Source organism: Rhodococcus sp. NPDC019050, from assembly GCF_055664235.1.
Genome location: NZ_JBVOON010000012.1, coordinates 1 through 57,435, shown reverse-complemented (window position 1 = coordinate 57,435; position 57,435 = coordinate 1). Strand labels below are relative to the sequence as shown.

Sequence of the window (57,435 nt, the reverse complement as noted above, 5' to 3'; positions counted from 1 at the left end):
GACACGTGTCGGAACACGGTTTCGCAACCGTCCGGTGAAGAGCATGTGCACAGTGCCCGCATCCAGGCGTTCGGGCTGTGCCGCTTGTCCCGGTGACGCTGATGCACGCACTCGGGTTCCGGTGCGAGAGTGGAAACGAACGGCTCGATGATGCCGTGCAGTTCGACTGTTTCCAGGAGTTCGATGACCACACGCACCGAGGCACCTCCGGCATCGCCGGACGGCGCCGACACAGGCACCCCGCTCGCACTGTCTGCACTGCTCGCGGGGACGCTCGTCGGAACCTTGAGCAACAACATCATCAACGTGCCTCTGGCACAGATCCTTTCGCATTTCGATTCGTCGCTGGAGGACGGCGCGTTGCTCGCCGTCGCCTTCCTGCTCACGTTCGCGGCGTCGATGCCGCTCGCGGGGTACATCGGTGATCGTTTCGGCCGGCGTCGCGTGTACTGCGCGGCCCTGCTCGGAACCGCGGTGTGCGCCGCCGGAGCAGCGACAGCACCCAGTCTCGAAATCCTGATCGGGTGGCGTGCACTCGGCGGTGTCGCCGCCGCGGCCTTCGCGCCGGCGGTGATGGGACTACTCGCCTGGTTGTTCGGACCGCAGCGTCGCGCCCGCGCAGTGGGCGCGTGGGCGACGGTCAACGGAATCGGGCAGGCCATCGGCCCCTCCCTCGGGGGACTCATCGCGGGCAACTGGGGATGGCGTTGGGTCTTCGTTCCGCTGATCCCCATCGCTCTGATCGGGTTCGCGGGAACGTTGCGCTGGATTCCGGCATTCCCGGGACGCCCGATGCGACTCGACGTGCCGGGCGCAGCCACTCTCACCACTGGCTCTGCGGGAATTGTTCTCGGTCTCAGCATGTTCGGGCAATCAGGAGTCCCGGTGGGCGTGGCGTGGGCGAGCCTCGCGTTGTCGGCCCTCGTGCTCGTCTGGTTCGTGGTCCACTGCCTGCGCGTGCGTGTGCCGTTCGTGGACGTACGACTGCTCACCGAAAGCCGCTTCGCGCGAAGTTCGGTGGCTTCGTTCGCTCAGATGTTCTGTCTCGGAACCGCTCTTCTCGCAGTTCCGTTACGGCTTTCGGCAACAGGCGTGTCCACAACCACGGCCGGAATGATCCTGTTCTCCCTTCCCGCAGTCATGGCCGTCCTGGCCCCGCTGATCGGGCGCATCACGGACCGGATCGGTGCTCGGCGGGTATTGCGATGCGGATTGACAGTCCTCGCTGTCACCCAATGTGCGCTGGCGGCCGTTCTCGGCGCGAACGATCCGGATCCGTGGCTGGTCGCCGGCGTACTCGCGGTGACCGGAGCCGGAATCGCTGCCGTGCAGACCCCCGCCGCCGCGGGATCCACCCGATCCCCCGCCGGGGCACAGGGAACCGGACTCGGAGTGTTCAACCTGATCCGCTTCGGTGGTTCCGCCGTCGGTGCGGCCTGGGTGACCATCGGGCTCGGGTCCTGGTCTGTCACTGTCGTTTTCGTCGTCTGCGCGCTGGTCGTCGGCAGCGCGTTCGCCGCCACGTTCCTCGGACGCGACCCCGAGGACGTGGAGGACGCCACAGCGACAGTGGATGTGCTCAGAGATAGTTGATTTCGCGCTCCACCGCGGTGTGGAGGTGGTCGAGGAGTTCCAGACGGATGGCGAGCCACGCCGTGAACTGGTTCTCGGGGGTTCGGACATCCATCTCCATCGCGCGTGAAATCCGGTCCAGTTTCGACAACATCGTGTTCCGGTGGACGTCGAGTTCACGTGCGGCCGCATTGACGTTGCCACCGGCGCCGAGATAAGCCACGAGCGTGTCGTAGAGATCGCTGCCGGGCCGGAGCGAACCGAGTACGTCCTCGACGAACCGCCTGCTCCGCTCCGTCTCTGCGACGAGTTCGAGGACGCCGTATCCACGCAGGTCGTGGTACGAAACCGAACCCGACATCCCCATCCGCTGCCCGATCCCGAGAGCCACACGAGCCTGCCGATAGCTCTCGCGGATCTGGTCGGCGCCCGCGGCGGGAGTCCCGTGCGCGACCGGCACCGGACGACCACGACGACGCGACAAATCGGCCGAGACGGCATCCGCGAACTCGGCGATCTCGGCCTCGGTGTCGCGCGCATCGCGGTACCGAAGCGAGCGCACCACCACGAGTACGTCACCGATGACAGTGACGTACGAACGGACAGACGGGTGCGGAAGCACGCTCGCCGCATAGCGGGCGAGCCGAAGCAACCCACCTGGTCCCTCGGCGCCCGACACGGTCGGATTCTCGTCGTATCCCGGGGCGACGAATACCGCGAAGGTCGAGGTGAGGTCGATGTCGTGGTACTCGGCGCGAGCCTGCATGTCGTGCCGACTGGCGAAGCTTCCGTGTACGAGCGCCTGCACGAAGTCGCCCCGCGCACGCTCCTCCGCTTCGTCGACGCTGCGCTGGCGCAACATCTCCGAACCGATGATTGCGGTTGCCTGGGCAGTCACCACCGCGTGCCGGGCGAGGTCGTGCGGGCCGGGTGCGGAACCGCCGGCCAGAACCACCACCCATCCCTCGAAGCGTTTGCCGAGGCGGATGGCGCTTGCGGTACACGTCCAGTGCACGCCGGCGACTCTCTCCTCGATCACCCGCGTGTCGTGGTGGCCTCTTGCGTCCGGTGACGCCGCCCCGGATGCGGCGCGGATACGCTCGGCGATCTCGTCGATCGACGCCGGGTCGATGCCATGATGTGCCACAGCATGACCACGCGCATCGAGCGCCACCGCAGGATGCTGTGCGAGCGATGACACCTCCTTGATCAGCAGGGTGAGCCCGGCACCGCGGTGAAGCAGACCCGCGAGCACGGAATGCACATGAGCGGAATACCGCATGACGTGCACTTCCTGCATCAGGGAGCGCTCGGCGAGCAGCCTGTTGAGCGCAGCGAAACCGACGGGCAGGTCGAGTTCCACGGCAGGCAGACCCGGCGGCCAGGAGGCGATCGTGGCGGGGAGCGCGCCGTCCACGACGAGGCATGCCGCACCGCGCGCAGCGACCGCGGATACGGCCTGCAGATTGGCTACCAGCATCTCGGGACGCACGTACACAGCGACACCTGCCAGTTCGTCGTACCTGCCGACCACTTCGCCGAGGGGCAGCACCCAGGTCAGTGCCCGGTCGAGAGCGTCGTCTCCCTGCACGATGCGAGCGTCCGCCATCAGCGGTTCATCGAGAAGACCACGGACGGTCAAGCGGGGGCTCGGTTCCACGGCGACCTGCTTCCATCGAGGGTGAGGACGCCGGACCGATTCCGACGTCATGCACTTCCTACATGAGCTACCAGAGACACACCTACCCGGAACATGTGCAGTGTGTACACCGACCACGCCGCCTTCGCGGTGATATTGACCCTCCCACTGTGCGCGGTGCGCTGTTAGAAATATGCCACGCCCCCGGCAGCGAGCCTCTCGACCCGACGCCCTTCCGCCCATTCGGGCACTCGTTCGCAAGGACCGTTCCGACCTCGACCCCGAAGTGGAGAACCATGCATCGAATTCACCGAATCACTCTCGACGACGCACTGCCCCTGCTCGCCGCCGGACGCGCGAAGGCCGAAGAAATCGGTGTCAAGCAGACGTTGTGCGTCTGCGACGAAAGCGCGAATGTCATCGCGCTGCACCGACTCCCCGGAGCACGCCTGACCGGAGTCGACATCGCGATCGCCAAGGCATTCACGGCTGCAGGCCACGAGCGCGCCACCCACTTGTTCAACGAGGCGCCGGGCGGCCCGGCGCTCCCGGGCAACGAAGCATTCGGGATCAGTCACATGCTCCCCGGCAAGTTCGCGATCTTCGTCGGCGGGTTTCCTCTCGTCTACGACGGTCAGATCGTCGGTGCGGTAGGGATCAGCGGCGGAAACGGGGAGCAGGACAAGGCCGTCGGGGCCGCAATGCTCGCCGAATTCGATGCGCTGGTCGCAGCCGGCACGCACTGACAGTGCACATCGACCCGGAAAGCGGTCTCTTCCGGCCATTGTGGCCATGGCCGCATCCCTTCTTACGCCTTTAGGCTCGTCACACCGAAACTCGCTGTATCAGCCCGGTTTTCGGATCCGCAACGTCGCGGGACATTCCAGGACGGTATCGACCGTACGACCACCTGTGAAAGGCACATCTCATGACCGAACTGCTCGGACGCGACGAATTCCGCGCCGCACTCGAAAATGCCATCAAGGGACGAGAAGCCAAGAACGCGTCGTTCAGCAAGGCGTGGGCCGAGGGCAAGCTCGAGAAGCATCACTTCGCCCGCTGGGCCGAAAACCACTACCACTACGTGGGCCCCTTCGCCGACTACCTCGCGAACATCTACTCCAACACACCCGACCACTACACCGACGCGAAGGATTTCACCCTTCAGAACATGTACGAGGAGGAACTCGCCGACATCCGGCACACCGATCTCCTCATCAAGTTCGCGGAAGCCTGCGGCACCACGAAGGAACGCGTCGAAGACCCGAACAACATGAACGCCGTGACCCGCGGGCTCCAGGCGTGGTGCTACGCGGTCTCCCAGCGTGAACACTTCGTGGTCGCCACCGCGGCGCTGGTCGTCGGCCTCGAGTCCCAGGTGCCGAGCATCTACAAGAAGCAGATCGTCCCCCTTCGCGAGGTCTACGGCTTCACCGAGGACGAGATCGAATTCTTCGATCTGCACATCACGTCCGACGTCGTCCACGGTGAGCGCGGCTACCAGATCGTCCTGGACTGCGCCGACACACCCCAGTTGCAGCAGCGTTGCCTGCAGCTCGTGCGGTGGGGTGCGGAGATGCGCTTCTCGTACACCAAGGGCCTGTACGACTCCTACGTCGCGTCGGACCTCGAACTGGCATCCGTCTGACCCACTACCGGCGGGCGGCCGGTGACGCACGACCGCGAGCAGGGAGCGGGAGCCCCCACCGGACTCCCGCTCCCCTCTGCACGAGCGACAGGAGAACCATGTCCACCGACGCCACGAGCACCGGCGCAGGCCCACAGACGTGGGTTGCCGTCGCCACCATGAAAGAACTGACCCGCCGCCGCAAACTGCGAGTGGAAGTGGAAGGTCTCGCGATCGCGCTCTTCCACACGGACGGCCGCGTCTACGCCTTCGCCGACCTGTGTGTTCACCAGGACCGCTCCCTCGCGAAAGGCACCCTGCTCCACGGACGGGTGATCTGCCCCGGGCACCAATGGCGGTTCGACCTCGACACCGGATACGAAGAGGACCAGGACATCTGCCAGCCGACATACCCGGTTCTCGTCGACGGGGACACCGTCCATATCGCCCTCGCCGCGCGACGCGACGTCGACACTCCCGAGAAGGAAGGCACCACATGACCGTTCGTACCGTGGTTACCGTCGGCGCCGGCCAGGTGGCCGCCGGTGTCGCACGCACCCTGCGTCGCCGGGGCTTCGACGGCCGCATCGTCCTGCTCGGCGACGAACCTCACGCTCCGTACCAGCGCCCGCCGCTGTCCAAGGAATTCCTCGCGGGTCGTGAGCCTGCCGAGTCGCTCTCGCTGTTCACGCCGCGGTGGCTCGACGCCAACGACATCGACGTCCGGACCGGAGTCACCGTGCGCCGCATCGACCCCACGACAGGGGCCGTAGAAATCGACGGCGGATCGGTCGCGGCCGACGCAGTCGTTCTCGCAACCGGCGGCCGACCCCGGACCATCGAGTCGACGGGTTCCCGGCCCGACCTCGTCCACTATCTGCGCACACTCGACGACGCCCTCGCTCTAGCACCGCGCCTCGTCTCCGGGTCACGGCTGATCGTCGTCGGTGGCGGCTTCATCGGACTCGAGATCGCCGCGACAGCGCGATCGCTCGGGGTCGACGTGACCGTCGTCGAACAGAGCACGAATCTCCTCGGCAGCATCCTCGGCCCACAGGTCGGCGGATACTGCGCCGACCTGCACCGCCGCAACGGTATCGACCTGCGCACCGGCACCGGTGTCGCTGCCGTGACCACGTCCGACCGGGGCGTGTGCGTCACCACGACGGACGGCGACACGATCGAGGCCGACACAGCGGTCGTCGGCATCGGCATCGTCCCGAACACCGAGGTCGCAGCCGCGAGCGGCCTGCCTGTCGACAACGGCATCGTCGTCGACGTACACGGCCGCACCTCGATCCCGAACGTCTACGCGGCGGGTGATGTCGCGAATCGCTTCTCACCCCGAGCGGGGCGGCACATCCGCGTCGAACATTTCGACAACGCCAGCCGGCAATCGGGTGTCGTCGCCGACACGATCGTCGGACGCACCTCGCTCTCCGACGATCCGCACTGGTTCTGGTCCGACCAGTACGATACGAACATTCAGTTCGCCGGAACATTCGCAGGCACAACAGACTTCGTGACCCGCGGTGACATCGAAACGGGCGAGTTCTCCGTCTTCTATCTCGCGGGAGACACCCTCACCGCGGCATTCGCCATGGACCGCGGCGAAGACATCATGGCTGCCCGCGAACTCCTCGGCCGGCAGGTCGACGCTGCTCGCCTCGCGGACGAAGACACCGACCTGTGGGAGATGTACGAAGAAGTGGAGCCCGCATGACGATCACCGGCCTGAACCTTATCGACGGGCGCTGGGTACCGGCAGCATCCGGTGCGGTTTTCGAGCGCCGCAACCCCGCCGACGAAACCGACCTCGTCGGAGTATTTCCCGACTCGGATGCAGTCGACGTGCGCAATGCTGTCGACGCGCTCGACAAAGCCGCGCCCGAGTGGGCCGCGACCGCCCCCGAGCGCCGCGCCGCCATCCTGGAGGCCGCGGCAGACCACCTCGCCGCGCAGGCAGACTCCCTCGTCGAAGAACTGATCCGTGAGGAGGGCAAGACACGGGCAGAGGCCACCATGGAGGTGAGCCGCACACCGATGAACCTGCGGTTCTACGCCGGTGAAGCCGCCCGCGCGACGGGTTCGACCTACCCCTCGCCGCCACCGATGACCGTGTACACCGTGCGTGAGCCGATCGGGATCGTCGGCGCCATCACCCCGTGGAATTTCCCGCTCAACATTCCCTCTCGCAAGCTCGGCCCGGCATTGGCTGCGGGAAACACCGTCCTGTTCAAGCCATCCGAGATCACACCACTGATGGGGCAACGTCTGGTCGAGGCGTTGCTCGCAGGAGGACTCCCCGCCGGCGCGATCGCACTCGTCCAGGGCGGAGGCGAAGCAGGTGCTGCTGTCGTCGAAGACGAACGGGTCGCAGCAGTGACGTTCACAGGTTCCACCGCTGTCGGGCGGTCGATCCACCGCAGCATCGGTCCGGAACGCCGGGTGCAATTGGAGATGGGTGGAAAGAACCCGGTCGTGGTGCTCGCAGATGCCGATCTCGATGCTGCTGCGGCGCTCATCCTCAAGGGCGCCTTCGGCCTGTCCGGCCAAGCGTGCACCGGCACCAGCCGGGTCGTCGCCGTCGACGAAATCCATGACGTGTTGCTCGACAAAGTTGTGGCCCGCACCGAAGCGCTGACTGTCGGGATCGGCGCCGACGCCGTAATGGGGCCGCTTGCGAGCTCGGCGCAGCTGGCCAAGTTCCTCGAATACGTGAAGATCGGTGTCGACGAAGGTGCCCGCCTCGTGTGCGGCGGAATGCGCTGTGCGGATGAAGCACTCGGCAACGGTTTCTTCGTCCGGCCGACGGTGTTCGCCGACACCTCTCCCGGGATGCGACTGCTGACCGACGAAATATTCGGCCCAGTGCTGGCGTTCCAGCGCGCGGCTTCGTTCGACGAAGCGCTCACCCTGGCGAACGACGTGGCGTTCGGGCTCAGCGCCTCGGTCGTCACGAAGAATCTCTCCGATGCTCACCGGTTCGTCGCCGGATCCCGCACGGGGCTGGTGAAGGTCAATCAGCCCACCACGGGGATGGCGATGAACGCTCCGTTCGGCGGATACAAACAGTCGAGCACCCAGACTTTCAAGGAGCAGGCGGGCCCGACGCTCATGCAGTTCTACCAATCCGAGAAAACCGTATATCTCGCGCCCGAAGCCTGACGCTAAGCAAGGTTGTACACCACATGCCTGGAGGAAAGACCATGGAGTTCAAGCGAGTGGCCCGTTCCGGGCAGGTAACCGAAGGTATCGTTCGCCGGTTCTACGCCGACGACTACGAGTTCGCCATCTCCCGGCTCGACGGCAAAGCGTATGCGACGTCCAACTACTGCTCCCACCTCGACTGCCTGCTGTCGTCCGGGAAGCTGGTCCAGGACGGAATCGGATGTTCCTGCCACGGAAGCGCGTTCGATCTCGAGACCGGTGAGCCCATCTGCCCGCCGGCGACCGAGCCCATCAAGACGTATCCCTGTGAAGAACGCGACGGCGAGATCTTCGTCGGCATCGATCCCACCGAGCCCCCGGAAGGTCCTCGCCGGCGTCGGATGCGGTCGGCATGACGTTGCGGAGCATCCGCCCGGCGACCCTCGCGACGGGTGGCCTGGTCGCCTCGAGTCATCCGCTCGCGAGCCAGGCGGGTGCACGGGTACTCGCCGACGGTGGCAACGCGGTGGACGCGGCGCTCGCGATGGCCGCGGTCACGTGGCTGACCTTGCCCGGACAATGCGGGATCGGCGGCGACGCGTTCGCCGTGGTGCGAGAGCCGGACGGTTCCGTATGGACCGTCAACGGCAGCGGGTACGGACCCGACGGAGGCACGCCGGACTTCTACCGCGACAGGAACCTCTCGGCGATTCCGCTGGACGGCGCACTCGCCGTCGCGGTGCCCGGCGCGCCGGCGGCTCTCGCCGCGCTGCACGAGCGTGGGGCGAGCATGCCGTTGGCCGACTTGTGGGAACCCGCCGCACGCATCGCCGAACACGGACTCCCCTGCTCCGCCAAAACCCGCGCCGACGTCCGGGCCGCGCTGCACGCTATCCGCGCGGACGCCGGGCTCGCATCGGTATATACGCCGGGAGGTGCCGTCCCACGCGTCGGTGATCGCCTGCCTCAGCAGGACCTGGCGCACACGATCCGCATTCTCGCCCGCGACCCCGGATCCTTCTATACGGGCGCCCTGGCCGAACGATGCGTCGCTGCCGTCACGGATTCCGGGGCACCGTTCACCGGTGACGAATGGCAAGCGTGTGCCGTGGTGCCCGCCGAAGGTGCGCTGACCGGGACGTATGCCGATGTGACGGTGCACCAGACTCCGTTGCCGACACCCGGATGGATGGTGTTGCAACAAGCCGCGCTGTGCGACGGCGAGCTGAGCACGGAAGACTGGTTGAGCGCCTCGGCCATCGACCGAATGGCGCGGGCGGCAACAATCGCCTTCGAAGACCGCCTGCGCTGGTGCAATTCCGAGAACGACGGCGCCGAGAGGACACTCGCTCCCGCGAACATCGGTGCGGGCAGAGCACGGCTCGCAGAGCGGGGTGAACCCGCTGGGGCCTTCTCCGTGTCGGACGGCGATACGACATCGTTCGTCGCCGTGGACGGCGAAGGGCGAGCCGTGTCCTTCATCCATTCGCTCGCGTTCACGTTCGGGGCGAAGTTCACGGTGCCGGGAACCGGCATCGTCCTCAACAACCGGCTCGGGCGCGGTGCGTATCTGATCGACGGTCATCCGAACGAGGTGTCGCCGAGACGAAAGCCCCTGCACACGCTCAACGCATGGATCGTCACCGGTAGCGACGGGCGGCTGATGCACGCCGGCAATACGCCGGGTGGCGACGGCCAGGTGCAATGGAACATGCAGTTGCTCTCGCATCTGCTCGATCACGGACTCGATCCCCAGCAGGCGGTCGAGGCGCCACGATTCACGGTATTCCCCGGCTCCGACGCCGACACCCTCGGCAGAGCTCCGGCGTTGCGGATCGAAGCACGTGTCCCCGAAGAGATTCGGCGCTCGTTGGAGGCCATGGGCCACCGGACGACAGTTCTCGACGAGTACGGCGCCGAAGGCAGTGCACAGATCATCTCGCTCGACGAGCGTGGCGTGCTGCGCGGCGGCAGCGATCCCCGTCAGGAAGGAGTTGCTCTCGGTGTCGAATGAGACTGCATCGGAGGCGGGTTCGGCTCCGGCGCCGCAGGGCCGCTACGTCGCGGCGGTACTGGCCGGCGACACCATCCGGACGGCGGGAATGACGCCGCGGCGCAATGGAACACTCACCGTCACCGGAAGGGTCGGTGCGGAGGTGACGGTAGCGGAGGCGCAGAACGCGGCAGGCTTGGCCGTGCGCAACGCACTCGCAGCGGTTCAGTCGGTGCTTCCCTCCGGCCGGAGCTTTCGTCCGGTCGAGATGGTGGTGTACATCGCCGCCGCCGACGGATTCACCACGCTGTCTGCCGTAGCCGACGGTGCGTCGGATGTCATCGCCGACGAATTCGGGCCGGCGAACCTGCCCGCGCGCAGCGCTATCGGCGTGTACGCCCTCCCGGGAGGCGCGCCGGTCGAGATCGCCCTCACCGCCACAGTTCGCTGACCCGCGTGCAACACGAGCGTCACACTTCGAACAAGGTGCACATCAAACCGGCCTCCTCATAGCCCCTTTCGCCGTTGACGAGGGGTTTTCCGGCGATCAATATCGTGCGACACCGGGCGACACATGATCGACGGGAACGTCGTTGCACGGCCCGGCCTCCATTTCCTCACTCGCTGTGCGAGTTCGATAGAAGGAGCCGTACGTGACCGCTGCACACCTCGTGTTTCTGCTGGGCCTCGCGTCGTTGATCGCGGCGATGGCATTACGCAAGAACGTCATGATCCCTGCGATCGTCGCGACGTTCGCTACGGCCTTCGCATTCAGTGGCAGCGTCCCGAACGCGATCATGTCGGTGTTCCGGGCGACCATCACGTCCGGTACCGCCCTGTTCGAGATCTTCATCGTCATCGCCGCGGTGACCTCGTTGCTCGCAGCGATGCGCGCCATCGGCTCGGACGATCTGATGGTGCGTCCGGTCAGCAGGTGGATGGTGAACGGCCGCGTCGCATACCTCGTCCTGTTCGGCTTCACGTATCTTCTCTCCCTGTTCTTCTGGCCCACTCCGGCACTCGCCCTGATCGGTGCGGTTCTCCTCCCTGCAGCGCTCAAGGTCGGCCTGCCACCGCTCGGCGCGGCGGTTGCCCTCGCGATCTCCGGACAGGGAATGTCCATCGCGTCCGACTACGTGATCGGTCTGGCACCGTCGATTTCCGCGAGCGGTGCGGGCGTTCCGGCGGACGACATCGCCGACCGCGCACTGGTGATCTCCCTGATCGTAGGGATCACCGCCGCGGTACTCGCCTACGTACTCAGTGTCCGTCCCCGGATGCGAGCGTCCGCAGATTCCGACATCCAACCGGACGCCGAAACGGACGACACCATCGACGGCTCCGGAACTGCACTCGCCGAAGTGCATTCGGGTGTCGGCCCCGAAAGGGGCGTCACCGACGCGTCCGGTCCGGCAGGATCTGCAACTTCCGCAGGAGTTCTGGAGGTGGAACTTCCGGGCGTCGAGGACGACGACGTGAGGATTACCGATCGGCCGCAACTCACCCGCGCGTGGGCTATCGGCGTACCGGCGGCGTTCGCAGCGGTCCTGGTCTACATGCTGGTCGGGCGTTTCACCGATCTCGTGCCCTGGGAGGACGGCGCGGGTGCATCTCTCGTCGGCGGCGCGGCACTCGTGCTCATGGCGCTGGTTACGGTCACCTCGCGCCGGGCCGATGCTCTCGAATTCTGCGCCACGCATTTCATCGACGGCCTGTCCTACGCGTTCAAGGCCATGGGGATCATTCTCCCGATCGCGGGTTTCGTGTACATCGGCATTCCCGACTACTCGGGCGCCGTGCTCGGTCTCGGCGAAGACGTCACGCCTCCCGCATTCCTCTTCGACACCGTCGAAATGGTGCAGCCGTACATTCCCGACAACGGTGCATTCGTGGCGTTCAGCATGCTCTTCATCGGCATGGCGATCGGTCTCGACGGGTCAGGATGGGCCGGCCTCCCGCTGACAGGTGGATTGGCCGCGGCTCTGGCTCCGCAATCGGGAATGGACACTGCGACTTTGGCAGCGATCGCACAGAACGGGGCCACGTGGACAGGCGGTGGCACCCTGGTGATCTGGTCGTCGCTGGTGGTCGTCGCGGGATTCTGCCGGATACCGGTGACGGAACTGGTGCGCCACCTCGTTGTGCCCGTCATGGCCGGACTGCTCCTCGCTACGACGGTCGCGATCTTCATCTTCTGATCGAAGTTTTCCCGCCCCACAGACGAGAGACGAAAGAGGAAGCTTATGGACTCGGTACCGTTTCGCTACGATCCTGCGCGGTGCGCTCTGATCGTCATAGACATGCAGAACGACTTCTGTTCCCCGGATGGATCTTTGGCCCGCAAGGGTTTCGACGTCACCGCCGCAGTTGCGATGGCACCACGCCTGGACGACCTGATCGCGGCCGCCCGGACAGCGGGAGTGCGGGTGATCTTTGTCCGCACCGAGCACGACGAGACAACCGATACCCGCCAGTGGCTCGGACGTCTCGGCGACGGACCCGATGCGGCCCGCACCGGAATCACCTGCCGGACAGGCACGCCAGGAGCGGACTTCTACGGCGTCGCTCCTCGGAAAGGGGACGTGGTGATCACGAAGAATCGGTTCAGCGCGTTCGTAGGCACCAACCTCGACCTCACGTTGCGCTCCCTCGGAATCGATTCGCTACTGTTCACCGGCGTTGCCACCGAGGTCTGCGTCGAGTCGAGCCTCCGCAACGCGCTGTTCCACGAGTACTGGGTCTCCCTCGTCGACGACTGCGCCGCGACATACAGCCGAGCGGCACACGACGCATCCGTGGCCGTTGTCGCACAGAACTTCGGCACCGTGGTGACCGCAGAGAAGCTTCAGGCGTTCTGGAACACAGCTCCGGCATCGTGACCCGCCGTTGGGCGGGAATCACACGCCCTTCCTGCCGGCCGTCTCGATCCCGCGGCTACTTCTCGTCGAGCCTCTTCGCGCCGAGGACGTCCTCGAGCAATTCGATCGCGACCTCTTCGGGGTCGCGCCGGGCCGACGGATCGCCGGGCGTGGCCGCTTCGGCGAACATCTGCTCGACGTCCTCGGGCGTCACCGCCGACGGATCCGGGCGCGCGAGCGGCACATAGCCGGGCTCGGGTCCGAGGTCGTCGGGCAGATCGGGGGCCTCGGGCGGCGGAATGTCGTCGTCGGGACGGGTCGCGGGGGCATTCTGCGGAGTGCCCGACGGCGCGGTCGACGCCGGCGAGGGCGCCGGAGCCTGCTTCGCTTGACTCGGACGGGAGAACCGGGGCTGGCCGGTCTGCCGCGAGGGCGCTTGTGCGGGGGCCGCCTTGACGGGTACGGCCGGAGCGGACCCGTGCACGCACGTCACATCGAACGTGCCGCCGAACACGTCGCCGAGCGCCGAGGCGATCACGGTCGCGTTGCGGGCTTCGGCCAGTCTCTTGACCAGTGGCGCAGAGTCGTGGACGAGCACGACGCGACGACCGTCGACCTCGCGCACGGTCGCGCCGGACAGCATCACCTCGACGGTGCGGCTGCGGTCGCGCACCTTCGCCCGCACCTCGGACCACACCGCGCGGATCGCGGCGGCGTCGGGTCCGGCCGGCGCGGCGTCGGGGGTCTCCGGCGCCTGCGGCGATACGGCCTGCGCGGCAACCGGTTCCGGGGTTCGCGCGGGTGGCGGGACAGCCTCGGCAGGTGCACCGGAAACGTCCGGGGTGGACGGACCTTCAGCCTGTCCGCTCCCGTCCATGTCTTCTCGCGGCGGCGTCGCGGACGGCGCCGGCTGTTCCGGTACGGACTGCGACTGCGGTTCCGGCGTCGGCTGCTGCTGAGGCGCGGGAGTTGCTGCAGGAACGGGCGCAGCGGGCGCGGGCGGAGCCGTGGTGCCGGCTTGCGGAGCGGGCGGGGCCTGTCGCTGAGACGGACGCTGGAACCGTGTCGCGGCTCCGTCGGGCGCTCCGGCCGGCTGTGGCGGGGCGGCGACCTCTGCCGCCGTCTCGCGTGCCGGGACAGCGGCGGGTGCGGCGGCCGGACGTGCCGTCACCATGCCCTGTTCGAGCCGCTCGAGCCGTTGCAACAGAGCCGAATCCGTATCGGAGGCGGCGGGGAGCAACATGCGGGCGCACATGACCTCAAGGAGCAGTCGCGGCGCGGTGGCGCCTCGCATCTCCCCCAGCCCGGCGTGGACGATCTCGGCGTAGCGGGTGAGCGTGGCCGGGCCGATCCGCGACGCCTCGTCGCGCATCCGCTCGAGGACGTCGCCTGGGACGTCGATCAGGCCGCGCTCGGGAGCGTCGGGGACGGTACGCATGAGGATCAGGTCGCGGAACCGTTCGAGTAGATCCACTGCGAACCGCCGCGGGTCGTGACCGGCGTCCATGATCTTCTCGACGGTGCCGAACAGCGCCGCGCCGTCGGCAGCGGCGAGCGCGTCGACCGCCTCGTCGATGAGGGCGACGTCGGTGACCCCGAGAAGCGCCAGGGCGCGCTCGTAGGTAACGCCTTCGGGACCGGCGCCGGCCAGCAACTGGTCCATCACCGACAGCGAGTCGCGGGGAGAGCCACCCCCGGCGCGAATCACCAGCGGATAGACCGCGTCGGCGACCGGCACGTTCTCGCGCGTGCAGATCTCCTCGAGCAGACCGCGCATGGCGGTCGGGGCGAGCAACCGGAACGGGTAGTGGTGGGTACGCGACCGGATGGTCGGCAGCACCTTCTCGGGTTCGGTGGTCGCGAACACGAAGATGAGGTGCTCGGGCGGTTCCTCGACGATCTTGAGCAGGGCGTTGAAGCCCTGCGTGCTGACCATGTGGGCCTCGTCGATGATGAAGATGCGATACCGGGACTCGGCCGGGGCGTAGAACGCGCGGTCGCGGAGTTCGCGTGTGTCGTCCACGCCGCCGTGACTCGCGGCGTCGAGTTCGGTGACGTCGAGGTTCCCGCCGCCGCCAGGCCCGAGCGCGATGCACGACGGGCACTTTCCGCACGGCGTGGAGGTCGGACCTTCCGCGCAGTTGAGCGATCGGGCGAGGATGCGAGCAGACGACGTCTTGCCGCAACCGCGAGGGCCCGAGAACAGGTAGGCGTGGTTGATGCGCCCGGAATCGAGGGCGGTGCTCAGCGGGACGGTGACGTGCTCCTGCCCCACCACCTCGGCAAAGGTCGCGGGTCGATATTTCCGGTACAGGGCCACGCGCCGAGAGTACCGGCGTGGGCCGACACTCGAGCAGGTCGGTCCGGGCGAGGGCAGCACTTTCCCTGGTCTCGGACGTGGCACAGGACGGCGGGTGCTCGACTTCATATCGAAAACCTTGACTAACGATATATCGCGTTCTATCTTGATCGTGTCACTACAACGAAGGAGAACGCATCATGCGCACTCATGGAAACCCCCGCGGCCGACGCCGCAACTCCATCGATTCCGATCTCTTCCCGGGCGGCCCGTTCGAACCGGACGGCCCACGACGCGGTGGACCGCACCATCGAGGAGAAGGACCTCACGGCCGCCCGCATCGCGGACACCCGATCCACGGCGGACGGCGCGGTCGCGCACAGCGCGGCGACGTACGCGCGGCCGTCCTGATGCTGCTCGCCGACGAACCGATGCACGGATACCAACTCATGCAGGCGATCGCCGACCGCACCGGTGGCGCGTGGCGTCCCAGCCCGGGAGCGATCTACCCGACCATCGCGCAACTCGAGGACGAAGGGCTCGTCGCGGTCTACAAGGACGGCGGACGCAAGCTCGTCTCCTTGACCGACGAGGGGCGCGCCCATCTCGACGACCCGGAGAACACACCGATCGATCCGTTCGAGGGGCACACCCGCGAAGCCGAGACACCCGATCTGCGGGCCGCCCTCCACGGGCTGCAGCACGCCGCGAGGTCGGTTGCCGTGAGCGGTACCGACGCCGATGTCACCGCGGCACACAAGGTGCTCACCGACGCGAAGAAGGCACTGTACCGAATTCTCGCGGACGACGGCGCGAACGCGTCGACCGAGGATGAATGACCGGGCCGCGGCCCGTAGCTAGCTCCCCGCGAACAACCGGATGCGCTGCTCACGGCTGCGCTCGAGGTGTGCGCGCATGTGCTCGCGGGCCGCGGTCTCGTCCCGTGCCCGGAGCGCGTCGAGAATCTGCTCGTGCTCGTCGTTGAGCACGTCGGGCTCGCCGTAGTTCGACGGCGGGCCGGAATCGTAGATCCGCAGCTGAGTGGTCAACCGCACCAGTAGCGACGTGATCGTCGAGTTGTGCGCCGCCTGCCACAGAGCTTCGTGGAACCGGAAGTTCCCGGTCCGCACCGCAGCCTCACCCGTCGCACCGCAACAGGAATCGTGAAGCCGCTCGAGCCTCGCCAGATCCAGGTCGGTGTGCCGGATCGCAGCGGCCCCGGCAGCCTCCGATTCCAGCGCCACCCGCGCAGCATAGATTTCGATCACGTCCTCGGCCGTCCCCGAGCGCACGCGGAAACCGCGATTTGCACGCTCGAGCAGCCCGTCGTGGGCGAGCCAGTTCAGCGCCTCCCGGATCGGCGTCCGGGACGCTCCGTAGGTCTCGCTGAGCTGCGTCTCGTGCAGCGCGGCTCCCTGGGGGAACTTGCCGGCGAGGATGTCCGAGCGCAGACGGAGGTACTGCTTGGACGTCTGGTCGTCGCGCCCGGTCGGCGGCTCCACGAGGAGTGAGTTCCCCAGGTCTGCCGCGGTGTCCTGCTCGGTCATGTACGCCCCCGTGTCCTGATCCGGTGTGTCCGCCGATTATGCCACCGGCGACACACGAATACTTGCGTATACGATATCGTCGTCCCGAACACAGCAGAGATCGACGAAAGGATGCACGGTGCACGACCACGCGTCACGAGCCGAAGAAGTGCTCATCGACGCCGAGACGCTCGCGCGCGATCCTCGCTCGTACACGATCCTCGACGCCACCGTGTCCTTCCCCAAGCCCCGATTCGACGGGGACTACCGCCCCGAACCCGGGTACGCAGCCTGGCGCGACGCCCACCTGCCCGGTTCGTTGCACGCCGATCTGCTCGGCGATCTGAGTGCGGGTGATCCCGCCCTGCACTTCTCCCGCCCGACCGCGGACAGGCTCGCCCGAGTGCTGGCCGACCTCGGAGTCGCTCCCGACGCGGACATCGTCGTCTACGACGAAGGCGGAACAACCTGGGCTTCCCGCCTCTGGTGGATGCTGCGCAACGTCGGCATCCGGGCGCGGGTGCTCGACGGAGGTCTCGCACACTGGACGGCGCTCGGTCTGCCCGTCGACACCGGCGACGCGCCCGCCCGACCCGTCACCTCGCCGCGGACCGGCCTGACCGATCTCGGCTTGTGGCGGGACCGGGACGACGTTCTCGCAGTCCTGGCAGGCGACGCCCCCGGCACCCTGGTGTGCGCACTCGACCACGAGCACTTCACCGGCGTCGCCACCACCCGCTACTCGCGCCGGGGACACATTCCGGGGAGCCTGAACCTCCCCGCCAAAAGCCTGCTCGACGGTGGACTCGTGCGGTCTGCCCCGGACGTGGCCGACCTCGCCGATGCGACCCTCGGCGCGGCATCGCGGCCCCTGATCCTCTATTGCGGTGGCGGCGTCTCCGCATGCCTCGTCGCCCTCGCGCTCGTTCGGGCAGGGCACGACGACCTCGCGGTCTACGACGGATCGCTCGAGGAGTGGTCGGCGGATCCCGCCCTGCCGATGGTTTGCGAAAGGGCCGACGGTGAATCGATCGGCACGGAAGGGGAGGGCGACGCATGATGCGATGTCCCCCGTCCTGACTCCGTCCCGAATCCCCTCTGCGACAGGATCTTCTGTGTCTTCTACGACGAACACTCCCACCGTCGACGACCTGGCCTCGGCCCTCGATGCGCTCCGCGCCCGGGTTCCGTTGGTGCAGTCGCTCACCAACATCGTCTCCGCGAACTTCCTCACCAACGTGCTGCTCGCCGCCGGAGCCAGTAACGCGCACATCGACAACGCGCACGAGGCAGGAGAATTCGCCCGCATCGCCGGCGGAGTTCTGATCAACCTCGGCACCCCCGACGACGGGACCGCCGTGGCGTTCACCCGCGCCGCCGAAGCAGCGCACGAAGCGGGCACCCCCTGGGTTCTCGACCCCGTCGGTGTCGGTGGTCTGTCCTGGCGCACCGGTCTGGCCGCCGATCTGCTCGGATTCCGGCCTACCGCCGTCCGCGGCAACGCATCCGAGATCATCGCGCTCGCCGGACTCGGCGGCGACACCCGCGGAGTGGACAGTGCCGACGAAGCCGCCGCCGCGGTTCCCGCCGCGCTGGCACTGCTCGAGCACGCGGACGTGGTGTCGGCATCGGGGCCGGTCGACTACCTGGTCGGCCGGGACGCCGCCGGGCACGTCACCGGACTGCGCATCGCCGGAGGCAGCGCGATGCTCCCCCGCGTGACCTCCACCGGATGCTCGCTGGGAGGCCTCGTCGCCGCATACCTGGCGGTTGCCCCGACTCCGCTGATCGGCCTCGCGGCCGCACATGCCCACGTCGCGGTCGCAGCCGAAATCGCGGAAGAGAACTCCACCGGTCCCGGTTCGTTCGCCGTGGCCTACCTCGACGCACTGTTCACCGTCGACGCGGCGACGCTGCGCACCCGCGCTCGCATCGAGACTCTCGATCTCCCGACGAAGGACGCACACTGATGGGCATCAAGACCTTCTGGTACCTCACCCAGGCAGACGGCGACTACCCCTGGAGCCCCAACGGGCTGTACCCGGTCGACGGGCAGCGCCAGATCGAACTGGCCAAGACCATCGACGAGGGCGGCTTCGACGGTGCGCTCGTGGCGACCTGGCCGAACGACCCGTTCATCTCGGCGACGTGGGCTGCCGCGCACACCAGCAGGATGAAGTTCCTCGTCGCGATCTATGCCAACATGACACCCGCACGTCTGCTCGCCGAGAAGGCGCTCACCTTCGATGCATTCAGCGGTGGCCGATTGATGATCAACTCCGTCAACGGCCGGGAGAACATCCTCACCAAGTACGACATGAACGTCGAGCACGACCGGCGTTACGAACTCGGCGAACAGTACTGGGACGAGTTCCGCCGCATCTATGCCGAGGGCACGGAGTCGAACTTCCCCAACACCCCGTTGCGCATCGATCCTCCCGGCGGGGACCATGCCGTGCCGCTGTGGGGCACGGGCGATTCCCCCGCGGGATTGCAGAACGCCGGCAAGGTTCTCGACGCCTACCTGGTCATGCTCCGCGAAAACGCTTTCGTGCAGGACAAATTCACCGCTGCACGCGAATCCGCGGCTGCCGAGGGACGCGAGTTCACCGACTTCGGCGGACTGTCCGGAGTCATCGTGCGCCCCAACCGCACCGAGGCGATCGACCGCTTCCGCTCGTTGTTCGAAAAGACCGGGATCGACCGGATCCGCGAGGTTCTCGACAACGCGGTACGCCGGCGGACGGGCGGTCGGCAGACCCTGGAAACCTTCACGGCTCGCGACGCGCAACGACAGGGCTGGGTCGACACGATCAACGCCGGAAAGCTGCCCGAACCCGAGGACCTCTACCTCGGGGACGGCCTGTACGCAGGAATCACGGCGTGGTCGCCGCTGGACATCTTCGCGACCGGATCATCGGCGGTGTACTACGTCGGCGAACCGGACGAGATCACCGGTCACGTCCGCACACTGCGCGACACGACGGGTCTGACGACGCTCATCCTCGCCGGATGGCCGCTGATCGACGAGGCGAAGAACGTCGCGGAGCATCTCATCCCGCGGTTCCGCGAACTGTGATCCCGGCGGAGGCGGCCTAGGATTCCTTGGCCGCCTTCGCGGCAGCCTTGGCCGCCTTCTTGAACTCACGTACCTCGAGCAGCGTCTGCTGGTCGACGACGTCCGCGATGGACCGTCGCGAATTCTTGTCGCCGTAGGCACCTGCGGCCTCTCTCCAGCCCTTCGGCTCCACACCGACCTGCTTGCCGAGCAGCGCGAGGAAGATGCGCGCCTTCTGGTCGCCGTATCCCGGCAGCGCCTTCAGCCGTTTGAGCACTTCCTTGCCGTCCGGGTCTCCGGACGTCCAGATCTCTGTGGCGTCACCGTCGTAGTGCTCCACGAGGTACCCGCACAGCGAGTGGATGCGTTCGCCCATCGACTTCGGGAACCGGTGGACCGCCGGGGGTTGCGCGCACACGGCGACGAACTCGTCGGGGTTCATCTCGGCGATCTCGCGAACATCGAGTCGGCCGAGCCGATCGGCGATCTTCTTCGGCCCCGCAAAGGCGGTTTCCATCGGGACCTGCTGATCGAGCAGCATCCCGATGAGCAACGCGGCCGGATTCTGCGAGAGCAGAGCGTCGGCGTCCGGGTCCCCCACGAGATTCAGCGTCGATTCCATGGGTCGATCATGCACCGGCCCGCACACCGGACGCCACAGCCCGCCCACAGAATCGGCGTCGCTCTCGGAGCGCCACGGGTCGAGGCGCGCGCGTAACCGGACATTGCCGACAGGGTGTGGAAAACCGGATCATGCGCGATTTCAGCTGGTCACACGGTTGCGTTCACAGTTGTCCCCGCTCGGTCCACCGGATCTCCACAGGTTTGTCCACAGCTTGGGAACAAGCGTGGACGACTGTTTCGCGGGGACTGCCCGGGTCTGTTCGGACGGTCTCGGGCTACGCCTCGAGGTATTTCTCGGTCGCCGCGAGCAGCACGCAGGTCGCGACGCCGTCCATCGCCTTCTCGAGTTCGCCGAGCGATGGGAAGCTCGGCGCCAGGCGGATGTTCTCGTCCCGCGGGTCGTTCTTGTAAGGGAACGCGGAGCCTGCGCCGGTAAGCGCGATTCCCGCGTCCTTCGCGAGCGAGATGACGCGCTTGGCGGTGCCCTCGACGACATCGAGACTGATGAAGTAGCCACCCTTGGGGTCGGTCCAGGACGCGGCCTTCGACTCCCCCAGCCGATCTTCGAGAATCCGGCGGACGAGCGCGAACTTCGGAGCGAGAATCTCGCGATGCTTGGCCATGTGGGCACGCACACCGTCGGCGTCGCCGAAGAAGCGCAGGTGCCTGAGCTGGTTCACCTTGTCGGGACCGATGGTCTTGATGCCGAGGTGCTTCTGGTACCACGCAAGATTCTCCGTGGAGCTTCCGAAGAAACTCACACCGGAACCGGCGAAAGTGATCTTCGACGTCGACGCCAGGGCGAATACGCGATTGGGATGGCCCGCCTGCGCGGCGAGACCCAGGATGTCGATTGCCGGAGCCAGGTCCTCGGTGAGCGGATGCACCGCGTACGCGTTGTCCCAGAAGATCCGGAAGTCCGGGGCTGCGGCCGGCATCGACACGAGTTCGCGTGCAACGTCCTCGCTGTACACGACACCGGTCGGGTTCGAATACGTGGGCACCGTCCACATGCCCTTGATCTGCGGATCGTTCGCAACGAGATCGGCGATCAGGCGCACGTCGGGTCCGTCGTCGCGCAGCGGAATCGGGATCATCTCGATGCCGAGCGACTCCGCAATCGCGAAGTGCCGGTCGTAGCCCGGTGCCGGGCACAGGAACTTGACGGTGGGCTCCTGCGACCAGGGGCGGGGTGAGCCGACCGTGCCGTGCAGCAACGACCACACGACCAGGTCGTGCATGATTTCGAGGCTCGCGTTGTTGCCCGCGACGAGGTTCTCGGCGGGGATGTTGAGCAGTTCGGCGAAGATCGCGCGCAGCTCGGGCAGGCCGGTGAGGCCGCCGTAGTTACGGGTGTCCGTGCCGTTCGCATCGCGGTAGTCGTCCTGCCCGGGCAGCGACAGCAACTCCGCAGAGAGGTCCAGCTGTTCGGGCGACGGCTTGCCGCGCGTCAGGTCCAGCGTCAGCTTCTCGGTCTTCAAGCGCTCGTAATTCGAGGACTGGCGCTCGTGCTCTGCGACGAGTTCCTCATGGCTCATCAACCCGAACTGGGTTTGCCTAGGCATGCGGAGGGACCTTTCACCGTGCACGGTGACACGGGCATCGGCGGAGATTAAGAGGACCCCGCGCACCCGGCAGAGCCCGTTGACCCTTGCTGCCTTCCGGCCCTGGGGGAGTTCACAGGATGCGCGCCGCGCGGGATCCATCGGCAACTATAGAGGACGTACGGCAGGCCGCGCACCACCCCCCTCCCAGGGGCTGAAGTCCGCGGCTCGACCTGCCCGTTTGGTAACTATGGCCGGACATTCGCTATGCTTCCCCACGGAGGATTCGCCTAGTGGCCTATGGCGCTCGCCTGGAACGCGGGTTGGGTTAACGCCCTCAGGGGTTCAAATCCCCTATCCTCCGCCACGGAACCCCCGTGGGACGCGCAAGCGCCCCGCGGGGGTTCTCTGCATTCGGGCGGAACCCGCGGCTACACGGGTCGGCGGGTCCGACGGATACCTACGCCGAGCCCCCACGCATGACACGGTCGAACTCACCATCGCGAAAACCGGTTGTCGCGCACGTCTCGACCGACCGCGCGACAACCGGATTCGCAGACCTCACTCGCAGGCGACGCCGTCCAGGTCGCGGTCCATCTCGGTCCGGTATCCCGGCTCACCGGCATAGAGCGGCGCCGCTCCTGCGGCCCGGGCAGCCGAGCAGTTCTTGTAGTAGACGCTCGCGGGAGCGGGAGCGGGAGCGGGAGCCGGTGCCGGTGCCGGTGCCGGTGCGAGAGGCTGCGGCTGCGGCTGCGGAGCGACCGTGGTCGGCGCCGGTGTCGCGGTGTCGGTCCCGGCAGAACCCGACGCGAGACCTGTTGCCGTTCCACCACATTCGGTGAGGATTCTGGCCATCGCATCGTGCTCGGCCTGCGTCACCCACAGCCTGTACTCGGCTTTGACCTGGACCTGGCGTGCGACATACGTGCAGCGGTACGGGCGATGCGGCGGCAGCCAGGTCGCAGCGTCACCGTCGCTCTTGCGCTGGTTGGTGGGGCCGTCGACCGCCTGCAGATTCCGTGGATCGTTCGCGAAGTTCGCGCGGGTCTCCGGATCCAGTTGCTGCGCGCCCTTCTGCCAGGCGTCCGAGAGCGCGACGACATGGTCGATCTGCACCGCGGTGGAAGTGTCCTGGCCGCGAGTGAACGCGATCGTGGCCCCGGTGTAGGCATCGTGCAGCGTGCCGGAGGCGACCACGCAGTCGCGGGTGCCCGGCTTGTAGACGATGTCGACGAGGTCGCGTCGCAGGATGTCGTTGCGGGTGTCGCAACCGTTGTGCCCGAACTCGACGGACACGTCGTCGCTCCACGCCTGTCCGAAGAGGTCGCGGTCGTACCCGGTCTTCGGTGCGCGTCCCTTGATCGGCAGCGTCGTCAGTCGCGAAAGCGCCGCCGACATCGACGAGGCATCTCCGGACACCGGCGAGGCGTCCTCGGCCACCGCCGGCGCTGCGTCCGGTGCGGGCGTGGCGCTCGGCGCCGGGGTGGACCGTTCCCCCGTGGCCGCGTCGGTCGTCGCACCCGCGGGGACGGCCGAGGCGGTGTCCTCGTCCACGGCACCGCACCCCACCAGAACGAATGCTGCGGCAGTCGCCGCGGCGAACGCGCGAAGGCGCGAGGTGTGGCGTGAAGCCATGCGGAAACTCCTGAGAAAGGTGGGGCCGGTGTCGCCTGCTCATCGCCCGTCACACGGTGAGCCGTTACAACCGCGTATCCGCACCGGATTCCGTCCCTACTATTGCCCCGTGCCCGAAAACAACAAGGAGTTGCAGGCGCTGACGGTGGCACTGTCGGCACTCGCGGGATTCGTCGACGCTCTCGGGTTCATCACCCTCGGCGGAGTGTTCGTGTCGTTCATGAGCGGCAACTCCACACGATTCGCGGTCGAAACCGCCGACGCCTCCTGGCGCACGGCATCTCTGATCGGGGGCATCGTCGTTGTCTTCGTGATCGGGGTGATTCTGGGTGGGGTGATCGCGGAACTCACCGGCCGCGACCGCAGAACCCGGAAAACCGCGGTTCTCGTTGCGGTCACGGTGCTGCTCGCGATCGGGTCGCTGGCCGTGGCGCCGGGGTGGACGCAGGTGAGTGTGACGGCGATGACGCTGGCGATGGGCGTCGAGAATTCCGTGTTCCAGCGCAAGGGCGAGACAGCCGTGGCGCTCACCTACATGACCGGTGCGCTCGTGAAGATCGGGCACGAGATAGCGTCCGCGTTCTTCGGGGGCCCCCGCTGGGCCTGGCTGCCCTACGTCGGTCGTTGGGGAGGCCTGGTAGCGGGAGGGTTGCTCGGAGCCTTCGCACATCATCTGCTCGGCCTGCACGCCCTCTGGATCGCTACCGGGGTCGCGGCCGCACTCGTCGTGGCGGTCCGGTTCCTTCGGTCACCGGAAGTGCAGAAGACGGCGTGACAGCGGGATCGGGACCGGCGCGGAGCGTCCTCCCCATACGCTCGTACGGTGGTCGGCTCCGCTACGGTGCATCCATGCGCGCCCGCCCCTATGCCACCACCAGCCCCACCAGGCTCGCCGCGGCGCTCCTCGAAGTCGCCGCCCGCAGCGGGCTCGAGGCGGCCAGCGTGCGCGAAGTCGCCAACGAAGCCGGCGTGTCGATCGGCGCGGTACAGCACCATTTCCCCACCAAGGACGAGATGCTCGCGTACTCGTTTCGGGCCCTGTCCGACCGGGTGCTGACCCGGCTCGCGAACGTCGATCCGGACATCGATCCGGCGCGCACCCTGTTTTCCGCACTCAGCCAGTTGCTGCCGCTCGACGAGCAACGCGGCAGCGAGGTCCACGTGATGGCCGCGTTCGCCGTACGGGCTGTCACCTCGCCGTCGCTCAGCGTGATCCGCAGTTCGACGCTGTTCACCGTTCGTACCGGCATCGCAACCGTATTGATTCGGCTGGGCACCCCCGACCCGGAGACGCGCGCAACCCTTCTCCTCGCCGCGGTGCACGGACTCGCGCTCGACGCCGCGTCGAGTCCGGACCTCTATCCTCGCGAATACCTGACGCACGCCCTGCACACGCAGATCCAGCTCGCCCTGCACGGCGCGGACGCCTGCTGAGCCCGGCCAGGCTGAGTCGACCGATGCCATATCCCGACGACGAACCGGATCCCGCGGCAGGCGCCGGCAGATTCGCACCCAGTCCCTCCGGCGACCTGCACCTCGGCAATCTGCGGACCGCCGTGCTGGCGTGGTTGTTCGCACGCTCGACAGGGCGGCGATTTCTGTTGCGCGTGGAGGATCTCGACCGGGTCCGGCCCGGCGCCGAACAACGGCAACTCGCCGATCTCGCGGCACTCGGGCTCGATTGGGACGAGGAGGTCGCGCACCAATCTCGCCGAATCCGCTTGTACGAGGACGCAATCGGACGTCTCACCGACGCCGGTCTGACATACGAGTGTTACTGCACGAGACGAGAAATCCAGCAGGCCACGTCGGCTCCCCATGCTCCGGCGGGCGCGTATCCCGGCACCTGCCGTGACCTCACTCCCGAACAGCGGGACGCGAAACGAACGGCCGACCGCCCCCCGGCGATCCGGTTGCGTTCCACCGCACAATGGTTCACCGTCCACGACGTACTTCACGGCGATTTCACCGGCGTCGTCGACGATTTCGTCCTCCGCCGCAACGACGGGACGCCCGCCTACAACCTGGCTGTCGTCGTAGACGACGCCGCTCAGGGGATCGACCAGGTGGTGCGCGGCGACGATCTGCTCACCTCGGCTCCGCGGCAGGCGTATCTGGCCACGGTGCTCGGACTGACGGTGCCGGAGTACGCCCACGTGCCGCTCGCTCTGAACGAGGAGGGCAAACGGCTCGCCAAGCGCGACGGTGCCGTCACACTCTCCGACCAGCGGGCAGCGGGGCGTACCGCGGCCGATGTCCTCGGGACGATCGCCGTGTCGCTGCGTCTGGCCGACCCCGGTGAACCCGTGTCGCTGCCGCTGTTGCTCGACCGGTGGGACCCGGCACGAATGCCGCGCGAGCCGTGGGTCTTCCATCCCGATCGTGATGTGTGAGCCCGGTGGGACGAAAACCGAAGTGGTGCGTTTCGACTGACGGGCACGTACTCTGCGGTGGAGCAGACGTTCACCGATTCCTGCGGAGAGGGCACCGATGACTACCGGTGGTTACGACCCGAACAAGGACCCGCAGAATCCGGGCGGTGATCCTTATCCGTCACAGGGCGGGAGCTACCCGCCTCCCGGCGGATACCCTCCGCCTCCTAGCGGGGGCAACTATCCCCCGCCATCCGGGGGCGGCAGCTTTCCCCCACCACCGGACAGCGGCAATTATCCCCCGCCCGGCAGCTATCCCCCTCCGGGTAACTACCCGCCTCCGCCCGGCGGCAATTACCCACCACCCCCCGGCGGTTACGGATCCGGGGACTTCGGAGCCTACGGAACGCCCCGGTTGAGTGTGGGCGACGCGATCTCGTACGGCTGGCGCAAGTTCAGCGGAAACCCCGGCGTCTGGATCGCGATGGTCGTCATCGCCTTCCTCATCCAGGCTCTGATCAACGGCATTTTCAACGGTTTCGACTACACGCAGGACACCGACAACATCTCGTTCACGACGACGTTCTCCGCCGCGAACCTGATCGGAACGGTGGTCAGCGCGGTCGTCGGATACCTCATCGAGGCCGCATTCGTGCGCGGAGCGCTCAGCGAAGTCGACGGCCGGAAGCCCGCGTTCGGGACGTTCCTGCAGGTGGGTCCGATCGGCGCGGTCATCCTGACCGGTCTGCTGGTCGGGATCGGCACCTCGGTGGGTCTCGTACTGTGCATCGTGCCCGGCTTGGTGTTCGCGTTCTTCGCGTGGTGGGCGATGCCCTTCGTCATCGACCGGAACCAGGATGCGATCACGGCGATCAAGTCGAGTTTCAACGCGATCAAGTCGAACGCGGGCACGCTGTTCCTCCTCGCGTTGGCACTGATCGGTATCAACATCGTCGGCGCGCTGCTCTGCGGCCTCGGGCTGCTCGTGAGCATTCCGGTCACGATCATCGCCTCGACCTACGCCTACCGGCTCACCACAGGGGGTCCGGTCGTCGCCTGATCCCACTTCCCGATTGTCCGTTACACATCGCTACACATCGACTGTCGATGCGCCACGGTTACCTTGTACCGTGGCGCGTTGCACTGCCGATCGACAAGGAGTCAGATGACCACCGGTGGATACCCACCCCCTCCGCAGGACCCGCACAAGCACGGCGGCTACCCGGGCGCTCCGGCGCAGGGTGATCAGCCGTACGGCGGCGGCCAGCCCGCCGATTACACCCAGCAGTTCCAGAACCCGATGCAGTCCGGGTACAACCCCAACGACCCGTCCCAGGGCGGGCAGTACGGGGCACCCCAGTACGGTGCTCCCCAGTACGGGGCACCTCAGCACGGGGCGGGTGCCACTCAGTACGGAGCGCCCCAGCAGGGCGGACCGCAGTACGGGGGACCCCAGCAGGGCGGACCGCAGTACGGGGGACCCCAGTACGGTGCTCCGCAGTACGGAGCGCCCCAGTACGGCGGGCCGCAGAACGAGCAGTACGGTGCCACGCAGTACGGCGGCGTACCCGGATTCCCGCCCGCGCCCGGCGCCAATTTCGGCGTCACACGGCCTGGTGAACTGCTGCCCCGTCTCGGTGCCCGCATCCTCGATTCGCTGATCGTCGGCATCCCTATGGCGATTCTCACCAGCATCGTCGTGTTCGGGAGCGACAGCGGGTTCATGGCGTTCGTGATGACGGTGCTCTCCGGCGTCGCGGCGTTCGCGTACTGGACCCACTTCGAGTCGACCAAGGGCGCCACGATCGGCAAGAAATTGCTCGGTCTCTCGGTCGTCGGACCGAACGGTGGACTCCCGACCCGCGAAGAGGCTGCGAAGCGCAACGCCTTTGTCGCGCTGCAGATCCTCAGCGGTATCCCGTTCCTCGGCTGGCTCGTCAGCCTGGCTTCCTTCGCCGCGTGGATCGGCATCGCCGTGACCATCGAGAAGGACAGTGGCAAGCAGGGCTTCCACGACAAGTTCGCCGGTGGCACGCGGGTCGTCAAGTCCTGACCCCGCACTCTGCGAAGCGGGCCCCGTCCTCCAGGACGGGGCCCGCTGTCGTCGCGCGACTTCGCGATCAACGTCGCGTGATGCTTGGATGGCCGGGTGACACAGCACGAGACGAACTCCCCCTCCTCCGCCTCGCCCCAAGCGGCATTCGCCCGCGTCGGGCGTAGTTCCTACCCGGGGATCGTCGTCCTGTTCACCGCCGTGCTGATGATCTCCAACATCTGCGCCACGAAGGGAATCGCCTTCTTCGGCGACATGGAGTTCTCGCTCGGCCCACTGCAAATCCTGCCGATCATCACCGACGGCGGGTTCTTCCTGTTCCCGCTTGCATACATCCTCGGGGACGTGCTGAGCGAGGTGTACGGATTTGCCGCGACCCGCCGCGCAGTCCTGTACGGATTCGGTGCGGTGGCTCTCTCGGCGCTGGCCTTCTGGGTCGCGCAGTCGTTGCCCGCGGCCGAGTTCTATCCGAACCAGGAGTCGTTCGAAGCGGTCCTCGGCGTGGTGCCCCGCATGCTGCTCGCGGGCCTGGCCGGCTATCTCGTGGGGCAGTTGCTCAACTCGTACGTGCTGGTGCGGATCAAGGAACGCACGCAGGAGAAGCACCTGTGGGCACGCCTGATCGGGTCGACGGTGGTCGGCGAGTTCGCCGACACCCTCGTCTTCTGCTCCATCGCTGCCGGTGCGATCGGCATCTCCACCTGGGACGACTTCGCGAACTTCGTGGTCGTCGGCTTCGTGTGGAAGACGCTGATCGAGGTCGTGCTCCTACCCGTCACCTACCGCGTGATCGCGTACGTGAAGAAGCACGAGCCGACCTACGCTCCGGTCTCGGATGCCGCCTGACGCTTCTTCGCGTAGAACCGGCCCAGGGTTTCGGCCTTGTGCTCGTCGAAGTACCCGCCCTCGATGCTCAGACGGATCTCGTCGACGAGGCGCACCGTGAATCGTTCGTTGTGGATCGTGCACAACGTGGACGCGAGCATCTCCTTCGCCTTGAACAGGTGATGGATGTACGCCCGGGTGTAGTTCGCGCAGGTGTAGCAGTCACAGTTCTCGTCGATGGGTGTGAAGTCGCGACGGAACCGGCTCGTGTTGATGTTGAAGCGGCCGTCGGGGTGATAGATCGCCGCGTTGCGTGCCACCCGTGACGGGTTGACGCAGTCGAACGTGTCGGCCCCGTGCTCGATGGCCACGAACACGTCGTCGGGTTCGCTGATGCCGAGCATGTGCCGCGGTTTGCTGTCGGGCAGTTCCTCGCAGCACCAGCGCACGATGGTGCCGAGATTGTGCTTCTCGAGCGCACCACCGATGCCGTACCCGTCGAAGCCGCGGCCCGACTCGCCCACGATCGATTCGAGGCCCCGGCACGCCTCCCTGCGAAGGTCCTCGTACTGCGCACCCTGGACGACCCCGAACAGTGCCTGGTAGGGACGGTGCGCGCGCTCTGCGGTGAGCTTCTCGTGTTCGGCGATGCACCGGACCGCCCACGCCTGGGTGCGCTCGATGGACCGTTCCTGGTATCCCCGCGTGTTCATCAGCGTCGTCAACTCGTCGAACGCGAACATGATGTCGGCGCCGAGTTGGTGCTGGATCTGCATCGACACCTCGGGGGTGAACCGGTGCATCGATCCGTCGAGGTGCGATTTGAACGTGACACCGTCGTCGTCGACGCGTGCGAGTCGTTCCTTGCCGTGCGCCATGACGTCGTCGTTCTGCACACCGACCGATTCCATCGCGATGACCTTCTTGAAGCCCACCCCGAGCGACATGACCTGGAAGCCGCCGCTGTCGGTGAACGTCGGGCCGTTCCAGTTCATGAACTTCCCGAGCCCGCCGGCCTCGTCGACGATGTCGGATCCGGGCTGAAGGTAGAGGTGATAGGCGTTCGCCAGCAGCGCCTGCGCACCCAGATCCTTCATCGCCTCGGGCAGCACCGCCTTGACGGTGGCCTTTGTTCCGACACCGATGAAGGCAGGTGTACGGATGTCACCGTGCGGCGTGTGGATGGTGCCGGTGCGACCCAATCCGTTGTCGAGTCGGGCTCCGACCGTGAAGAACGGGTCGGGCGGAACCGGTAGCGCGGAATCGGTACTGCGAAGGACACTCACCCGACGATTGTGGCAGGTCACCGCTACCTCTCCGACGACCGCCCGGTACTCGGCACTCCGAACCGGCGTTCAGTCCCGGCGGCGGGCACGGGCGATCGCCTTCCCGATTTCGTCCACCCACAGCACCACCGAACCGACACCGATCGCCAGCATCCACTGGGTAGCGGTCAGGCCGGTGGTATCGAAGAGGCCCTGCAGGAAGCTCGTCTGCACCACGCAGATCTGCAGCACGATCACGACGACGATCGCGATCCAGATGGTGTGGTTGGTCAGCGTCTGCAGCGAGAACACCGAACGGAGATTCGAGCGCACGTTGAACAGGTTGAAGACCTGGAAGAACACGAAGGTGGTGAACGCGAGGGTGGTGGCGAACAACGGGTCGTCGGCGCTGTCCCGGAACAGGTCCGGTCCGAAGCGCAGCACCAGGAGGGTGCCGACGGCCATGACGATGCCCAGGCCGAGGATGCGCTGGATCCGCGACCGGGTGAGCAGCGCTTCCTTCGCCGGTCGTGGGGGCCGCTTCATCGCGTCCGGTTCCGTCCGGTCCACACCGAGGGCGAGCGCGGGCGGCCCGTCCATGATGATGTTGACCCACAGGATCTGCAGTGCCGTGAACGGAGCACCGCCCGCGAGGCCGAAAGCGCCGGCGGCGAGGAAGATCAACACGAATCCCCACGCGGTGGTCAACTGGAACTTCACGAACTTGACGATGTTGTCGTAGATGCCGCGGCCCTCGGCCACGGCAGCGACGATCGTCGCGAAGTTGTCGTCGGTGAGGATCATGTTCGCGGCGCCCTTGGACACGTCGGTCCCGGTGATCCCCATCGCGACGCCGATATCGGCCTGCTCGAGTGCGGGTGCGTCGTTGACGCCGTCGCCAGTCATCGCGACGATCTGCCCGTCCGCTTGCAGAGCCTTGACGTACCGGATCTTGTGCTCGGGTGCCACCCGCGCGAGCACGCCGAATCCTTCTGCCCGGGTGCGCAATTCGTCGTCGTCGAGACCGTCGAGGTCCGAGCCCGACGCGGCGACGCCCTCGATGCCCAGCTGGGAGGCGATCGCGGAGGCCGTGACGAGATGGTCGCCCGTGATCATGTGCACCGCGATGCCGGCGTCGTGCGCGACCTCGATCGCCGCCTTCGCTTCCGTTCTCGGCGGGTCCACGATGCCCACGACCGCGTAGACGGTGAGGTCCGAGACCAGGCTCTGCAGCGCGTCCGAATCGCCGCGTGGCACAGCCTCGAGGTCGCGTCCCGCGATCATCAGCGTCCGGAGTCCGTCGGAGGCGAGTCCGTTCACGGCCTCCCGGATCTGCCGGCGCTTCTCGTCGTCGAGGGGAACCGGCCCGTCCGGGCCGTCCACGGTGACGGCACGTTCGAGCAGCGCACCCGGCGCACCTTTGGCGAAGCAGCGGAACCGTCCTTCCGGCAGAGCATGGAAAGTCGCCATGAACTTGTAGGCGGAATCGAACGGAACCTCGGCGAGGCGGGGGTGTGCGGTACGCGCACCGTCGACGTCGATGCCGCCCTTCTCTGCGAGCACGACCAGTGCGCCCTCGGTGGGATCGCCGACCAGCACACCGTCACGCACCGTGGCGTCGTTGCACAGCCCCATGCCCAGCAGTGCGTCGGTGAAGTCGGGGGTCGGAAGTCCGTCACCGACAAGGATCTTGCCGTCGGTTCCGTACCCGGATCCGGTGACGCGGAACGTGCGGCCCCGCACCAGCAACCGCTGCACGGTCATCTCGTTGAGGGTGAGGGTGCCGGTCTTGTCGGTGGCGATATGTGTCGTGCTGCCGAGCGTTTCCACCGCGGCGAGTTGTTTGACGATCGCGCCCCGTGCGGCGAGACGCGATGCTCCCATCGCGAGGGTGAACGCGACGACCGCGGTGAGTCCTTCGGGGATGGTCGCAACGGCGAGGGACACCGCGGTGACGAGCAGGTCCGACCACGACTGGCCGCGGAGCAATCCGAGGACGAACACGAGCGCGACGGTGATGATCGCAACGATCGTGAGGACCTGCGCGAGCTGGCCGATCCGGCGTTGCAACGGAGTCTGTTCGACGCCCGCACCGCCGAGCAGGGTGGCGATCGCCCCCATTTCGGTGGCCATCCCGGTGGCGGTCACCACCATTTCCGCGCGTCCTCGCGTCACCTCGGTATTCATGAACAGCATGTCGGTGCGGTCACCGAGAGGCGCGTCGGGTTCGGCCACGGGTTCGATCGACTTGTCGACGGGATGCGACTCGCCGGTGAGTGCAGCCTCGGCCACCTGCAGACGCACCGCCTGCACGAGCCGGCCGTCGGCGGGTACCGAGTCACCCGATTCGAGCAACACGATGTCGCCCGGCACCAACTGCTCGCGGGGCAACGACTGTTCGCGGCCGTCGCGGCGCACCCGCGTGGTGGACACGGACATCTTCTTCAGAGCCTGCAGACTGTTCTCCGCGCGAGATTCCTGCACGAAGTTCAGGACGGTGTTGAGCGTGATCACGGCGAAGATGACGACCGGTGTCTCCCACTCACGGGAAACCACCGCGCTCACCACTGCGGCGACCACCAGCACCAACGTCATCTTGTCGGCGAGCAGGGAGAGCACCTTGCGCCACGCGGGTGTTCCGGCTTCCTCGGCGATGAGGTTGGGTCCGTGCTCCGCCAGTCGTTGCTGCACATCGGCGGTGGAGAGACCGCGATGCGTGTCGACGCTCAGCGCCCCGGCCACCTCGGGCGCCGATGCGGTGTGCCAGGGCTGCGCGGTTGCCACCTGCATAACGGCTCCTCGGTGTCGGAAATCGATCGATTCTCACCGTACTGTGAGGAGACAGTCATGGGGTTCGAGTGCACCCGGGCAGTGTTCGTGGTGAGCTAGGACAAAGACGCAGCGAGTTCGAGGAGTGTGCCGTGAGCGAGATTCCGAATACCGGCGAACCCACCACCGTCCTCACCGACGAGCAGTGCTGGGAACTGCTCGCATCCGAGAAGGTGGGCCGTCTCGTCGTCGTGGTGAACGGTTACCCCGAGATATATCCGGTCAACTACGCGGTTCGTGACCGGAAGGTGTACTTCCGCAGCGGAGAAGGCAGCAAACTCGCAGAACTGGCCGTGTACCCCCAGGTCGCCTTCCAGGTCGATCACATCGAGGCGAACGACGCGTGGAGCGTGGTGCTGCACGGACGCGCCCACATCCTTCAGCACTTCAGCGACGTGCAGGCCGTCGATGCGCTGGGTCTGTCCCCCTGGGTGCCGGATTCGAAGTTCAACTACGTCGAGCTGATCACCTCGGAGACGAGCGGACGAAGGTTTTCGCTGGTAGAGCATTGATCTCATGACCCACCCGGACGAGAACCGGCGGTTGATGCGATTCATGCTGCTGTCGGTGGCCGCCGCGCTGGCCACGATGGCCATGAAGGCGCTGGCCGCTGTGCTGACCGGATCGGTGGGCCTGCTGTCGGACGCGCTCGAGTCCGGGGTCAACCTCGTCGCCGCGGTGGTGGGACTGATCGCGCTGCGCGTCGCTGCCAAACCGGCCGACTACAACCACCAGTTCGGGCACGGCAAGGCCGAATACCTGTCGGCGGCCGTCGAGGGCACCATGATCTTCGTGGCAGCCACCGCGATCCTGTGGTCGTCGGTGGATCGGCTGCTGCACCCGCAGGCCGTGGACCAGCCCGGTATCGGGCTCGCGCTGTCCACGGGTGCCTCGGTGATCAACCTCGCGGTGGGACTCGCGCTTCTCCGGGCGGGCAGGCGGCACCGCTCGATCACGCTGGTCGCCGACGGCAACCACCTGCTCACCGACGTGTGGACCTCGGTAGGAGTCCTGGCCGGCGTCGGCCTCGTGGTGCTGACCGGGTGGGACGTGCTCGATCCGATCGTGGCGATCCTCGTGGCCGTCAACATCCTGCGGATCGGCTACGGGCTGGTGAGACAGTCCGTCATGGGGATGCTCGACGTCGTGCTTCCGGAGGACGATGTCGCGGCGGTGGACGCGATCCTCGACCGGTACCGGGAGGACGGATCCGTGGTGATCCTCCCGCCGCGCACCAGGGAGGCGGGCCGGCAGCGCTTCGTGTATCTGACGGTGCGGGTGCCCGGCGACTGGACCGTGCGGGCAGGCCACGATCTCCTCGATCGACTCGAAGCCGATCTCCGCGACGCCCTGCCCGGAACGACGGTCTTCACGCACCTCGAACCGATACGGCCGAGCGTGGTGGTTTCGGCAGACGAACCCCGCAGGCGATGAAGGACGCCTAGCGTGGAGAGATGGCCACACCGCTGATCACCTTGAACAACGGAGTCACCATCCCCGCGCTGGGCTTCGGTGTCTTCCAGACCCCGCCCGATCAGACCGTCGCGGCGGTGACCACGGCATTGGACACCGGTTACCGGCACATCGACACCGCGGCCGCGTATCTCAACGAGCGCGAGGTGGGCCGGGCAGTGGCGCACTCGTCCGTGGACCGGTCGGACATCTTCCTCGAAACCAAGGTCTGGATCACCGACTACGGCTACGACTCGACCCTGCATGCGTTCGACAAGAGCGCCGCGAAACTGGGTGTCGAGCAACTCGACCTGCTCATCCTGCACCAGGCGCTACCCGGCGAGTTCGACCTCACCATCGCTGCCTACAAAGCGCTCGAGACACTGCTTGCGGACGGCAAGGTGCGTGCCATCGGAGTCAGCAACTTCATGCCGGACCATCTCACCCGCCTGATGGAGGCGACCTCGATCGTCCCGGCGATCAACCAGGTCGAAGTACATCCCTACTTTCGGCAGACCGCCGTGCTCGACGCCGACGCCGAGAACGGCATCGTCTCACAGGCATGGTCGCCGATCGGCGGAATCACCTTCTACCGGAACGGTTCCCACGGATCCACTCTGGACGATCCCGCCATCGGGGAGATCGGCCGGGCACACGGCAAGACACCGGCCCAGGTCATGCTGCGGTGGCACCTCCAGCAAGGCCGCCAGGTCATCCCCAAATCGGTGACGCCGTCGCGGATAGCCGAGAACTTCGATGTCTTCGACTTCGATCTCACCGCGGACGAACTCGCGGCGATCGACGCCCTCGACACCGGGGTGCGTGGCGGCCCCGAACCCGAGGCCATCACGCGCGAGAACTTCGGACTCGACATTCCCGAACCCTGAGCCCGGGCCGCTAGACCGCTGTTGTCACAAGACCTGCACCGAGCCCGAGCATGAGCACCGCGACACCACCGTCGAGGATGCGCCACGCATTCGGTTTCGCGAACCAGCGCTGCAGATGGCGGGCGCCGTAACCGAGTGCGCCGAACCACACGACGCTGGCGACGATCGCACCGGCGCCGAACAACCACCGGCCCGGGTCGCCGTAGTGGTTCGCCACCGAACCGAGCATGAGGACCGTATCGAGGTAGGTGTGGGGATTGAGCCAGGTCAGCGCGAGACAGGTGGCCAGCGCTGCGCCGATGGTAACGGCACCGCCGGGTGCCGCGGCAAGCGCCGACGGGTGCAGTGCCCGTCGCGCAGCCATCAGGCCGTAGACGATCAGGAATGCCGCTCCGGCCCAGCGGATCACGGTCACCGTCCCGGGAGCACGGTCCAGGAGAGTGGAGATCCCGGCGATCCCGGCCGTGATGAGAATCGCATCCGATATCGCACACACGGCGATGACAGGAAGCACGTGTCGGCGCGCGATGGCCATGCGCAGTACGAAGGCGTTCTGCGCACCGATCGCGACGATGAGGGACATGCCCATGCCGAAGCCGGCGACAACGAGATGCATGTCGTCCACGGTAGGAATCCGAGGCAATGAAGAACAGTTGATTTTTCTTCATGTCCATTAGACTTGCTTAATATGGAGGCAGACTTCGCCCAACTGCGCACGTTCGCCGCTGTACTCGACGAAGGCACGTTCGACGGTGCGGCCGCGGTCCTGCGCATCACACCCTCTGCGGTGAGCCAGCGGATCAAAGCACTGGAACAGCATGTGGGACAGGTGTTGCTGCGGCGTACCCGTCCGGTGACCGCCACCACCGCGGGAGAGGCGGTGATGCGGCTCGCACGTCAGGTCTCGCGGCTCGAGGCCGACACCGAGGATGCACTCGGACTCTCACCGGGTGACGACAACCACGTCCCCGTGTCCCTGGTCGTCAACGCCGACTCGATGTCGACGTGGATGCTGCGCGCACTCGCCCGCATGCCGGAGCGTCACCACGCGTTGTTCGAGTTGCACCGGGAGGACGAGTTCCACTCCACCGAGTTGCTGCGCGACGGCACCGCGATGGCTGCGGTGACCTCGGTACCCGAACCGGTACAGGGCTGCACCTCCGAAAAGCTCGGAGCCATGCGCTATTACGCGATGGCGAGTATCGACTTCGCCGAGCACTGGTTTCCCGAGGGAATCACGGTCGCTGCACTACGCGAAGCACCCATGCTCAGCTTCGACCGCAAGGACGACATGCAGGACCGCGCCCTGCGGCGAGTGACACGCGCTCGGCTCGAACCGCCCCGCCACTACATCCCGGGTGCGCTGGAATTCGTCGATGCGGTTCGCCTGGGGCTCGGCTGGGGCATGTTGCCCGAGCCGATGCTCACCGATACGACCGGCATGGTCTACCTCGCCCCGGGCCGGCCGTTCGATGTGCCGCTGTACTGGCAACGCTGGAAACTCGAGTCGCCGGTTCTCGATTCGCTCACCGCCGCGGTGCGGCGCACCGCCCGGGAAGTGCTGCAGTGACGACGCACGCGATCATTCGACGAGAACCTTGAACTGAGCGTCGTACAGGCGCGCGTACGCCCCGCCCGCCTCGAGCAGACCGTGATGGGTGCCCTGCTCGACGATGTGTCCGTCCTCCATCACGACGATGCGATCGGCATCCCGAATAGTGGAGAGGCGGTGTGCGATCACGAAACTCGTGCGATCGTCGCGCAGACGCGCGGTGGCGTGCTGGACGAGCAGTTCGGTGCGGGTGTCCACCGAACTGGTCGCCTCGTCGAGGATGAGGATCGACGGCTTCGCGACGAACGCGCGCGCGATCGTGACGAGCTGTCGCTCCCCCGCGCTGAGGCTGCCGTTCTCCTCGTCGAGCACCGTGTCGTAACCGTCGGGGAGGGCGCGCACGAATCGGTCGACGTAGCTCATCCGCGCGGCGGACATGATCTGGTTCTCGGTGGCGTGCGGGTTGCCGTACGCGATGTTCTCGCGGATGGTGCCGCCGAACAACCACGTGTCCTGCAGGACCATCCCGATGCGCGAACGCAGTTCGTCCCGCGACATCCGGGTGATGTCCACGCCGTCGACGAGGATGCGGCCGGAATCGACCTCGTAGAAGCGCAGGATGAGATTGATGAGCGTGGTCTTCCCGGCACCCGTCGGTCCCACGATCGCGACCATCTGACCCGGTTCGACACGCAGCGACAGGTCCTCGATGAGAGGGCGGTCCGGCACGTACGAGAAGGAGACGTGCTCGAACTCGACGAGACCGTGACGGCTCCACGGCATCGTGGGCGCCGGGGATTCCGGTTCCTCTTCCGACTCGTCGAGCACCGCGAACACCCGCTCGGCCGACGCCGACGCCGACTGCAGCAGATTGACCATCGCACCGATCTGGGCGAGTGGCTGCACGAGTTGCCGGGAGTACTGGATGAGCGCCTGGATCTCACCGAGCGTGGCGGTACCCGACGCGACACGCAGTCCACCGAGGACCGCGATCACCACGTAACCCACGTTGCCGAGGAACGTCACGAGAGGCATCACGAGACCCGAGACGAACTGTGCACGGTAGGACGCCTGATACAGCGATTCGTTGGTCTCGGTGAACCGCTTCTGGACCTCGGAGGTGCGGCCGTAGGCGGTGATGAGTTCGTGGCCCGTGAACGCTTCCTCGATCTGCCCGTTGAGAACGCCGGTCGCCTCCCACTGCGACGCGAAATGCCGCCGGGAGCGACGCGCGACCAGCACCGTCGCCAACACGGAGGCCGGGACGGTCAGAATCGCGACGAGCGCGAGCGCCGGCGAGATGAACAGCATCATCACGACGAGACCGAGCAGCGTCAGCACTGCCAGCACGAGTTGCGAGATGGATTCCTGCATACCCGCCGACACGTTGTCGATGTCGTTGGTGACGCGGCTGAGCATGTCACCGCGCGAATGCGTGTCGAAGTATTTGAGGGGCAGTCGGTGGATCTTGCGTTCCACCCGCGACCGCATGTCCCGCACGACACGCTGCACGATCTCGTTGAGGCCGTACGCCGCGATCCAGATCAGGCCCGACGACAGCAAGTACAACGCGAGCACGATGACGAGAATTCGCCCGAGGCTCCCGAAGTCGATTCCCACACCCGGAACGACGTTCATGCCCGACACCATGTCGGCGAACTGGTCGCGCCCTTCGGCGCGCAGGCCCGCGACGGCCTCGTCCTTCGACAGCCCGGCGGGCAACTGCGTTCCGATCACGCCGTTGAAGATCACGTCGGTGCCACGACCAAGTACGAACGGGGCGACGGACACGCTCACGACGCCGAGGAAGGCCGAGAGCAGCACCGAGTAGACCGCGTACCGGTGCGGGTGCAGCATCCCGAGTACGCGCGCGACGGTGCGGAAGCGCGACGGCGCACTCTCCTCCGGGGTGGTCATACCGACGCCATCCTCTGGGACTCGACGATCTCGAAGTAGGTCTCACAGCGCCCCAGCAGACCGAGGTGCGTACCCACGTCGACCATGGTGCCGTCGTCGAGCACGACGATGCGGTCGGCGTCCTGCACCGTCGAGACGCGTTGCGCGACGATCAGGACGCACGCGTTGCGGGTCTCGGGTTCGAGGGCCGCGCGCAACTTGCCGTCGGTCGCAGGGTCGAGCGCCGAGAACGCGTCGTCGAAGAGGTAAATGGACGGGCGGCGGACCAGCGCGCGAGCGATGGCGAGGCGCTGCCGTTGTCCACCGGAGACGGTCGAGCCGCCCTGCGCGATCTGCGTGTCGAGCCTGTCGGGGGTGGCATGCACGAACTCCGCGGCTTGCGCCACCTCGAGCGCGTGCCACAACTCGGCATCGGTGGCGTCGGGCCGTCCGTAGCGCAGGTTGTCGGCGATGGTGCCGGAGAACAGGTACGCCTTCTGCGGCACCACCGCGATGCGGGAGCGCAACACGTCCGTGTCGAGCGCCCGGATGTCGGTGCCGCCGACGAGGACCTGCCCCTCCGTCGCGTCGATCAGGCGTGGCAGCAACCGGAGCAGGGTGCTCTTGCCCGACCCGGTGCCACCGATGATGGCGGTGGTCGTACCGGGGTCGGCACGGAACGAGATGCCGCGGAGGACCGGCGCATCGGCGCCGGGATAGGAGAAGCCCGCGCCCCGGAACTCCACCGAGACCCGCGCGGGCAACTGCCGGACCGGGTCGGGCGGCGACGCAACAGTGGGCTCCGTGTCGAGCACCTCGAGCAGGCGCTCGGCACACACCCCGGCCCGCGGCGTCATGATGGCGATGAACGAGGCCATGAGGACGGCCATCAGGATCTGTGCGACGTAGGTGATCATCGCCGTGATCGAACCGACCTGCATGTCGCCGGAGTCGACACGATGGCCGCCCACCCACAGCACGGCGACGGTGCTGGCGTTGGCGATCAGCAGCACTGCCGGGTAGAGCAGGGAGTTGACGCGTCCCACCCGGAGCGCGGTCGCGGTGAGGTCGTCGTTGGCGCGTTCGAAGCGCGCGCGCTCGGTCTCGTCGCGGACGAAGGCCCGTACGACACGGATGCCGGTGATCTGTTCGCGAAGGACCCGGTTGATCCCGTCGATGCGTTTCTGCATGACCCGGAATCCGGGCAGCATGAGGAGGATCAGCGCCACCATCGTGAAGACGAGGACCGGTACCGCGACGACGAGGACGAGCGATGTTCCGGGATCTTGGCGCAGGGCCATGATGATGCCGCCGACCGCCATGATCGGGGAGGTCACCACGATCGTGCAGGTCATGAGGACGAGCATCTGAACCTGTTGCACGTCGTTGGTGTTGCGGGTGATCAGCGATGCCGCCCCGAAGGTGCCGAACTCGCGTGAGGAGAATTCGCCGACGCGCTGCACGACCGCGAGCCGGACATCCCGGCCGAACGACATGGCGGCACGGGCGGCGAAGTACACGGCGCCGATCGACGCACCGATCTCGACCGCGCTGATCGCCAGCATCACCAGACCGGTGCGCATGATGAAATCGATGTCGCCGGCCGCGACGCCCTCGTCGATGATGTCGGCGTTGAGGCTCGGCAGGAGCAGCATGCCGCCCGTCGCGACGAGTTGGAGCAGGACCACCGCCGCAAGCGCGCCCTTGTAGGGCGCGAGAAACCGCCGCAACAGCCGTATCAGCATGGGCAACACGCTACCTGCGTGGCGGCGGGGACCCGGACCGCGGAGCCCGGCGCGTGGCCGGGCCCCGGGTGACCGGTCGAACGGTCACCGGCGGGAGTGCCGGTGACCGCCGACCGGATCGTCACACCCGGACCGTTTCTGCTTCTTCCTTCGATTCGCCGCCGGCGAGTTGGCGGGTGAGCTTTTCACCCTCGACGTCGACGTTGGGGAGGATCTTGTCCAGCCACTTCGGCAGCCACCACGCCTTGTCGCCGAGCAGTGCCATGACCGCGGGGATGATGACCATCCGCACGATGAAGGCGTCGAAGAACACGGCGACGGCGAGCGCGAAGCCCATCGACTTGATCAGCGAGTTCGGTTCGGCGATGAACGCCGCGAACACCGAGATCATGATGACCGCCGCCGCGCTGACCACGCGGGCGCCGTGACCGAAGCCGGCCACCACCGCGTCCTTTGCCGACGCACCGTGCACGAACTCCTCGCGCATACGGGTAACCAGGAACACCTGGTAGTCCATCGCCAGGCCGAACACGACACCGATGAGGAAGATCGGCATGAAGCTCACGATGGGTTGCGGGTTGGAGATGAGCCCGCCCCAGCCGTCCTGGAACACCGCCACGGTGGCACCGAACGTCGCGAGCACGCTCAGCAGGAAGCCGAGTGTCGCGGTGAGCGGCACCAGGATGGAGCGGAACACCAGCATGAGCAGGATGAACGCGAGTCCGACCACGACGGCGAGGTACGGCACGAGCGCGTTCTGAAGACTCTCGGACACGTCGCCTTCGAGCGCCGTCTGCCCGGTGATCCCGTACGAGACGCCGAACTCGTCCTGCAGCCGGGACTCGTCGCCACGGATGGACGAGACGAGGTCCATGGTTGCTTCGTCGCTCGGACCGCTGCGCGGGGTGACGAGGATCTGCGCGGTGTCACCCGCCTCGTTGACCGTCACGATCTGTGCGTTGACGACCTCGTCGTGTTCGGACAGCGATTCGACGACCGCACCGAATGCCGCGGTGGGCTCCACGTCGGCGTCGCGTGCATCCGCGACGACGAGGAGCGGGCCGTTGCGTCCCGGGCCGAAGCCTTCGTCGATCAGGTCGTAGGCCTGCCGTGCGCTCGTTTCGGGGTCTCCGGTCGCTTCGCTCGGCAACGCGAGTCGCAGGCCGGTCGCGGGAATGGCGAGCACACCGAGCAGGACCACACCCGCGACGAGCGGGATGAGCGGGCGACGCACGACAGCGCCGGCGTACTTCAGGGCGACACCGGGCTTCTCGTTCTCACCCACGGACTTCAGGCCGGGGATGCGGCCCGCGAATGCCTTCTCACCGAAGAGCGAGAGGACTGCCGGGAGCAGCGTGATGGCGATGAGCACCGCCATGAAGACGGTGAAGGCCGCCGCGTAACCCATCGCGGAGAGGAACGGGATACCCACGACTCGCAGGGCCGCGAGCGCGATGATGACCGTCAGACCCGCGAACACGACCGCCGAACCGGCGGTGCCCACGGCACGACCTGCCGCTTCGGCGCGATCGGACGTGACGGTGAGTTCGTGCCGGAAGCGCGAGACGATGAACAACGAGTAGTCGATCGCGACCGCGAGACCGATCATGATCGCGAGGGTCGGTGTCATCGAGCTGAGGTCCGTGAAGCCGGTCGCGATGGTGATGCCCAGGCTGCCGATGCCGATACCGACCAGTGCGGTGATCAGGGGCAGGCCCGCAGCGACGAGGGAGCCGAAGGTCAGGGCGAGCACGATCGCCGCGATGCCGATGCCGATGAGTTCCGCGGTACCGCCGGGGAGTTCGACGGCGCTGGCAGCGGTTCCGCTGACCTCCACGGTCAGGCCTGCGTCGCGGCCGATGTCGGCCGCTGCGGCGATCTGGTCACGCATGGTGTCGTCGACGTCGCTCATCTCACCGGTGAACGGCACGGTGACGAAGCCGACCGTGCGGTCGGAGCTCAGGGGCGACAGTGCTGCGGCGTTCGCAAGAGCGGCTTCCTCGGGAAGACCCTGTTGTGCACCGGCCGACTTCATCTGTTCGACGAGGCCCGCGTCGGCGAGCACCGGGTTGGCCAGCACACCGGCCTGCTCCTCGGGCGTTGCCGTCGCCGGATCCACCTTGGCCGGCGGTGCCACGCGGTCGATGCCGCGCACTGCGGCGAGCACGTCGTCGATGGCCTGCATGTTGGCGGGCTCGTCGAGGGTCTGGCCGTCCGGTGCGGCGAACACATATCGGGCGCTGAGCTGGTTCATCGGATCTTCGGCCGAGGGGAACCGTTCGGCCATCAGGTCCTGTGTCTTCTGCGCCTGCGTACCGGGCAGAGAGAAGGAGTCGGTGGTCGGACCCGACAGCGTCGCGGCACCGACACCGAACAGGACGAGGATCGCCAGCCAGAAGGAGAGAACCGTGCCTTTTCGCCGGTAGGCGAACTTGCCGATCCGATATAGGTAGGTCGCCACGAGGCACCCTTTCGTTCGGACATTTTCTTGCAGTGGAGGGAGGGCGTACTCGCGTTACGAGAAACCGAGGCGCAACCGGGCGAAGCCGTCGCGGATGAGGTCTTCGGGTGACCGGTCGGCTCCCGCGAGATGCATCTCGATCGCCGCCTTGATCGCGCCGAGAGCCACGTGGTGAATCAGGTTGGGTAACAGTTCCACGCTCGGATCGGTGCCCGTGCGTTCGGCGATGACGTCGATGAGCATCCGCGTCGACCGTCTCTCGACCTCGATGCCCCGGACGAGCAGTGCCGAGGACTCCTCCACGACCGATACACACGCACCGATCTCGTCGAAGGACCACTTCGGGTCGGTGACGAGCCCGACGGCGCATTCCTGGAGGGAGTCGAGGATGTGTTCGTCTGCCGGGCGCTGCCGCAACATCCCGATCCATTCCTCGATCAAGCGCTCGAGGTGTACGAAGACCGCTTCTTCTTTGCTTGCGAAATAGTTGTGGAACGTACGTGTCGAGACGCCTGCCCGCGCGGCGATCGCGTCGGCAGTGACGGCGTGCAAACCGTGCTCACGAGCGAGCTCTGCGGCCGCCTCTGCCAATGCCGCCCGCGTCGCCGCTTTCTTGCGGTCGCGCAGACCGGGTTGAAGACTCACTCCATCGACCGTACCGAAATTGCAGAACTCTGTAACTTTGCAGGAGTCTGCAAAGTTATGTGGTTCGCCACAACGGAACACCCACCGTAACGCAGATCACAGACGACGGCGCTCCCACGCGTCACGATCGCGCGTCAGCTCCGCGACGAAGTCGGGCAGATCGCCGGAGACCACATCTTCGAGCGACACCTCCTCGAGTACCGCCCGCAGGTTCACGCGCACCGCGATCCACACGTCGCGCAACTTGTCGGCGGCGCCGGTGTAGACGACATCCTCGGGTCGCTCTCCCCGAACGGACGCGAGCGGTCCCTCAACGGTGCGGATCACGTCGGCTATCGAGATCGCAGCGGCAGGGCGCGCGAGCCAATAGCCACCCTCCGGGCCGCGCCGGCTGCAGACGAGACCGCCCCGGCGCAGGTCGGCGAGCACGGCTTCGAGGAACTTGTGCGGGATCGCCTGCGCGGTAGCGAGGGACTCTGCCTTCGCCGGCCGACCGTCACCCCTTGCAGCGAGCTCGAGGAGCGTGCGCACGGCGTAGTCGACTCTCGCGGTGATGTGCACCCAACACCTCTCACTACGCTGCCGGCGGAACCCCCAATTCGTACCAGGAAACCCCGGAGACGGGCGTCCAGGCATCCAGCGTACTGGTGACTTACGCCACATACCGGGTAGATTGAATCGTTGTTCACACCTACCGAAAGTGGTGCCATGCGGGAGACCGTCTTCGACTCCTGGGGGTCCTTGCTCGAACCCCTGCACGATCCTGTGGCGCTCGCCATTCCCGCATTCGTACTGTTCCTCGTTCTCGAATGGGTTGCGGCACGCACGCTCGAATACGTCGAACCCGGGGTCGACGGCCGGACTTCACCGCCGCGCGGTGGCTACGAAGCGCGGGACGCACGGACCAGCATCTCGATGGGACTCGTCTCGATCGCCACGAGCGCCCTGTGGAAGGTGCTCGCGCTCGTCGGGTATTCCGCGATCTGGGTCTATCTCGCACCCTGGCATCTACCTGCCGACGCCTGGTACACGTGGGTGATCCTGCTGGTCGGCATCGACTTCCTGTTCTACTGGTACCACCGCACCGCGCACCGGGTCCGTCTCGTATGGGCGACCCATCAGGCACATCATTCGAGCGAATACTTCAACTTCGCGACGGCACTGCGCCAGAAGTGGAACAACAGCGGCGAGATCGTCATGTGGCTGCCGCTGCCACTGCTCGGAATCCCGCCGTGGATGGTGTTCGTCGGCTTCTCGGTGAATCTCGTGTACCAGTTCTTCGTCCACACCGAGCGGGTCGGCAAGTTGCCTCGGCCCATCGAGTTCGTGTTCAACACCCCGTCGCACCACCGCGTGCACCACGGCTGCGATCCCGAGTACCTCGACCGCAACTACGCGGGCATGTTCATCGTCTGGGACCGGATGTTCGGCACCTTCCGTCCCGAGACGCACCGGCCGATGTACGGACTCACGAAACCCGTGGGCACCTACAACATCTGGGAGCTGCAAACCCACGAATACAAGGCGATCGCGCGTGACTGGCGATCGGCCGCCACTCTGCGGGACAAGATCGGTTACGTGCTGGGCCCGCCCGGGTGGGTTCCGGAACCCACCGAGCGCAGCACCGAAGAGGTCAGTTCCGCGCGAGCGTGACCAGGAAGTCGACGCTCCCCGTGCCTTCGACGGTGACGAACCCGAGGCTCGGTGGTTCCACACCGTAGTCCGACCAGACCGTTGGGATGCTGCCCGACGCCACGATGACGTCACCCGTACGAAGCACCTGCATGTCGACCGTGACGGGACGTTGCTGGCCTCGCAGGGTCAGCGTGCCGGTCGCGGGCACCGTCGCCACCGTTCCGTCCGTCGGCAGCCCTGCGAGATCCACCGGTTCGGTGAGGACGAACGTCGCCGTCGGATAGGTCCCGACGCTCATCACCCGGTCACGGAACTGCCCGTCGCGCTGCGAGGTGTCGGTGGTGATCGAGCCCACCTGGACGGTCACCTCCGCTGCGGTGAGGGTGTCGTTCTCGATCGTCGCGCTGCCGGTCACCTGGTCGGTGCTGCCCACCACGGTGACATTCGCTCCGCGCAGGACCTCCGCGACCGTGTAACCCGCGGCGGTGCGGTTCGGGTCGGTCCCCGCCGTCACCGTCCAGGAACCGTTCAGATCACCGGAGGCGGCCTCGGCACCGGACGCCGATACCGACGCGGCCGGTGCATCGTCCTCGGCGATGAAGTTGCCGTAGATCCACGGCGCCACGAAGAATCCGAGGATCGCGATCACGACGATTGCCGCGAGGGACCATACGAGCTTGCGCATGCTCACGACAGTAATTGACGCTTCAACTCTGTGTGGGGTCGAACGCGAAGACGATCTACGACGGCGGACTGCTGTCGGCGTGTTTCGCAAGGACCGAGTGCCGCCGGCTGTACGCGAAGTAGATGACCACCCCGATGGCCATCCACACGACGAATCGCAACCAGGTCTCCACCGACAGGTTCACCATGAGCCAGAGGCACGCGATCACCGCGAGGATCGGCACGAAAGGCACCAGGGGCACCTTGAACCCACGCTCGAGATCCGGACGGGTCCGGCGCAGCACGAGCACTCCGATCGACACCAGAACGAATGCGAAGAGCGTGCCGATGTTGACCATTTCTTCGAGAGTGCCGAGCGGAACCAGGCCCGCGAGCACGGCCACCACCACTGTGACGACGACCGTCGTCCGCACCGGGGTGCCGCGCCTGCCCGTGTGAGCGAGTCGGCGGGGCATGAGGCCGTCGCGGGCCATCGCGAACAGCACCCGCGTCTGGCCCAGCATCAGCACCATCACGACCGTCGTGAGACCGGCGAGAGCGCCGATGGATATGAGGTTCTTGGCCCAGTCCATACCGTTGATCGCGAACGCGGTGGCCAGCGTCGATTCGTCGCCCTCGAGTTCCTTGTAGTTCACCATCCCGGTCAGGACGAAACTGACCGCGACATAGAGAACGGTGACGATCGCGAGCGAACCGAGAATGCCGATCGGTACCGCCTTCTGCGGGTTGCGCGTCTCCTCCGCGGTCGTCGCGACCACGTCGAATCCGATGAACGCGAAGAACACCAGGCTCGCCGCGGCGAGCAGGCCGTACCACCCGAACGTGCTCCCGCCCGCTCCCGTGACGAAGGAGAACAGGGACTGGTGCAACCCGTTGCCCGCGTCCGAGGCCTCGGCCGGCGGGATGTAGGGCGTGTAGTTGTCCGCCTTGATGTAGAACGCCCCGAGCGCAACGACGAACACAACCACCCCGACCTTGATCGAGGTGATCACCAGCGACACCCGTGAGGACAGTTTGGTCCCGGAGGCGATGAGAACACCGATCACCAGGACGATCAGGACCGCGCCCCAGTCCACCTTCACCGGTCCGACCATGACGCTCGAGGACAGCCCCCCGATCACCTCGCCGAGATACAGGGACCAGCCCTTGCCGACCACCGCCGACGCGAGCGCGAACTCCAGGATGAGGTCCCAGCCGATGATCCAGGCCACGAACTCACCGAACGTCGCGAACGAGTAGGTGTAGGCACTACCCGCGACGGGCACGGTGGAGGCGAACTCCGCGTAACACAACGCAGCGAGCGCGCACGCAATAGCGGCGAGGACGAACGCGAGCGAGACCGACGGTCCCGCGACGTTGCCGGCGGTGCGAGCGGTCAGCGTGAAGATACCGGCGCCGATGACGACGGCGACGCCGAAGACGATCAGGTCCCACGCGGTGAGGTCCTTGCGCAGCTTCGAATCCGGATCGTCGGTGTCGCGGATGGACTGCTCCACCGACTTGACGCGGAACAAACCAAGATCACGTTTGCTGTCGGCTCGAGTCATCGGAGTTCCTTTCGGTACCGAGCAGGAACCTACTCGTTGCGAGCACCGGGCACGCGGGATTCCGGAACGAACCCGTACCCCCACCCGACGACAGGCATAGATCGAACGGAGGCGGGTATCCGCCGCGCCTACTGCCCTGTACCGGCGTCGCCCGGTCCTGTGGGCGAACGTTTGTGCCGAGGGAGGTCCGTCTTATGCGCACACTGCGTGTCGCGTCGGTGCCGGCATCTCACGTCTACGTCAGACATCTGTCGTCGCCGGATGGCGACGACAACGTGATCAGGCTTCCCGATCCGGTACCCGCCGACGGGCGGAAGGTGCCCGGCGGATGGTGGCCACCGATGATGCTCGAACCCGGCTGGATCGACGACCACCACGACGAATTCGACGTGTTCCACATACATTTCGGGTTCGACGCGGTGGAGCCCGAGGTACTCGAGGACGTCGTCGCCGCACTCGACCATCACCGGATCCCGCTCGTCTACACGGTCCACGACCTCAGGAATCCCCACCATCCGGAACCCGGTGCTCACCTGAAGAACCTGGACGTGCTGATCCCCGCGGCCGACGAACTGATCACCCTCACTCCCGGTGCTGCCGCGAAGATCCGGGAGGGCTGGGGGCGAACCTCGACGGTCCTGCCACACCCGCATGTGCTCGAGCGCGACTGGTTCGAGGTGCCTCACCGCCCGCCGGACCCCTTCGTCGTCGGTGTCCACGCGAAAAGCCTGCGGGCGAACATGGACGTGCTGCCGGTCGCCACCGCGCTGGCGCGGATCGTCGCCGACCTGCCGGACGCCCGGCTACAGATCGACGTCCACGACGAAATCTTCTTCCCGTCCAACCATTGGTACGCCCCGGACGCCAAAACAGCACTGCTCGCGCTCGGAGAGAGTCCCGCGGTGGAAGTCCGGGTGCACCCGTATTTCGACGACGACGAACTGTGGCGATACCTGTCGGAATTGTCGGTGTCGGTGCTGCCCTATCGATTCGGGACACACTCGGGATGGTTGGAGGCCTGCCACGACCTCGGGACGGCCGTAGTCGCTCCGAGCTGCGGTTTCTATCACCAACAGCAGTCCTGTGAGGTGTTCACGCTCGACGAGCAGCAGTTCGACCCGGCGTCACTCGACCGCTGCATCCGGACGCTGTACGAGAGCAGGCACGATGTTCCGCGGGCAGAGTGGGCGCACAGGCAAGACCAGCGGCGGCGTCTGGCTGCCGCCCACCGCGCAATCTACGAACGAGCGCTGTCATGACCGGGCGACCGCTGCGGATCGCTCTGCTGGCATCGAACCGGTACCCCATCCGCCAGCCGTTCGCGGGCGGCCTCGAAGCCCACGTCTGGCATCTGGCGCGTGCTCTCGGAAACGCCGGACACCATGTGACCCTGTTCGCCGCACCCGGTTCCGACGAGACCCTCGGCGCCGCCCACCTGAAAGTTCACACCCTGTCCGTGAGCGCGACCGCACGGCGCGACCCGTCGACGGCAGCGGAGGACTTCCTCGGCGATCACCACGCCTACCTGTCACTGATGCTCGACCTGGCAGGACCGCTCGCGGATACCTTCGACGTCGTCCACAACCACAGCCTGCATTACCTGCCGGTCGCGATGGCACGGGCACTGAGCGTTCCGATGGTCTGCACCCTGCACACTCCCCCGACTCCGTGGCTCGAGTCGGCCCTCACCGCCACCGGGCACGTTCCGGCGACGTTCGTCTCGGTCAGCAGGCACACGGCGCAGGCGTGGCGGCACGCGCTCGACGCACCCGCGACCGTCATCCCCAACGGGGTGGATCTCTCGGGCTGGCCGGTCGGTCCGGGCGGGACGGACCTGATGTGGTTCGGCCGGATCGTGCCGGAAAAAGGCGCCCACCTGGCCATCGAGGTTGCACGTCGAAGCGGTCGCCGACTCCTTCTCGCCGGACCCGTATCCGACCGGCACTATTTCGATCACCTGATCGCGCCGCATCTCGGTTCCGAGGTCGTCTATCTCGGGCACCTGCCGAGGGAGGAACTGGCCGACCGGGTCGGCCACAGTGCCGCGGTCCTGATCACTCCGTGCTGGGACGAACCGTACGGCCTGGTGGTCGCCGAAGCACTCGCCTGCGGTACACCCGTGGTCGCCTTCGCACGTGGAGGCATCCCCGAAATCGTCGATTCCGGGTCGGGTGTGCTGGTCCCGGCCGACGACGTCGAAGCCATGGCGGTAGCCGTCCCCGAGGCCGTCGCGCGGTCGCGCGGTCACGCCCGCCGGCGTGCTCTCGAGCACTGCTCCGAACGCGCGATGGTCGAGTCGTACGTCGCGCTGTACCGGCGACTCGTCACCCCGAGCGCCGAACCCGTCTCCGCGGGTCGGTCGCGATGATCGGCTACTACATCCATCATCACGGCCACGGGCACCTCGCCCGGGCCACGAGTATCTGCGCGCACCTTCGCAACCCGGTGACCGCGCTGTCCTCCACGGCCCTTCCGGAACGCGACGCCGTGGTGTTCGACGAGGTCGTCCGGTTGTCGCGCGACGACGACGCCGTCGACGCAGCCGTCGATCCGACCGCTCACGGACTGCTCCACTGGGTCCCCCGCCACGACGAGGGGCTGCGAAAACGCATGGCAACGCTCGCCGAATGGATTGCGCGCACCCAGCCGCGGGTGCTGGTGGTCGACGTGTCGGTCGAGGTGACGTTGCTGGCGCGCCTGTTCGGGATCCCCGTCGTGGTCATGGCCATGCCGGGTACTCGCACCGACACCCCGCACACTCTCGGTTACCGGGCGGCAGATCACCTCATCGCCGCATGGGCGCGGGAGATCTACGACCCCGAGTGGCTGCGCCCGTACGCAGTCAAGACCTCATATGTGGGCGGGATCAGCCGATTCGACGGTCGCCACCTTCCTTCGGATGTGGACGACTTCGACGACCGCTCCACCGTGCTGGTGATGGGAGGAAGCGGTGGCTCCGCCTTGTCCTTGGGCGACTTCCGGTCCTGGAGGCGTCGGCACACCCGGTTCCGGTGGGAAGGTATGGGAGTTCCGGGCGGCACCTGGGTCGACGACCCCTGGCCCTCCCTGTGCCGGGCCGACGTGGTGATCGGCCACGCCGGGCAGAACACCGTCGCCGATATCGCAGCCGCGCGGCGCCCGGCGGTCCTCGTCGCCGAGCGGCGTCCCTACGACGAACAGCACGCCACCACGACCGCCCTGCACCGCGCCGGATTGTCGGTGGGGTTGCCGGAGTGGCCGGACCTCGAACGGTGGCCGGAGTTGATCGAGCGGGCCCGCAGGACCGACCCCGCTCAGTGGGCACGATGGCGGACCTCGGGAGCGGCGGCGCGCGCCGCTGCGATCGTCGACCGGATCGCCGAAGAAGGAGCACCCGCGTGAGAGTCGGCGTGGTGACCATCGCGGCGCACCGAACCGATCACCTGCGCATGCAGATGACGGCACTCGCACGCGGTTCCCGCCTGCCCGACCGTCACGTCGTCGTGTCCATGGGTGACCCGGAGGTCGTGTCGCTGGCCCTCGGCGCCGGGGCGGACACCCGGTGGATCGAACCCGCGGGAAAGTCGCTGCCCCTCGCCGAAGCGCGCAACCTCGGTGCCGGGCGAGCGATCGAACTGGGCGCGGACCTGCTGATCTTCCTCGACGTCGATTGCATCCCGGCACCGAGCCTGGTGGGTCGCTACGAGGAGGTCGCCGGAGATCCGCACCATCGGGAGGCATTGCTGTGCGGGCCCGTGACCTACCTGCCACCGCCCCCGGACGGCGGGTACGACGTCACCGCGCTGGAGCGCATGATCGACCCCCACCCCGCCCGGCCGCACCCCGGACCCGAAGAGGTTCTCATCGGCGACGACCACACCCTCTTCTGGTCGCTCTCGTTCGCGGTCACCGCACCGACCTGGCACTCGGTGGGCGGATTCTGTACCGACTACGCGGGATACGGCGGCGAGGACACCGACTTCGCGCAACTAGCGGCGAAACAGGGCGTCGGACTTCGCTGGGTGGGCGGGGCACACGCGTTCCATCAGCATCACCCGGTGTCGGATCCTCCGGTCGAGCGACTGCACGACATCCTGACCAACGCGGCCGTCTTCTACGAGCGATGGGGATGGTGGCCGATGCGTGGCTGGCTCGACGCCTTCGCCGAGCGCGGGTTGATCCGATTCGACGACGACGCGACGCGTTGGGTCCCGACGCGCAAGTAGATCAACAGCACTGTCCCCGTGTGTTGCCCGTTTTGCCCATTATCGAGCTGGCATCACCGAGGTTCCTCCTTTCGGGTGTGGTACCGGCGCCGCACGTGGGATTCAGGAGTGGCGGCTCCCCCACGGCGGCGTCGGCTTTCGTTCGGCAGACCGCAACAAAAAAAGTCCCCCACCTGCGTGAGCAGGTGGGGGACTTTCTTGGCGGTGGCGGAGGGATTTGAACCCTCGGACGGGGGTTACCCGTCACACGCTTTCGAGGCGTGCTCCTTAGGCCGCTCGGACACGCCACCGCTAAAAGACTCTACCGGATCGTGCGCCTGCGCTGAAATCGGCACGTCAGAGGCCCTGATCGGGATCCCGTTGGGCTCGGAAGAACTCCTCGAGAACCCCCGCGCATTCGTCCTCGAGCACACCGCCGCGCACCTGCGGACGATGGGTGAGCCGACGATCCCGCACGACATCCCACAACGATCCGGCGGCGCCGGTCTTCGGCTCCCACGCGCCGAAGACGATCCGCTCGACGCGCGCCAGGACAGCTGCACCGGCGCACATCGTGCACGGCTCGAGGGTGACCGCGAGCGTTGTCCCCTCCAGCCGCCAACCGTCTCCGTGCACCCGCGCGGCCGCCCGCAGCGCCAGCAATTCCGCGTGTGCGGTGGGATCGCCGGTCGCCTCACGCGAATTCGCGGCCCGGGCCAACTCCGTGCCGTCGGCCGCAAACACCACAGCGCCCACCGGAACATCCCCGGCAGGCGCCGCAGTCGCAGCCTCCAGCGCGACCCGGATCAGTTCCTCGTCGTCGCGCAGTCCCATCTAGCGCAGTTTGTCCAGAGCGGCGGCCCACACGTCCTCGAACCCGAGACGCTGCGCGATCTCTTCGAGTTGCTCGTCGGGATAGAGGTCCGTCTCGGACAGGATCACCGACAGCACGGGTTCCGGGAGACCCATGTCCTTGAGAATCCCCAGGTCGCCTTCTTCCCAGGGCTCCACATCGTCCAGTTCGTCCGGGTCGATATCGGGGATGTCGACGTTCAGGGCATCGAGAACGTCGGCCGCCATGTCGTAGTCGATCGCCATCGTCGCGTCGGACACCAGCAGCCGGGTGCCCGACGGGGCAGGGCGGATGATGACGAAGAATTCGTCATCGACGTTGAGCAGACCGAATACGGCACCGGAGCTGCGGAGCTCCCGCAACTCCGTCACGGCCGTGTCCAGGCTTGTCAGTGCCGCATCTGTGAGGGCCCGGCACTTCCAGAGCCCGTCTTCACGCGTCACGGCGACGGCGAAACCGTCGAGGTCCTCGATCGAACTCACCGAAGGGCTCTTGTTCCCTACGCGTTGTGCAGCCATGCGCGCAACGGTAGTCTGCCTCGTCCCGCGAATGAAGCCCGCGCCCGAATATGCCAACCTGAAGCGGTGCCTACCGCAACGTTCGCCCCGCCCGTCTGTGTCCTCGGCCTCGGTCTGATCGGAGGGTCGCTCCTCCGCGCAGCCGCCGCGACAGGGCGTCAGGCCTGGGGATACAACCGTTCTCCACACGCAGTGGACGCCGCCCGGGACCTCGGGTTCGACGCCACCACGGACTTGGCAGCAACGCTGGAACGGGCAGCCGACGCGGGCGCCATCGTGGTGATCGCGGTACCGATGCCGGCGGTCGAAAGCATCCTCGAGGCAGTCGCCGAACACGCCCCCGATGTGGCGTTGACCGACGTCGTGAGCGTCAAGTCGGAGGTGGCAGCCGCCGTCGCCGCACACGGCCTGTCCAGACGCTTCGTCGGTGGTCACCCGATGGCCGGCACCGCAGAGTCGGGATGGGACGCGAGCACCGCAGACCTGTTCCGCGACGCCGTCTGGGTGGTGACGGTCGACGAGGGCACCGACGCAGAGGTGTGGCAGGAGGTCGCCGATCTCGCACTCGACTGCGGTTCCGTCGTCGTGCCCGCCGAGTCCGGTGAACACGACGCGGCGGTCGCACGGATCTCGCACCTGCCGCACGTCTTGGCCGAAGCCCTCGCACTCGCGGGCGCCGCCGGTGGTGACCTCGCACTGGGCTTGGCAGCAGGTTCGTTCCGCGACGGCACGCGCGTCGCAGCGACCGCCCCGGCCCTCGTCGACGCGATGTGCGAAGCCAACGCCACCGCGTTGCTCGGCGCGCTCGACGAAACCCTGGCCGTCCTGACCGCGGCGCGGGAACAACTCGCCGACGGCACCACCGCCGACCTCACGCGCGCCGGGTTCGAGGCTCGCAGCCGGTACGACCAGAGGACGCGCGTCCCCATCAGCGGCGTCGTTCCCGGGGAGGGCGACTGGCTCACCGCGCTTCGCGAGGCCGGACGCCGGGGCGAGGTGTGGACCCGATGACCCTGCGCGACATCGCCTCGGCGATCACGACCGGCACACTGACGCCGACGGACCATGTCCGGCAGGTGCTGGCGGATCTCGACTCACTCGACGGCACACCGTGGCAGAACATCGTCGCGGCTCGTGACGACGCATCCGCGCTCGAGTCTGCGGCACGCGCCGACGCGGAGATCGCGGCCGGCAACTGGATCGGACCGCTCCACGGTGTCGCCGTCGCGGTCAAGGACAACATCGACGTCGCCGGCATGCCGACCCGCTGCGGCAGCGCCGTGCTCGACGATGCGCCGCCCGCTACCGCCGATGCCCGCATCGTGCGAAAGCTGCGCGAGGCGGGTGCGATCGTCGTCGCGAAAACCCACCTCCACGAATTCGCCTACGGGCCGACCGGCCTCGTCAACGCGTCCGGTCCCGCTGCGCATCCCCACAACCCGGGTCTCATCAGTGGTGGCTCGTCGTCGGGGTCGGCGGTACTCGTCGCCCGTGGGATCGTCCCGGTCGCGCTCGGCACCGATACCGGATGCAGCGTGCGCACCCCGGCCGCACTGTGCGGCATCGTCGGTTTCAAGCCGGGCCACGGCGCCCTTCCCACCGACGGGGCGTTCCCGCTCTCCACGACGTTCGACCATGTGGGCCTGCTGGCTGCGGACACTCTCGATGTCGCACTCGCGTGGGGTGCGATTCCGGGTATCGCACATCTGCGGACCCCGGTGTCCGGCCTCCGCGTCGGCAGGCTGCGGGCCGGCATCTGGGACATCTCGGATCCGGAGTTCGAGGCAGCCGTCGACACGGCATCCCGAACGCTGGTCGATCTGGGCGCTGAGGTGGTCGACGTGACTCTGCCGGAAACGAACGCCCTGCTCGACGTGTATCCCGTCGTCACCGGTTCGGAGGCGTACGAGACGCACCGCGACCGCTTCGAATCGGAAGCGGGGCGCTACCAGCCCGCCACAGCCGCACTGCTGGCTGCGCAGCGCGACCGCCCCGCGTACGAGTACGTGCGTGCGGTACGGACCGCGTCACGCCTGCGGCACGACGTCGTGGATCGTCTGCGGAAATCGGAAGGTCTCGACGCGCTGATCTCGGTGACGACCGGTATCCGATCGGCTCCGCAGGACAGCGACCCGGCGGCACTGCGAGGACCGCTGCTGCAGAACTGCATCCCGTTCAGTGTCCTGGGCGTACCCGCGTTGTCGGTGCCGGCACCCGGCGGTGGTTCGCTACCGATCGGGCTGCAGATCGTCGGCCTGACCGGAGGCACCGGTGGGCACGGGAGTCATCCCGCCGAATCGACAGCACTTGCCGTCGCTCTCGCGGTCGAGACCGCCGACGACTAGCCGCACTCCGATGTGCTCCGGCGAGGCCTCCTCGCCGGACTCCTAGATCCGTTCGGCGAGCCCGCGGTACTCCATGACGAACCCGTCCGCGTCGACCGTCACCGACGACGTCGATACAGGCGACAGCACATGGATGCCGTCGGACGCGCTGCTGTACATCACGGCCGCCTCCTGAACGCCGAGGTCGACGAGGTTCACGTAGACCACGGGCACCTCGAGGTCGGCCGAGCCGGACTGCAGCCCGTACCGCCGGATCGGCAGTGCATTGAAGAACGGGCTGAGGATGACGTCGACGTCCAACGCCCCACCGAAGGTGGAACGTTGATGTTGGGTGCCGTTGTCCACCATCCAGATGCCCTCTTCGGACCTGCTGATCGACATATGACGCTCACCGGCCGCAACGGTGGTCCGAACCGACAACCGGCGTGTGACGCCGTTCTCGTCGGTCACCAAGTCGTAGGACGCGCTGAACGCCGGATGGTCGGCGCAGGCGCCACCCACGATGCGGCCGGACGCTTTGATCCGGCGGCCGTTGAGCTGCACGCGCACCGATTCCATTCGGGGCGCGTCCAGCGCTCGCCAGGTGAGAAGCGCCGGCCATGCCGACGCCGGACTCGCCGCAGAACCCGCGGCATCAGAGGCAGGGGTGCTCACGAGCTATACGTTAAGCGACGGCGCTCGGCGGGGAGGCAGCGGTGCCGTTATTGGGCGGCGGCACACAGTGGCGAGGAGTGGACAGCAGGCACGACGTGAACCGAGGCGGACTGTGCGCGGAGAGGCACTCGAGCCCTGGTATTGGCCTAGAGTCGCAGCATGCGCACCGTGTGGACAGTTCCTCTGAACATTGCCCAAACTCTGCTGGAATCTCCGGAGATCCAGATGTTCCTGACCAGCAATGAGCTGCCCGACACCGCAGACGACCCGCGTCAGAGGCTCGAGGAGTTCACTCTTGCTCTGGGTGCACTCAGCAAGCACGCCGGGCGCACGTTCGGGACCGTCGACGCCGCCAACCGGGAACTGTTCGGTGGCTCCGCCGGCAGGGTGCCGGTCTCGCTCCGGCTGACTGTGCTGCGCGCGATCGTCACCGAGGTCGACGACCGCACCCCCACCCCGCAGCCGATGCCACAGCCCGTGATCGACCAACTCGGCGCGTACGTCTATGCCCTCGTCGATCCTCGCGATCGCAGCATCGTCTACGTCGGCAGCGGTCGCGGCAATCGGATCTTCACGCTGGTGTGGTCGGCGCTGGGAGAAACCCACAAACTCACCGAAGCCGGGGAGAAAACGCCACCCGCGACTCCCGAAACCGAGGCTGCGCTCCGCCGCATCAAGGCGATCTTCGATTCGGGGTATTCCGTCGAACACTTCGTCGTGGCCGACCGTCTCGACCCGAAGTCGGATGCCGATCACACCGCGGGTGTGACCGCGCAGGCCGTGATCGCTGCCCTCGGACTGATCGAGCCGCATCGAGGTGAGTGCATTCTCACCAACCTCGCAGGAACGACCGACGTTTCCGAAGCAGACCGCACTGCCATCCCGATCGCCGAACTCGTTCGCCAGTACTCGGCGACACCAGCCCCCGAACTGCCGACGCCGTGCGTGGTTCTCCGCATCAACGAGGCGAAGAACGCGGATTCCGCACAGGTTCGTGCGCTGGCGTCACAGCCGTGGCCGGCGGGCACCGCGGCGCGGGGGATCGACGGACTGCCGATCATCGTGGTGGCCGACAACATCGTTCGCGCGGTCTATCGTGCGACTCGCTGGGAAGCGGCGGCGCGCAGCGACGAGAACGGCGGCACGATTCTCTACCGATTCATCGGCGACGCCGATCCGGATCTCGAACCCAAGTTCGTCGACACACGCCTCAGCCCCGACCGCCTGGGACTCAAGCGGTGGCCGTCACATGGTTGGGCACCGCGCTTGACGCGTGCGCTGCCCCGGCCGGCCGCGCGACCCATGCCCAAGGCACGCAAGGCGTAGAGCAAAGCCCGAAACGCACTCGAGGGGGCCACGCAATGTGGCCCCCTCGATGTGCGTCGGCATTCTGCCCGACTGCACAAATACCGAAGGCCCCCAACAAAGTTGGGGGCCTCCAGCAAACGGGTGTTCGGCGGTGTCCTACTCTCCCACACCCTGACGAGTGCAGTACCATCGGCGCAATG

At 66.9% G+C, this 57,435-nt stretch carries 52 protein-coding genes, 2 tRNA genes and 1 other RNA gene; 34 read left to right on the top strand and 21 right to left on the bottom strand.

The features are described 5' to 3' along the window. Positions 1-183 precede the first annotated feature (183 nt). The gene (locus AC0B44_RS13860; protein ID WP_471903430.1) at positions 184-1,593 is read left to right on the top strand and encodes an MFS transporter; all 1,410 of its coding nucleotides are present in this window, start codon (positions 184-186) and stop codon (positions 1,591-1,593) included. On the opposite strand, the gene AC0B44_RS13855 is transcribed toward AC0B44_RS13860, so the two are convergent. After that, entirely contained in the window at positions 1,580-3,283 is a 1,704-nt protein-coding gene (locus AC0B44_RS13855; protein WP_471903429.1) for a PucR family transcriptional regulator, read from the bottom strand. The two genes, AC0B44_RS13860 and AC0B44_RS13855, sit on opposite strands and share 14 nt — an antisense overlap. A gap of 224 nt (positions 3,284-3,507) precedes the next feature. Between AC0B44_RS13855 and AC0B44_RS13850 the strand changes: the two genes are divergently transcribed. From AC0B44_RS13850 to AC0B44_RS13805, 10 genes are all read left to right on the top strand, one after another. Further along, on the top strand, positions 3,508-3,957 hold the full coding sequence (locus AC0B44_RS13850; protein WP_169622578.1) for a GlcG/HbpS family heme-binding protein: 450 nt from the start codon (positions 3,508-3,510) through the stop codon (positions 3,955-3,957). A 182-nt stretch (positions 3,958-4,139) separates the two neighbouring features. After that, positions 4,140-4,859, top strand: coding sequence for a TenA family transcriptional regulator (locus AC0B44_RS13845; RefSeq protein WP_471903428.1), 720 nt, complete (start codon positions 4,140-4,142; stop codon positions 4,857-4,859). A gap of 98 nt (positions 4,860-4,957) precedes the next feature. Then, positions 4,958-5,338, top strand: coding sequence for a Rieske (2Fe-2S) protein (locus AC0B44_RS13840; protein WP_471903427.1), 381 nt, complete (start codon positions 4,958-4,960; stop codon positions 5,336-5,338). Further along, positions 5,335-6,561 (top strand): NAD(P)/FAD-dependent oxidoreductase, encoded by a 1,227-nt coding sequence (locus tag AC0B44_RS13835; protein WP_471903426.1) that lies wholly within the window; start codon positions 5,335-5,337, stop codon positions 6,559-6,561. Before AC0B44_RS13840 ends, AC0B44_RS13835 begins: the two co-directional genes overlap by 4 nt. After that, positions 6,558-8,006, top strand: coding sequence for an aldehyde dehydrogenase family protein (locus tag AC0B44_RS13830; protein ID WP_471903425.1), 1,449 nt, complete (start codon positions 6,558-6,560; stop codon positions 8,004-8,006). Before AC0B44_RS13835 ends, AC0B44_RS13830 begins: the two co-directional genes overlap by 4 nt. A 41-nt stretch (positions 8,007-8,047) precedes the next feature. After that, positions 8,048-8,404 (top strand): Rieske (2Fe-2S) protein, encoded by a 357-nt coding sequence (locus AC0B44_RS13825; protein ID WP_072705202.1) that lies wholly within the window; start codon positions 8,048-8,050, stop codon positions 8,402-8,404. Next, positions 8,401-10,002, top strand: a complete 1,602-nt coding sequence (locus tag AC0B44_RS13820) for a gamma-glutamyltransferase family protein (protein ID WP_471903424.1) — start codon at positions 8,401-8,403, stop codon at positions 10,000-10,002. Before AC0B44_RS13825 ends, AC0B44_RS13820 begins: the two co-directional genes overlap by 4 nt. Then, positions 9,992-10,432, top strand: coding sequence for a RidA family protein (locus AC0B44_RS13815; protein ID WP_471903423.1), 441 nt, complete (start codon positions 9,992-9,994; stop codon positions 10,430-10,432). Before AC0B44_RS13820 ends, AC0B44_RS13815 begins: the two co-directional genes overlap by 11 nt. A 202-nt stretch (positions 10,433-10,634) precedes the next feature. Next, positions 10,635-12,179, top strand: a complete 1,545-nt coding sequence (locus AC0B44_RS13810) for a permease (protein ID WP_471903422.1) — start codon at positions 10,635-10,637, stop codon at positions 12,177-12,179. A 45-nt stretch (positions 12,180-12,224) separates the two neighbouring features. Continuing rightward, the gene (locus AC0B44_RS13805) at positions 12,225-12,860 is read left to right on the top strand and encodes a cysteine hydrolase family protein (protein WP_471903421.1); all 636 of its coding nucleotides are present in this window, start codon (positions 12,225-12,227) and stop codon (positions 12,858-12,860) included. 55 nt (positions 12,861-12,915) lie between these two features. On the opposite strand, the gene AC0B44_RS13800 is transcribed toward AC0B44_RS13805, so the two are convergent. Beyond that, on the bottom strand, positions 12,916-15,159 hold the full coding sequence (locus AC0B44_RS13800; protein ID WP_471903420.1) for a DNA polymerase III subunit gamma and tau: 2,244 nt from the start codon (positions 15,157-15,159) through the stop codon (positions 12,916-12,918). A gap of 179 nt (positions 15,160-15,338) precedes the next feature. Here AC0B44_RS13800 and AC0B44_RS13795 point away from each other — a divergent pair, with 179 nt between their 5' ends. Further along, a complete protein-coding gene (locus AC0B44_RS13795; RefSeq protein ID WP_471903419.1) occupies positions 15,339-15,977 on the top strand; it encodes a PadR family transcriptional regulator in 639 nt (212 codons plus the stop codon). An 18-nt stretch (positions 15,978-15,995) separates the two neighbouring features. Here the strand turns inward: AC0B44_RS13795 and AC0B44_RS13790 are convergent, their stop codons facing one another. Then, entirely contained in the window at positions 15,996-16,685 is a 690-nt protein-coding gene (locus AC0B44_RS13790) for a GntR family transcriptional regulator (RefSeq protein ID WP_471903418.1), read from the bottom strand. Between the two features lie 118 nt (positions 16,686-16,803). On the opposite strand from AC0B44_RS13790, the gene AC0B44_RS13785 reads away from it, so the two are divergent. The 3 genes from AC0B44_RS13785 to AC0B44_RS13775 are packed head-to-tail and all read left to right on the top strand — an operon-like array spanning position 16,804 to position 19,743. Continuing rightward, entirely contained in the window at positions 16,804-17,724 is a 921-nt protein-coding gene (locus tag AC0B44_RS13785; protein WP_471903417.1) for a sulfurtransferase, read from the top strand. Between the two features lie 55 nt (positions 17,725-17,779). Further along, positions 17,780-18,634, top strand: coding sequence for a hydroxyethylthiazole kinase (thiM, locus tag AC0B44_RS13780; protein WP_471903416.1), 855 nt, complete (start codon positions 17,780-17,782; stop codon positions 18,632-18,634). Continuing rightward, a complete protein-coding gene (locus tag AC0B44_RS13775; protein WP_471903415.1) occupies positions 18,634-19,743 on the top strand; it encodes an LLM class flavin-dependent oxidoreductase in 1,110 nt (369 codons plus the stop codon). Before thiM ends, AC0B44_RS13775 begins: the two co-directional genes overlap by 1 nt. A 16-nt stretch (positions 19,744-19,759) precedes the next feature. Here AC0B44_RS13775 and AC0B44_RS13770 read toward each other — a convergent pair whose 3' ends face one another. From AC0B44_RS13770 to ffs, 3 genes are all read right to left on the bottom strand, one after another. Beyond that, positions 19,760-20,344, bottom strand: a complete 585-nt coding sequence (locus tag AC0B44_RS13770; protein ID WP_471903414.1) for an HhH-GPD-type base excision DNA repair protein — start codon at positions 20,342-20,344, stop codon at positions 19,760-19,762. 277 nt (positions 20,345-20,621) lie between these two features. Then, a complete protein-coding gene (locus tag AC0B44_RS13765; protein WP_471903413.1) occupies positions 20,622-21,911 on the bottom strand; it encodes an aspartate aminotransferase type Ic in 1,290 nt (429 codons plus the stop codon). A 47-nt stretch (positions 21,912-21,958) separates the two neighbouring features. Further along, an RNA gene (gene ffs, locus AC0B44_RS13760) (signal recognition particle sRNA small type) lies at positions 21,959-22,053 on the bottom strand. Between the two features lie 116 nt (positions 22,054-22,169). Between ffs and AC0B44_RS13755 the strand changes: the two genes are divergently transcribed. Beyond that, positions 22,170-22,257 (top strand) — tRNA-Ser (locus AC0B44_RS13755). Positions 22,258-22,451: 194 nt separating this feature from the next. Here the strand turns inward: AC0B44_RS13755 and AC0B44_RS13750 are convergent. Then, entirely contained in the window at positions 22,452-23,525 is a 1,074-nt protein-coding gene (locus AC0B44_RS13750) for a GmrSD restriction endonuclease domain-containing protein (protein ID WP_471903412.1), read from the bottom strand. A gap of 109 nt (positions 23,526-23,634) precedes the next feature. On the opposite strand from AC0B44_RS13750, the gene AC0B44_RS13745 reads away from it, so the two are divergent. From AC0B44_RS13745 to AC0B44_RS13720, 6 genes are all read left to right on the top strand, one after another. Further along, positions 23,635-24,300, top strand: a complete 666-nt coding sequence (locus tag AC0B44_RS13745; protein WP_471903411.1) for a YoaK family protein — start codon at positions 23,635-23,637, stop codon at positions 24,298-24,300. Positions 24,301-24,374: 74 nt separating this feature from the next. Then, positions 24,375-24,959, top strand: a complete 585-nt coding sequence (locus AC0B44_RS13740) for a TetR/AcrR family transcriptional regulator (RefSeq protein ID WP_471903410.1) — start codon at positions 24,375-24,377, stop codon at positions 24,957-24,959. Between the two features lie 23 nt (positions 24,960-24,982). After that, complete coding sequence (gene gluQRS, locus AC0B44_RS13735; protein ID WP_471903409.1) at positions 24,983-25,918, top strand: tRNA glutamyl-Q(34) synthetase GluQRS; 936 nt, start codon at positions 24,983-24,985, stop codon at positions 25,916-25,918. A gap of 394 nt (positions 25,919-26,312) precedes the next feature. After that, on the top strand, positions 26,313-26,957 hold the full coding sequence (locus tag AC0B44_RS13730; RefSeq protein ID WP_471903408.1) for a DUF2189 domain-containing protein: 645 nt from the start codon (positions 26,313-26,315) through the stop codon (positions 26,955-26,957). A gap of 105 nt (positions 26,958-27,062) precedes the next feature. Beyond that, a complete protein-coding gene (locus AC0B44_RS13725; RefSeq protein WP_471903407.1) occupies positions 27,063-27,950 on the top strand; it encodes an RDD family protein in 888 nt (295 codons plus the stop codon). Positions 27,951-28,046: 96 nt separating this feature from the next. Then, positions 28,047-28,796 carry a queuosine precursor transporter gene (locus AC0B44_RS13720; RefSeq protein ID WP_471903406.1) on the top strand — a complete coding sequence of 250 codons (750 nt, stop codon included), beginning with the start codon at positions 28,047-28,049 and terminating at the stop codon, positions 28,794-28,796. Here the strand turns inward: AC0B44_RS13720 and tgt are convergent. Together tgt and AC0B44_RS13710 are read right to left on the bottom strand one after the other, a co-directional pair. Continuing rightward, positions 28,769-30,061: a tRNA guanosine(34) transglycosylase Tgt gene (gene tgt / locus AC0B44_RS13715; RefSeq protein WP_378528566.1), complete on the bottom strand. Its 1,293-nt coding sequence runs from the start codon at positions 30,059-30,061 to the stop codon at positions 28,769-28,771. The genes AC0B44_RS13720 and tgt overlap by 28 nt on opposite strands. 69 nt (positions 30,062-30,130) lie before the next feature. Continuing rightward, entirely contained in the window at positions 30,131-32,830 is a 2,700-nt protein-coding gene (locus tag AC0B44_RS13710; RefSeq protein WP_471903405.1) for a cation-translocating P-type ATPase, read from the bottom strand. 131 nt (positions 32,831-32,961) lie between these two features. Between AC0B44_RS13710 and AC0B44_RS13705 the strand changes: the two genes are divergently transcribed. From AC0B44_RS13705 to AC0B44_RS13695, 3 genes are read left to right on the top strand one after another with little or no spacing between them, the layout of a single operon-like run. Next, complete coding sequence (locus AC0B44_RS13705) at positions 32,962-33,381, top strand: pyridoxamine 5'-phosphate oxidase family protein (RefSeq protein ID WP_378528568.1); 420 nt, start codon at positions 32,962-32,964, stop codon at positions 33,379-33,381. Between the two features lie 4 nt (positions 33,382-33,385). Continuing rightward, entirely contained in the window at positions 33,386-34,303 is a 918-nt protein-coding gene (locus tag AC0B44_RS13700) for a cation diffusion facilitator family transporter (protein ID WP_378528569.1), read from the top strand. A gap of 20 nt (positions 34,304-34,323) precedes the next feature. Further along, on the top strand, positions 34,324-35,208 hold the full coding sequence (locus tag AC0B44_RS13695; RefSeq protein ID WP_471903404.1) for an aldo/keto reductase: 885 nt from the start codon (positions 34,324-34,326) through the stop codon (positions 35,206-35,208). 10 nt (positions 35,209-35,218) lie between these two features. On the opposite strand, the gene AC0B44_RS13690 is transcribed toward AC0B44_RS13695, so the two are convergent. Further along, on the bottom strand, positions 35,219-35,824 hold the full coding sequence (locus AC0B44_RS13690; protein WP_471903403.1) for a LysE/ArgO family amino acid transporter: 606 nt from the start codon (positions 35,822-35,824) through the stop codon (positions 35,219-35,221). A gap of 72 nt (positions 35,825-35,896) precedes the next feature. Between AC0B44_RS13690 and AC0B44_RS13685 the strand changes: the two genes are divergently transcribed. Beyond that, positions 35,897-36,778 carry a LysR family transcriptional regulator ArgP gene (locus AC0B44_RS13685; protein ID WP_471903402.1) on the top strand — a complete coding sequence of 294 codons (882 nt, stop codon included), beginning with the start codon at positions 35,897-35,899 and terminating at the stop codon, positions 36,776-36,778. A 12-nt stretch (positions 36,779-36,790) separates the two neighbouring features. Here AC0B44_RS13685 and AC0B44_RS13680 read toward each other — a convergent pair whose 3' ends face one another. From AC0B44_RS13680 to AC0B44_RS13660, 5 genes are all read right to left on the bottom strand, one after another. Next, positions 36,791-38,677 carry an ABC transporter ATP-binding protein gene (locus AC0B44_RS13680; protein ID WP_471903401.1) on the bottom strand — a complete coding sequence of 629 codons (1,887 nt, stop codon included), beginning with the start codon at positions 38,675-38,677 and terminating at the stop codon, positions 36,791-36,793. Continuing rightward, positions 38,674-40,401 carry an ABC transporter ATP-binding protein gene (locus tag AC0B44_RS13675; RefSeq protein ID WP_471903400.1) on the bottom strand — a complete coding sequence of 576 codons (1,728 nt, stop codon included), beginning with the start codon at positions 40,399-40,401 and terminating at the stop codon, positions 38,674-38,676. Before AC0B44_RS13675 ends, AC0B44_RS13680 begins: the two co-directional genes overlap by 4 nt. A gap of 121 nt (positions 40,402-40,522) precedes the next feature. Then, on the bottom strand, positions 40,523-42,862 hold the full coding sequence (locus AC0B44_RS13670) for an MMPL family transporter (RefSeq protein ID WP_471903399.1): 2,340 nt from the start codon (positions 42,860-42,862) through the stop codon (positions 40,523-40,525). Positions 42,863-42,916: 54 nt separating this feature from the next. After that, complete coding sequence (locus tag AC0B44_RS13665; protein WP_471903398.1) at positions 42,917-43,507, bottom strand: TetR/AcrR family transcriptional regulator; 591 nt, start codon at positions 43,505-43,507, stop codon at positions 42,917-42,919. Between the two features lie 96 nt (positions 43,508-43,603). Beyond that, on the bottom strand, positions 43,604-44,068 hold the full coding sequence (locus AC0B44_RS13660; RefSeq protein WP_471903397.1) for an RrF2 family transcriptional regulator: 465 nt from the start codon (positions 44,066-44,068) through the stop codon (positions 43,604-43,606). A gap of 147 nt (positions 44,069-44,215) precedes the next feature. Between AC0B44_RS13660 and AC0B44_RS13655 the strand changes: the two genes are divergently transcribed. Then, entirely contained in the window at positions 44,216-45,160 is a 945-nt protein-coding gene (locus AC0B44_RS13655; RefSeq protein WP_471903396.1) for a sterol desaturase family protein, read from the top strand. Here AC0B44_RS13655 and AC0B44_RS13650 read toward each other — a convergent pair. Together AC0B44_RS13650 and AC0B44_RS13645 are read right to left on the bottom strand one after the other, a co-directional pair. Continuing rightward, on the bottom strand, positions 45,141-45,827 hold the full coding sequence (locus tag AC0B44_RS13650; protein ID WP_471903395.1) for a YceI family protein: 687 nt from the start codon (positions 45,825-45,827) through the stop codon (positions 45,141-45,143). The genes AC0B44_RS13655 and AC0B44_RS13650 overlap by 20 nt on opposite strands. Positions 45,828-45,882: 55 nt before the next feature. Further along, a complete protein-coding gene (locus tag AC0B44_RS13645) occupies positions 45,883-47,373 on the bottom strand; it encodes an amino acid permease (RefSeq protein ID WP_471903394.1) in 1,491 nt (496 codons plus the stop codon). A 194-nt stretch (positions 47,374-47,567) separates the two neighbouring features. On the opposite strand from AC0B44_RS13645, the gene AC0B44_RS13640 reads away from it, so the two are divergent. Genes AC0B44_RS13640 through AC0B44_RS13625 form a run of 4 tightly spaced genes read left to right on the top strand, consistent with a single transcriptional unit; the run spans position 47,568 to position 51,578 of the window. Continuing rightward, positions 47,568-48,632, top strand: coding sequence for a glycosyltransferase family protein (locus AC0B44_RS13640; RefSeq protein ID WP_471903393.1), 1,065 nt, complete (start codon positions 47,568-47,570; stop codon positions 48,630-48,632). Then, the gene (locus AC0B44_RS13635; protein ID WP_471903392.1) at positions 48,629-49,741 is read left to right on the top strand and encodes a glycosyltransferase family 4 protein; all 1,113 of its coding nucleotides are present in this window, start codon (positions 48,629-48,631) and stop codon (positions 49,739-49,741) included. The genes AC0B44_RS13640 and AC0B44_RS13635 overlap by 4 nt, the downstream gene beginning before the upstream one ends. Further along, complete coding sequence (locus AC0B44_RS13630) at positions 49,738-50,754, top strand: glycosyltransferase (RefSeq protein WP_471903391.1); 1,017 nt, start codon at positions 49,738-49,740, stop codon at positions 50,752-50,754. Before AC0B44_RS13635 ends, AC0B44_RS13630 begins: the two co-directional genes overlap by 4 nt. Next, complete coding sequence (locus AC0B44_RS13625) at positions 50,751-51,578, top strand: glycosyltransferase family 2 protein (protein WP_471903390.1); 828 nt, start codon at positions 50,751-50,753, stop codon at positions 51,576-51,578. Before AC0B44_RS13630 ends, AC0B44_RS13625 begins: the two co-directional genes overlap by 4 nt. A gap of 199 nt (positions 51,579-51,777) precedes the next feature. Here AC0B44_RS13625 and AC0B44_RS13620 read toward each other — a convergent pair. The 3 genes from AC0B44_RS13620 to AC0B44_RS13610 all read right to left on the bottom strand — a co-directional run bounded on the left by AC0B44_RS13620 (position 51,778) and on the right by AC0B44_RS13610 (position 52,928). Continuing rightward, positions 51,778-51,868: transfer RNA gene (locus tag AC0B44_RS13620), tRNA-Ser, on the bottom strand. Between the two features lie 46 nt (positions 51,869-51,914). Continuing rightward, a complete protein-coding gene (locus AC0B44_RS13615) occupies positions 51,915-52,391 on the bottom strand; it encodes a nucleoside deaminase (protein ID WP_471903389.1) in 477 nt (158 codons plus the stop codon). Then, positions 52,392-52,928 (bottom strand): tRNA adenosine deaminase-associated protein, encoded by a 537-nt coding sequence (locus AC0B44_RS13610; RefSeq protein ID WP_471903388.1) that lies wholly within the window; start codon positions 52,926-52,928, stop codon positions 52,392-52,394. Positions 52,929-52,976: 48 nt separating this feature from the next. Here AC0B44_RS13610 and AC0B44_RS13605 point away from each other — a divergent pair, with 48 nt between their 5' ends. Continuing rightward, positions 52,977-53,939 carry a prephenate dehydrogenase gene (locus AC0B44_RS13605; protein ID WP_471903504.1) on the top strand — a complete coding sequence of 321 codons (963 nt, stop codon included), beginning with the start codon at positions 52,977-52,979 and terminating at the stop codon, positions 53,937-53,939. Further along, the gene (locus AC0B44_RS13600; RefSeq protein WP_471903387.1) at positions 53,927-55,273 is read left to right on the top strand and encodes an amidase; all 1,347 of its coding nucleotides are present in this window, start codon (positions 53,927-53,929) and stop codon (positions 55,271-55,273) included. The genes AC0B44_RS13605 and AC0B44_RS13600 overlap by 13 nt, the downstream gene beginning before the upstream one ends. 42 nt (positions 55,274-55,315) lie before the next feature. Here the strand turns inward: AC0B44_RS13600 and AC0B44_RS13595 are convergent, their stop codons facing one another. Next, positions 55,316-55,927, bottom strand: a complete 612-nt coding sequence (locus AC0B44_RS13595; RefSeq protein ID WP_471903386.1) for a putative glycolipid-binding domain-containing protein — start codon at positions 55,925-55,927, stop codon at positions 55,316-55,318. 159 nt (positions 55,928-56,086) lie between these two features. On the opposite strand from AC0B44_RS13595, the gene AC0B44_RS13590 reads away from it, so the two are divergent. Then, on the top strand, positions 56,087-57,253 hold the full coding sequence (locus tag AC0B44_RS13590; protein WP_471903385.1) for a GIY-YIG nuclease family protein: 1,167 nt from the start codon (positions 56,087-56,089) through the stop codon (positions 57,251-57,253). The last annotated feature ends 182 nt before the right edge of the window (positions 57,254-57,435 follow it).

Bases quoted from the DNA above. Each gene is read 5' to 3' on its own strand.
- AC0B44_RS13860 (WP_471903430.1), top strand. From the start codon at position 184: ATGACCACACGCACCGAGGCACCTCCGGCATCGCCGGACGGCGCCGAC.
- AC0B44_RS13855 (WP_471903429.1), bottom strand. From the start codon at position 3,283: ATGACGTCGGAATCGGTCCGGCGTCCTCACCCTCGATGGAAGCAGGTC.
- AC0B44_RS13850 (WP_169622578.1), top strand. From the start codon at position 3,508: ATGCATCGAATTCACCGAATCACTCTCGACGACGCACTGCCCCTGCTC.
- AC0B44_RS13845 (WP_471903428.1), top strand. From the start codon at position 4,140: ATGACCGAACTGCTCGGACGCGACGAATTCCGCGCCGCACTCGAAAAT.
- AC0B44_RS13840 (WP_471903427.1), top strand. From the start codon at position 4,958: ATGTCCACCGACGCCACGAGCACCGGCGCAGGCCCACAGACGTGGGTT.
- AC0B44_RS13835 (WP_471903426.1), top strand. From the start codon at position 5,335: ATGACCGTTCGTACCGTGGTTACCGTCGGCGCCGGCCAGGTGGCCGCC.
- AC0B44_RS13830 (WP_471903425.1), top strand. From the start codon at position 6,558: ATGACGATCACCGGCCTGAACCTTATCGACGGGCGCTGGGTACCGGCA.
- AC0B44_RS13825 (WP_072705202.1), top strand. From the start codon at position 8,048: ATGGAGTTCAAGCGAGTGGCCCGTTCCGGGCAGGTAACCGAAGGTATC.
- AC0B44_RS13820 (WP_471903424.1), top strand. From the start codon at position 8,401: ATGACGTTGCGGAGCATCCGCCCGGCGACCCTCGCGACGGGTGGCCTG.
- AC0B44_RS13805 (WP_471903421.1), top strand. From the start codon at position 12,225: ATGGACTCGGTACCGTTTCGCTACGATCCTGCGCGGTGCGCTCTGATC.
- AC0B44_RS13795 (WP_471903419.1), top strand. From the start codon at position 15,339: ATGCGCACTCATGGAAACCCCCGCGGCCGACGCCGCAACTCCATCGAT.
- AC0B44_RS13790 (WP_471903418.1), bottom strand. From the start codon at position 16,685: ATGACCGAGCAGGACACCGCGGCAGACCTGGGGAACTCACTCCTCGTG.
- AC0B44_RS13775 (WP_471903415.1), top strand. From the start codon at position 18,634: ATGGGCATCAAGACCTTCTGGTACCTCACCCAGGCAGACGGCGACTAC.
- AC0B44_RS13770 (WP_471903414.1), bottom strand. From the start codon at position 20,344: ATGGAATCGACGCTGAATCTCGTGGGGGACCCGGACGCCGACGCTCTG.
- AC0B44_RS13765 (WP_471903413.1), bottom strand. From the start codon at position 21,911: ATGCCTAGGCAAACCCAGTTCGGGTTGATGAGCCATGAGGAACTCGTC.
- AC0B44_RS13750 (WP_471903412.1), bottom strand. From the start codon at position 23,525: ATGGCTTCACGCCACACCTCGCGCCTTCGCGCGTTCGCCGCGGCGACT.
- AC0B44_RS13740 (WP_471903410.1), top strand. From the start codon at position 24,375: ATGCGCGCCCGCCCCTATGCCACCACCAGCCCCACCAGGCTCGCCGCG.
- gluQRS (WP_471903409.1), top strand. From the start codon at position 24,983: ATGCCATATCCCGACGACGAACCGGATCCCGCGGCAGGCGCCGGCAGA.
- AC0B44_RS13725 (WP_471903407.1), top strand. From the start codon at position 27,063: ATGACCACCGGTGGATACCCACCCCCTCCGCAGGACCCGCACAAGCAC.
- AC0B44_RS13710 (WP_471903405.1), bottom strand. From the start codon at position 32,830: ATGCAGGTGGCAACCGCGCAGCCCTGGCACACCGCATCGGCGCCCGAG.
- AC0B44_RS13700 (WP_378528569.1), top strand. From the start codon at position 33,386: ATGACCCACCCGGACGAGAACCGGCGGTTGATGCGATTCATGCTGCTG.
- AC0B44_RS13695 (WP_471903404.1), top strand. From the start codon at position 34,324: ATGGCCACACCGCTGATCACCTTGAACAACGGAGTCACCATCCCCGCG.
- AC0B44_RS13690 (WP_471903403.1), bottom strand. From the start codon at position 35,824: ATGCATCTCGTTGTCGCCGGCTTCGGCATGGGCATGTCCCTCATCGTC.
- AC0B44_RS13685 (WP_471903402.1), top strand. From the start codon at position 35,897: ATGGAGGCAGACTTCGCCCAACTGCGCACGTTCGCCGCTGTACTCGAC.
- AC0B44_RS13680 (WP_471903401.1), bottom strand. From the start codon at position 38,677: ATGACCACCCCGGAGGAGAGTGCGCCGTCGCGCTTCCGCACCGTCGCG.
- AC0B44_RS13675 (WP_471903400.1), bottom strand. From the start codon at position 40,401: ATGCTGATACGGCTGTTGCGGCGGTTTCTCGCGCCCTACAAGGGCGCG.
- AC0B44_RS13655 (WP_471903396.1), top strand. From the start codon at position 44,216: ATGCGGGAGACCGTCTTCGACTCCTGGGGGTCCTTGCTCGAACCCCTG.
- AC0B44_RS13650 (WP_471903395.1), bottom strand. From the start codon at position 45,827: ATGCGCAAGCTCGTATGGTCCCTCGCGGCAATCGTCGTGATCGCGATC.
- AC0B44_RS13645 (WP_471903394.1), bottom strand. From the start codon at position 47,373: ATGACTCGAGCCGACAGCAAACGTGATCTTGGTTTGTTCCGCGTCAAG.
- AC0B44_RS13640 (WP_471903393.1), top strand. From the start codon at position 47,568: ATGCGCACACTGCGTGTCGCGTCGGTGCCGGCATCTCACGTCTACGTC.
- AC0B44_RS13635 (WP_471903392.1), top strand. From the start codon at position 48,629: ATGACCGGGCGACCGCTGCGGATCGCTCTGCTGGCATCGAACCGGTAC.
- AC0B44_RS13630 (WP_471903391.1), top strand. From the start codon at position 49,738: ATGATCGGCTACTACATCCATCATCACGGCCACGGGCACCTCGCCCGG.
- AC0B44_RS13615 (WP_471903389.1), bottom strand. From the start codon at position 52,391: ATGGGACTGCGCGACGACGAGGAACTGATCCGGGTCGCGCTGGAGGCT.
- AC0B44_RS13610 (WP_471903388.1), bottom strand. From the start codon at position 52,928: ATGGCTGCACAACGCGTAGGGAACAAGAGCCCTTCGGTGAGTTCGATC.
- AC0B44_RS13590 (WP_471903385.1), top strand. From the start codon at position 56,087: ATGCGCACCGTGTGGACAGTTCCTCTGAACATTGCCCAAACTCTGCTG.